The sequence below is a fragment of the Leptotrichia hongkongensis genome, assembly GCF_007990635.1.
Taxonomy (GTDB): Bacteria; Fusobacteriota; Fusobacteriia; order Fusobacteriales; family Leptotrichiaceae; genus Leptotrichia; species Leptotrichia hongkongensis.
In genome coordinates this window covers 1,843,321-1,900,991 of the sequence record NZ_AP019846.1, presented here as the reverse complement: position 1 = coordinate 1,900,991, position 57,671 = coordinate 1,843,321, and the positions used below count along the sequence as shown (strand labels likewise).

The following is a 57,671-nucleotide window of genomic DNA, read 5'->3' as shown; positions in this document are numbered from 1 at the left end:
ATAAAGATGTGGTAGTGCTGGAAGCAGACTTGTCAAAATCAACAATGACTGCGTATTTTAAAAAAGAGTTTCCAGAAAGACATATAAATGTGGGGATTGCAGAGGCTGATATGACTGGAACAGCGGCAGGTATTGCAACGACTGGAAAAATACCGTTTGCCTCAACTTTTGCACATTTTGCGGCAGGACGTGCTTTTGATCAGATTAGAAACTCGGTGGCATATCCACAATTGAATGTTAAAATTTGTCCAACTCACGCAGGAGTCTCATTAGGAGAAGATGGAGGTTCACACCAGTCAGTTGAGGATATGGCTTTAATGCGTGCAATTCCAGGAATGGTAGTGCTATCGCCAGCAGATGCAGTAGAAACTGAAAAAATGGTCTTTGCGGCGGCTGAATACAAAGGGCCTGTATATGTAAGGCTTGGAAGACTGAATATACCAGTATTATTTGATGAAAACTATAAATTTGAAATAGGGAAAGCTGCAACTTTGAAAGAAGGAAACGATGTGGCAATTTTAGCGACTGGTCTTATGGTATCAGAAGCTCTTGAGGCGGCGAAATTACTGGAAGAAAAAGGGGTAAAAGCAAGAGTGGTAAATGTTTCTACGATAAAGCCGTTAGACACAGAAACAGTTCTAAAAGCAGCAAAAGAATGTAAATTTATTGTAACAAGTGAAGAACATTCTGTAATTGGAGGACTTGGAAGTGCAGTTTCAGAATACTTGTCAGAAGTTCATCCTGCAAAAGTTTTAAAACATGGAATTTATGATGAATTTGGACAAAGTGCAGATGGAGAAACTATGCTTACGAATTACGGGCTTAGAGCGAAGGATATTGTGGAAATTGTTTTGAAAAATATGTAAAAATTAATTGTTAATTCAACAATCCTGTGATGGAATAAATTCGTAAAAATAGAATTATTTTTTAGGATTAAAAATAGCAAAAAAGATACCTTGATGTTGAATTGGGGTATCTTTTATGTTGTTGAAAACTAATACTAAATCCCATTTAAAAATAGGAATAATTTTTTAGATATTTTGATTAATAAATATTTTTTCATTTTTATTTTCGTAGGATTGAGAAGGTTAAATGGTTGTTATTGTTTAATAAAAATTATAATTTAGAGGAGAAGAATTTGGAAAGTTTTATTTTTTTAGGAATAATTTTATTAATTGGAATAATTACACAAAATAAGTCTATTGTTCAGGCAACGATTTTTGTATTAATTTTGAAGTCAATATTTAATATTACTGAATTTTACAAGATAAGAGGAATTAATGTTGGAAATATAATGACGCAATTTAGAAAAGAAGGGATAAATTGGGGAGTTTTGATAATTACTATTGCCATATTGATTCCAATTGCGACAGGAGAAATAGGGTTTTCGCATTTGTTAAGTGCTTTTAAAACACCTATTGGCTGGGTTGCAATTATAAGCGGAATCTCTGTTTCGATTTTATCTTCCAAGGGAGTAGGACTTCTTGAAGGACAGCCTGAAATTACAGTAGCCCTTGTACTTGGAACGATAATGGGAATTGTTTTTTTCAAGGGGATTGCAGCAGGACCAGTTATTGCTGGAGGAATTACATTTTGCATTTTAAGAATAATCGAATTATTTTTTAGGAAATAATAGAATATTCTAATTAATTGTTTTTGATTAATTTAAGTTTGTAATTTTCTATTCATATTTTGTAAGGAAAAAAAACTTGACAACTTGTCAAAATTTTAGTATAATTATATCATACTTAAAATAATAAATTTTCAAGTTAATAAATAAATGGAGGTAAAATTTAATGTTAAAATTAAGATTAACTAGATTAGGAAGAAAAAAAGTTCCTTTTTATAGAATAGCGGCTATGGAAGCTTTATCAAAAAGAGATGGAAAAGCAGTTGCTTACTTAGGAACATTCAATCCACTTGCTGAAGAAGGAAAACAAGTAGTATTAAAAGAGGAAGAAATCTTAAAATACTTATCACACGGAGCTCAACCAACTGAAACTGTTAAGAGCATTTTAACAAAAGCAGGAATCTGGGCAAAATTCCAAGAAACTAAGAAAAAATAGTTATTTATAAAAAGGCACTTGTATAGGTGTCTTTTTATTTACCTAAATTTAAGAAAATTTATTATAAATTTTGAATTATACACTATTTCATAAGAGAGAATTTTTCTTGTTGTTAAATTTTATTTTTTGACAAGTTATAATGCTAGAGTGAAAGGGAAAATTAGATAATGAAAATAGATGAAGTTTTAGAAAAAATTTTTAATATGAGAACGATTGACAAGAGGATAACTAATGAATCTTTAAATCAAAATAATGAAAAACTGAAAAAAATATATGAGTTGCTGGGAGAGCCGTGTAAAAATAAGAAGATTATTCATATTGCAGGAACGAATGGGAAAGGTTCGACAGCTACATTTTTAGAGGGTATTTTTTTTGCAGCGGGATATTCTGTTGCAAAGTTTACTTCGCCACATATTTTACGGTTTAATGAGAGAATTTTGTTGAATAAACAAATGATTTCTGATGAGGATGTTGTAAAGTATTATGAAGTTGTTATGGATATTTTGGAAAAAAACTCGTTGCAGATAAATTTTTTTGAGATAACGACTTTTATAGCCTTGCTTTATTTTGAGGCAAAAAATCCTGACTTTATATTTCTGGAAACGGGTCTTGGAGGAAGATATGACGCTACAAATGTTGTAAATTCGACAATTGCAGCTATAACAAATGTGAGTTTTGATCACGTCAGTCTTTTGGGGAATTCACTTGACAAAATTGCAGACAGGAAAGCTGGGATTATAAAGGATGGGCAACTCTGTATTTATGCTCAGAATTTGGCTGAATTGGAGAATGCTGTAAAAAAGGAAACTGATAATTCAGTAAATGTGTTGAAAAAGTATGAGAATTTACAAGTTGAGCTGGATACTCAAAATTATAAGACAATTGTGAAGATTTTTGAAAATGAAAATTTGGAAGAATTTGAAAATATTGAAGATAAAAAAAATAAACATAATTTGGGAAAAACATTTATATTGCCACTTTTTGGGAAATTTCAGGCAAATAATTTTTTGATTACTTATGAAATTGCTAAAATTTATGGTATCAGCGATGAAATTATTCAGAAAGGGCTTGATGAAATTTCGCTGGCTGGGCGGTTTGAGATTTTTTCACAAAATCCAGTTATAATTCTGGATGTGGCTCATAATGATGATTCTGTACGAGTTCTTGTAGAAAATTTGAATGAACTTTTTAAAAATGATGAAGTAATTTTTATTCTTTCGATACTTGGAACAAAGGACATTGCAAATATTTTTGAGAAAATTTTGGAAAAAAATTACAAAATTTTTATAACGTCTTTAAAAGACGTTACTTACGGACTTTCTGCCAATGAAATAAAGAAAAATCTGGAAAATGCAAATATTTTGACAAATAATATAATTTTTGAAGATAATATTTTGTATGCCTATAATCAGGCAAAAGAAATGATTTTGGAAAAGAATAGCCGGTATAAGGCAATAGTGGTTTGTGGCTCTTTTTATGAAATTGCGAAATTTAAGAAACTGTGTGGTAAGAGGGATGAGTATTTTTAACAGTAGAAAAGGGAATTATTTAATGCCTGTATAGAATTGTTTTACAGGACGTTGAAAAATAAACACACAATGAAAGATTTGAAAAGTTAAAGGCTATAATGTACGAATATGTAGAAATATGATATAATAATAGCAGAGAACATAGTAAAATAGAGACTTGTAATCCTAAATGAAGTTGTTGAATAGATATATAGATTTTAAAGTAATTACAAGAAAGTCTTTTAATTTCTAAAATTATGAGTAGAAATTAATTGTGATATTAATTTTTTAATACTACAAAAGAAAATAAAAAAGAAGGTGATATTTTTGAAATTAAAAGTGAAAATATTTTTTATTATAATAATTATATTTTTTTTGGTAAATATATATAATTATTATTTTCATGAAGTAAAAGATGAATGTATATTTTCTTCAGAAAATGTGGAAAAAAGTTATTATTTAAAAGCAAATAAATTACTAAAAAAAGAAGGTATAAAATTATTTCTTTATGATAGTAATACGATGAAATATTATGAAGCTAAACGTCCTTATGAAATTTTTTATTCATTAGTACATGTGTCTGGAGATATAATGATAGCAAAAAAACAAAAAAGAAAGAATAAAAAAGATAAAGTATCCTGGGCATTAGGTATCTCTAGAGAACCAACATATATTTATATTTCTGAAAATAAAAGAGCAGTTATTTTAAAAAGAAAGAATCAAATTTTAAAAAATATAGTAACATGTTATTTAGTTGATAATTTACTGGGGTATCATGTTCCCACAAAAGAATAAAAAATTTAATTTTTTAGATAATCGTTGTTGAAAAAGACAGCGGTTATTTTTTTGTTTGTAATTTTAAAAAATTTATTTATATAAAATTTCCAATCCCTTTTCTTTCATAAAAAATATGTTATACTTATAATGAGAAAAAGTAAAAGTTCAGGTATGCAGTAAAGAGGAAAATATGGAAAAATATGTGATGTTTCGAGGAAAAGTTATAGATAAATGGTACGACTTTGATAAAAGGGCACATTATCATATTGTAGCGATGGATGATGAGGAGAAAAGATTTGATTTGGCGGTTAATATTGGGAGTATTTATGAGAAGATGAATGAAATTGTTTCTTCCAATTTGAAGGTTTATTATGATGAAAGTTATAGTTGCCGAAAGGGAATTGTCCGTAAAATGCTGTTGCAAAAAAATGGTATTACAGAATGTCACAAGGATTTATATCTCGATTATATTAGAATGAAACTTTTTCCACACGAAAAGATGATACAGATGAAGGGGTTTGATGTAACAAGTATTTACTTGACTGGGATTATTGAGAAGAATGTTGTGCAGGCTATGAATAATGATGATTATGAAGTGATTGCGTTTGGAAGGCTTTATGCGAATGGGAAGGGCTTGCATGATATTCATATGAATCAAGAAAGTGTGGATAAATTTAGGAAAAATGATGCGTCGTATTCTGATGGAGGGCTGTTTTTTAGAAATAGACTAGATAATAAGATTACAGCTGTATTTATTGCATTTATTACTCAAAGTTTGAATATGCCTGAAAGTGTTTAGAGTTAGATTAATAAAGATTAGATGGAGTTTATGAGGTTGATTTTAAAATAAATTTTTATAAAAATAATTAATAAAATATGGGGAAATATAAAAGTTAGAAAAGAAAAGAGGTGTGACAAAGATGTCTATAAGAAATTTTGCTACAAAACTTAAAATGAAACGTGAAGAGTTTTGGAAATACATTTCCATATCGCATAAAAAAGCCAAAAATAATAATGAGTTTGTAGACTATTTAATAGATATTCTATCAAAAAAACAGATGAGGAAATTTTTGATTTTGAAATAATTACATTTGAATTAATGCATGAAAGTTATAATGAAAAGTTGTGGTGTGCCTCGTATCTTGTGAACGGTGACACAGCGAGCTGGAGTTTTGATTTTTTTAGGCTATGGTTAATTTCGCAGGGAGAAAAAATATATCATTCGATTATAAAAAATCAGGATAATTTATCAAAATATATAAATATATCTTTTGAAGCAAAATTTATGACAAATTATTTTGAAAATGAAAACTTTGCTTTTATCCCAGCCTATGCTTTTTCAAGAAAAAACTGCTCGCACAATATTTTAAACAAGGAAAGTTACAAAGTTAATAGTAAAACTATTTTTCAAGATAATTTTATTGATAATTATAATAAAAAATTGAATAATTATAAAAGAAAAATAGGGTACATTAACAAAAAATATCCAAAAATAATATTTCACTGGTGTGCAAAATTTCCAAACAGTATGAAAGAAGTGTGTCCAACATTATTTAAAAAAATGTATTTTTAAAAAAAACAAAGGAGTGCCTCAATTTATGGGACATTCCTTATTTTTGTAATTAGTTTTAATTGATTTCTGCTACTTACACAAAACCCTATTTAAATAACAGATTTGTTACAAATTTTTTCAATGAAAGATAAAAAAATTAGCATTTCTAAATAATTAAAATATAATTTTTTAGTTTTAATAAATCGACGGAGCTTTTATTTGTTCAACTGCGATTGTCTGACGACTGAAAGAAGGAGTTTCGTAGTTGGGCGAATAAAAGTCGTAGTCTAGCCATAGGTATTGCGTAGCAATCTTGCCACAAATTTAATCATTAGGATAAACATTTATTGCAAGATAAGGATTTGCGGCAATGAGCAATCCTGCGAAAATTAATGTAAGATAATTAATTCCTTATTACTTTTATTTAATATTTCTCTACCATCTTTTTTAACTACAACATCATCTTCAATTCTAACTCCGCCCCATCCATCAAAATAAAGTCCTGGTTCAGAAGTTACAACCATATTTTCTTTTAGTTCAATATGTGAAGCACTTGATAAGTAAGGCAATTCATGAATTTCGGCACCAATTCCGTGTCCTAATCCGTGTCCAAAATACTCACCGTATCCTTTTTCAGTTAAAAAGTTTCTAACAGCTTTATCAACATCATCTGACATGATTCCTTCTTTTATAGTATTTACACCCAATATTTGCGCTTCTAAAACAGTATTGTAAATTTCTACGTGTCTATCAGAAATATTGTCTCCATAGTAAACAGTTCTTGTCATATCTGACACATATCCTTCATAATATGCCCCAAAATCCATTGTAATAAATTCTTCCTTTTGAATTTTTTTGTCAGAAGCTACTCCGTGCGGCATAGCTGAACGGTATCCACTGGCAAAAATTGTAGTAAATGAACGGTCATCAGCACCTAGTTTTCTTTGAATGTATTCCATATATGAAGAAACTTCCTTTTCAGAAACGCCTTCCTTTATAATTTTTAAAGCCTCTGAAAATGCTACATCACTAATTTCTACAGCCTTTTTAATAAGTGCAATTTCTTCTTCTGATTTTACCATTCTTTCCATTACAAGTTTATTTCCAACTGGCACTAATTCCACTTTGAAAATGTCTTTTATCGTTTGATAAAGAGAAAATGACACATTCACATCCTCAAATCCTACATTTTTTAGCCCAAATTTTTTTATATATTCTCCAACTGTCTGAAGTGAACCACGTGAGACTTCCACAAATTCAAATCCCATTTCACTAACTTGTTTAGTTGCTTGTGTCTTGTATCTAAAATCCGAAAAGAAAAAATTTCCATTTTTTGTCGCAAGAGCAACTCCAGTTGTCCCAGTAAATCCAGTAAAATATCGAAGATTATACAAGTCTGTAATGAATAATCCATCAATGTTCAGTTCATTTAAAATTCTTGATAATTTTTCAGTTCTTTTTTCCATATTTTTTCCTCTTTTTTATTAAAATTTTTTTACTTTTAAAGTGTAACACAAATTCAAAATTTTTTCTATTTATTTTTTCTAAAAGATTTCAATCAATTGTATAGATGTCAAACATTTGTTACAAAAATATATTAAAAAAATATTTCTTTCCTAATGTATCTTTAACCTACTGATTTTCCTTGTACTCTTTTAATACTTCATTTGGACTCTTAAAGCCCAGTACTTTTCTTGATATGTTGTTGTATCTTGTATTGTATTTCCTTATTGCCCTTAACAGTTCTTCCTTGCTTTTAAATTTCTTGTCTGCATAGTACTTGCTGTCAAGCCTGTGGCTTCTTTCCACTTTTCCATTCTCCCATGGCGAATATGGACGGGTTGTCACGTACTCTATCCCCTTCTCCTCCAGTTTCAGCTCAAACAGTGTTTTCTTATCACTTTCAGAATTTGTGAACTCTTTCCCATTATCTGTCTGAACTTTCTTTATGTCAAATCCCAGCTCCCTTTCCAAGTTCTCTAGAAACTTTGCAGTCTGATAGGTGCTTTTTTCATCTGCTATCCTTAACACTCTTTTTCTTGTATATTCATCTAATGCTGTTATTTGATAATACTTCTGGTCACGTGTTCCAAACTGTATGCATTCTTCTGGAACATATTTTATGTCTATCTGCACTCTTTCCCCAGGGTACTTCGCCTGTTCAACTTTCTTTTTTCTTTTATGCTGCTTTTTAGGCTTTTCTTTGGCATTGCCCTTCATTTTCCTTATTATCTTGCACATTGAATCGTATGTACGGCTGTAGCCTTCCTTTCTTGCTTTAACATAGACTTCTGCCAGCCCTTCATAGCCAAATTTCCTGTACTTTTTCATAACCAGCTCTATTTCTTCTTGCGTGTGCTGGTTTGGGTGGCTTTTAGGTCTTCTGCTTTTTGGCAGAAGAGACTGGACTGTTCCGTCGTATCTGTCTCTCCAACGTTTTATCTGCTGACGTGATGTCTTATACTTCACTGCTGCCTTTGAATTATTATTATGTTTTATTGCATACTCAATTGCCCGTTGACGAACACGGTATATTTCTGATATACTACTCATATGAAAGGTTTCTCCTTAATGTGGTTTGGTAGATTTACATTATATCAGAAACCTTTCTTTTTTTGTATATTCTTGTCACATATGTATTATCTCACAACATTTTTTCTAAAAGATTTCAATCAATGCTTATTTTTCCTTAAATTTTAGTTATATTAGCTTTTTTAACGCAGAGGTATCAAACGCCATACCTCCCTTTTCACAATAACAATTATTTTAACATCTTTAACTGATTATCACTTAAAAGTTATGGCGAAAGTTCTACGAACTACTCCGGCTTGACGCAAAACTTTCTTATAAAAGAAAAATAGAACTCGCTTTTGAATACAAATTATTTTAATCCAATTAATTTTATTTAACTTAAAGTTTATTTCAAAAGCTCAAACAGCTATTTTTATTCTAACGAAATTTTGCTTGAAATATATTTAGTGAGTTTTTCTAAATCTAAATGGTTTTGTTATTACTCCAGATGAGCAATTGTTAGTTTTGAAGTTTATTCTTATTCCTTTAGCGGCTCTTTTGGCTTCATTTAGAAAAATAGAACTTGCTCCTGAAGCTGAAATTACTGAGATGCCGCCACCTCTAGTAAATTTTACTGTAACATTTACAACAACATTAAATTCTCTGTTTAAACGTTGACTGCCTTGTGGCATTTCCAATGTTTCTCTGTATGAAACTGAAAAATCAGTACCTTCATGACATCCACCACCTCGTGTACTTCCAGACTTTTTATCATTTCCATTTCCAGAACTAGTTGAATTTCCGCTTGTTCCTGTTCCATTTCCATTTTTGTTACCTGTAGAGCTTCCGTTAGCAGTATTTCCATTTTTGTTTCCATGTGAAATTCCTGAATTTGAGAGAGTGTTTTTGTGTCCAGAATTATTGGAAATAGTGGAGTTTGAAGCAGTTATGGTGTTTTGTACTGGTTTTGTACTGGCAGAATTTCCTGTGGATTGTGAAATTACTGGTTGTGTAGCATTTTTAGGGGTGGAGGTAACTGGTGGGATAATTGGGTGTGATGTAGGTTTTGGTTGTTCTTTTGGTATGGTCTCTTGGGGTACTTTGGGAGGTTGTGGTAATGATTGCTGTGGTTGTTGTGGCTGTATTGGTTGTGATGGTGAAAGTTCGGGCTGTTTTCGGTTTTTAGGCTGTTTACTTGGTTCTATGTTTTGAGCTTCGGAAATTGCATTGTTTTTATTTGGTAGATTTCCCTTTTGTAACCCAGACGTTCCGTTACTTTCCTCATTGCTATCCGTATCAACTGTGCTTTTTGTCTTATTTTCTTCCAAAATACTATTTTTTAAGTCAACAACAATAGTCTGCTTTTCTTTTTTTTCTTCAAGTTTCTGTTTTAAAACTGGAGTTGCAATTGGAATAAGAAGTATTCCCAAGTTTATTGCAGCTGAAATTATGTAATATTTCATTTTTCACCTTCGTTCGTTTTCTTTAAATATCTAATTTTATATAGTTTTAATTTTTATTTTGAATATTTAAACTTATATTTTCTATGTTCATATTTTTTAAAATACTCATCGTGTCCACAATGTCCTTATATTCCAAATGTTCGTGGGCAGTTAAAGTTATATTTTTTAATGCTTCCTTTGGTAATTTTGAAAATTCGGAAGCTATTTCATTTTGGGAAAGTTCCCTAGTTTTGTCGTCTATTTTTAAGAAGTATTTTTTGTCTTTATTTACGATTACTTCTATTTTTGTATCTTCCTTTTTTTCAAGCTGTGCTGATGTTTTTGGAACTGACAGCTGAAATTGTGAATAATTGTTAAATGTAGTTGCAAGCATAAAAAATATTAGCAGCATAAAAATTACATCAATTAAGTTTAACATTGATATATCAACGTTTTGACGTTTTCGTCTGTTAGAAAATTTCATATTTTTCTCCTAAGAAATTTGATTTGTAAATTTTACTTATAATTTGTTTGAAGTTAAACTAATCTAAATCAGATAAAATTAGTTTGGATTTTAAATCTAAGATTAGAATAAAAGGTTGTAAAAATCAATCTTTTACTCGGCTCAAAAACTGCAATGCCGCCCTTTCCATCTCGGCTACAATAACATCAATCCGTCTGTTAAAATAATTATAAAAGACTAATGCAGGTATTGCAACTATTAATCCAAACGCAGTTGTGTAAAGTGCTTCTGAAATTCCACCAGCCACTATTTTTGCTGTACTTGTACCATTTCGGGTAAGGGCTGAAAAGGCTGCAATCATTCCTGTAACAGTTCCCAGAAGTCCCAGTTGAGGAGCAGCATTTACAACTGTTCCCAATAAACTCATGCCTTTTTCGAGTTCAGTAGTCTGCTCTAAAATACTTTCACTTATGATACCCTCGATAACCTGTCTATGTGAATTATCAAGCTGATCAAAGTTAATATCCATATTGGAAACAATTTTTGTCACACTCTTAGAAACAGAATCATTCTTATCTTTACAAAGTTTTAAAATTTCTTCCTTATTTCCAGTTCTAAGTGCTTTATAAAGCTGGTTTTTTTCAATTTCTGACAATTTTTTTTCTTTTGATAGAAAAGTATACATTTTTTCAATAATAACAGCAAGTCCAGATATTGAGGCAAGTAAAATTACCCACATAAATATTCCGCCATCAATAAGGTATTTTAACATAATTCATCCTTCTTTCTTTTATTATTTTTGATATAAAATTATTTTACTATAAAAATATTTTTGTGTCAAATATTGTTAAAAAAGTTATTTGTAGAATAAAAAGTAATAAAAAAACAGCCCAAAATTGATAGTTTAATGGCTGTTTTAGAGTTCTATAGCCAATCCACCTAAAAAATGGATTGGTTGTAGTTATAGTCTAGCTCTTTATTCTTGTTTCAGGCTAGAATTTATATATTTGTCTTTATTTTAGAGAAAGCTTTTTAAAATTATTAGAATTTGTGTGTGTATCCCAATGTGAATACGTTTACGTTTTTGTCATATTTTACTTTTGATTTATCAATGGAGATTCCAGGAAGTGAAGTTTGTTCACGTTTTCCGTTAGCTGAATTGTAACTTACGTGAGCAATTCCAAATTTCCATTCTGAAGACTCTGTTGGCTTATATGTAAGTCCTGTTGCGTAGATTTGTGAGTTTATTGCATACTCCACATCAGAGAATGATTCTCTTTTTGCTCCTGTATCTGCATAGTTAAATCCAGCATGCCAAGTAAATTTGTCATTAATTCTATAATCTACTCCAAAGTTTATTTCATATCCATCGTTATATTTAAATCTATCCATTTTCGCAGATTTATTGAAGTAGTGTGTGTATCCGCTTGACAAAGTCCATTTGTTAATATCCTTTGAAACTCCTAATGCTAAGACTCCTGGCAAGTCACGTCTTGACTGGAATCCATCTGCATATTCAGGATAAAAGAATGAAATTCCTAAAGGACGTCCTCTTAGCATCATCTTGTTATCTTCCTGTGCTTTTGACTTAAATTTTAATTTTACAGGTGTTTCGTATCTTATTGCAAAATTTAAAGTATCAGTAGGCTTGTAATCAAATCCTATAATTCCGCCAATACCTTTTGCATCACGTTTTGAATTCATTGACAGATAATTTTTGTTAAGACCAATTGCTGAACCAACTAAAGTATTGTATTCATATTGCGCTTCTCCATCTAATTTTCTATGGGCATAAACATATTTAAGGCCACCTGACATTGAGAATGTGTCATTAAGTTTGTAAGCTCCACCAAACATTAATTGATAGTAACGATTTTGCCCAGTAAAACGATTTTTTACAACTTTTGCTCTAAGCCTACCTCCTGTAATATTGTTAAATGTTTCTCCAGCAAGTTCGATTCCAGCAACTCCATTATTATAACGAAGAGTGGCTCCACCAGCGATAACACTTAAATTTCCAAAAAGTGAATAATTATCTTTTTTGTACAAAACATTGAAAGATGGTGCACCTGCATATCTGTGAGATTTTAATTTTTTCCCATTTAATGTCATTGATTCATCAACCATTGAGTTTTGAAGGTTTGCATTAAGATAAGTCCCATCATCTAAAAAAGCAGTTCCCGCAGGGTTATAAAAGATGCCTTCTACAGAAATTTTTCCTGTTTGAGATGGATTTTGAAAATATGAAGCCGAATTGTTTGACAAATAGTCAATGCTTGCAGCATTTGCAAAAATGGCAGTCAAAATCGACATAATAACTATTTTTAATTTCATATGATTCCTCCTTGTTATATATATAATTTTATCATATTTAAAGATGTAAGTTAAATAAATTTAATAATAAAAATCTAAGTACATAATAATATAACACGCGTTATATAAAAAGTCAACAAATTTATTTTGATTACAAAATTATTTATTGTATAAATTTTTATAATAAACAACTTAGCTAAATAAATTAAAGTTTTATATAAAGAAAAATTAAGTATTATAAAAAGCCAATCAAGCATATAAAAAATATATTATTAAACCTTTGACAATATATAATTTATATACTATAATTGTAACATATTATACTAAATATTCTGTGACTAAAATTTAGTGAAAGAATTTTATCAATTAAATAATAGCAGTTTAAAATGTCCAGTAAACTGTGTATGAAATTGTTAAAAAATTCGTAGGTTTTAGTCTTGAATATTTTAAAAATTTTAGAAAAGGTGGTAAGAATTATGAGCGGAGAAAATGTGAAAATGCAAAAAAGCAAAAACACAAGTGTATTACTAGGGGCGGCTTTTATTATGGCAACATCTGCAATTGGGCCTGGATTTTTAGTACAAACTGCCAAGTTTACAAATAGCTATAAGGCAAACTTTGGATTTGTAGTGCTAATATCAGTTTTGCTTTCTATGATTGTTCAGCTTAATGTGTGGCGTGTGCTTTGTGTAAGTGAGATGCGTGGACAGGATATAGCAAATAAACTTTTGCCAGGACTTGGATATTTTGTAGCATTTCTTGTAGCTTTAGGTGGACTTGTATTTAATATTGGAAATGTTGGTGGAAGCGCATTGGGATTTAATACATTGCTTGGTATTCCTAAAATGGCAGGATATTTTATTTCTGGTGGCGTTGCAATAACAATATTTTTATTGAAGAATGCGGCAAAGGCTATGGATACACTTACAAAAGTGCTTGGTGGATGCATGATAATCGTAATATTTGTTGTTATCTTAATTGTAAAACCGCCAATTGGGATTGCTATTAAAGATACTTTTTTACCGAGTGAAAGTGTTTCGAACTTAATTCCTGCAATTTTGACGCTTCTTGGTGGTACTGTTGGAGGGTACATTACTTTTTCAGGAGCACACAGATTGATTGATGCAAAAATCACAAAAGAAGAGAATCTGGCTGAAATAAATAGAAGTTCGATTATGGGAATAGGAATTGCAACTCTTGTGAGAGTTCTATTATTTTTGGCAATATTAGGAGTAGTAGTTAAAGGAATGTCTTTAGCAGCTGAAAATCCTGCAGCAGATGCATTTCGTCAAGGAGCGGGAGAAATTGGATATAGATTTTTTGGTCTGGTTCTGTTGAGTGCGGCAATCACTTCTATTGTTGGTGCAGCATATACTTCAGTATCCTTTTTAAAAACATTTAACAAGAATATTGAAAAACATGAAAAATGGGTAATAATAGGATTTATTATTGTTTCTACAATTATTATGGCAATTGCAGGAAATCCTGCCACATTATTAATTTTAGCAGGTTCGTTAAATGGATTGATTTTACCAGTAACTTTAGGAATTTGTTTAGTTGCCTCACAAAATAAATCAATTATGGGAGAAAATTACAGACATCCGAAAGTATTGCTGATACTGGGAATAATAGTTGTGTTAATTACAGCTTATTTAGGAGTAGTGTCACTGGGAAGCTTGACAAAATTATTTAGTTAAAACAGAAAGAAGGTATAAGAATGACAGGGAAACAGTCGGAAGGCATAAAAATACTTCCTGAAGGAGATTCGGCAATTTTAATTGAATTCCCAAAAACTATATCGCCTGAGATAAATGGAAAAATTACTTCACTCGCACATCTTATAAAGGAACAGCATATAGAAGGGGTGATGGATATGATACCCGCATTCTGCTCGCTCCTTATTCATTATGATCCACGTGTTATTAGTTATGGAAAGCTATTGAATAGAGTAAATAAAATAATGAAATTAAATTTGGATATGAAATCAAAAACTAAAAAAGTATATGAAATCCCAGTCTGTTATGGCGGAGAATATGGGCCAGATTTGGAATTTGTTGCTAAAAATGCAGGTCTTTCAATTGAAGAAGTTATAAAAATTCATAGTTCAAAGGATTATTTGATTTATATGCTAGGTTTTTTGCCAGGATTTTCATATCTAGGCGGACTTGATGAAAGGATTCATACGCCAAGATTGGCTAATCCGAGAATAAAGATTCCTGCTGGAAGTGTGGGAATTGGCGGTGCTCAAACTGGAATTTATCCCTTGGAATCACCAGGAGGATGGCAATTGATTGGAAAAACACCAGTAAAAACGTATGATTCTGACAGAAAAGACCCAATTTTATTTGAAGCAGGAGATTATATACGTTTTGTGCCAATTTCAGAAGCAGAATTTGAAAAAATTGAAAAAGAAATGGAAGAAAATAAATATGAATGCATTGTGCATAAAGAGGAGGTGTAATAATGGGATTTCGTGTGTTAAAAGGAGGGCTTTTGACAACTGTTCAGGATATAGGTAGAACGGGATATCAAAGTCAAGGTTTTGGAACATCTGGAGTTATGGATGTGCGTTCCTTTAAAATTGCAAACATGCTTATTGACAATCCTGAAAATGAAGCTGTGCTTGAATTTACAATGATCGGACCCACACTCGAATTTACAAGCGAAACAATAATTGCAATAACGGGTGGAGATTTTCAGCCATTAATCAATAAAAAACCTGCTCAAATGTATACTGCAATTTATATTAATAAAGGCGATGTACTTGAATTTCAGGGTGCAAGAACAGGTGTGAGAGGTTATATAGCTTTTTCGTGCTATTTAAATATCCCCGTAATAATGGGAAGCCGTTCCACGAATATAAAGTGCAGAATTGGTGGTTTTAAAGGACGTAATTTAAAAGAAGGAGATTATATTTCTTTTAGGATAAGAAGACGGTATTTACCATATTTCCTTTCAAGAACGCTTGATTTAGATGAATTTAATCAGGAAGATGAGGTAATCCGTGTAATAATGGGGCCACAAGATAATCTATTTACAAACGAAGGTAAGAAAACTTTTTTAAACAGTGAATTTACAATTACAAATGACTTTGACAGAATGGGATGCCGGATAGAAGGGCCTTATATTGCTCATAAAGAGTCAGCTGACATAATATCGGACGGAATAGCATTGGGAGCTATACAGGTTCCTGCACATGGAAAACCTATTATTTTGCTGGCAGATAGGCAGACAACAGGAGGATATCCCAAAATAGCGACAGTTGCAACAGTAGATTTGCCAAAATTAGTACAAAGAAAAGCAGATCATAAAATTCGCTTCAAAGCAATCAGCGTTGAAGAAGCACAAAATCTTTTGATTGAAGAAATGAATGAATTTACTCAGTTTAGAAAAAAAATTCATGCACCTTGCAAGGAAGTGCTAGATGTGAGATTTGTGTCCAAAAGGCTTGAGACGTTATTTGAATAAGTTATTATAAAAGTAAGGCTATTTTAACTCAATTTTCTAAATTATTAATATAATTTGGTTTTGAGGAAAAATTGAATATATTTTTCAGAAAGGAAAATTAAGATGGATTTAGAACAAATTGAAAAATTAGTAGAAATCATAGAAAAATCAACGCTTACAGAAATCACAGTAGAAGAAGGCAATTTAAAAATCAATTTAAAGCGTGAAAATAATTCAGAAATTCAGAATGTTCAAAAAAATATAGAAAGAAAAACAGAAATTGTGGAAGAACCGGATGAAGAAAGTTTTATCACTTCACCAATTGTAGGAACTTTCTATTCGGCGGCTTCTCCAGAAACTCCTGCATTCGTACGTGTAGGCGACACAGTAAAAAAAGGGCAGCCAGTTTGTATTGTAGAAGCAATGAAACTGATGAATGAAATAAACTGTGACTTTGACTGTGAAATAGAAGCGGTATTAGTAAGCAATGAGCAAAAAGTCGAATATGGACAGCCATTGTTCAGAGTAAAAAAAATATAAAAATTATTTAAGTATTTTTGACTTTTATTGTTGAAAATACTTATTTTATTTATGAATATAGCAAAAATGCTGAATAATAGAACTCTAAGTGAAAAAAACACATATAATAATAGATTTTTATGCAAAATTGTGATAAAATAAAAAGGATATTTTCTTTTGGATACAAAATGATGAAAGAAAATTAGAATAGAAAACTAGGACAATGAAAATAATTATCCTTTTCAAAATAATTAGAAGAGGAGGTAGAAAAAACGTGAGATGAAATACATAAAGAAATCTTTAATTGTATTTATTTTTCTTTTGATGTCTTTATTTGGATTAAAGTTATATATTTCAACTAAAAATTTTAATAGCATGTTGACTTCAATTTTGAAAAGTAGTGGACTGAATGTTGAATTTAAAGATGTTAAGCTGATAGGATTTAATAAAATTCAGATTGACGATTTAAAGGTTAAAGATATGGCTGGAAATGTTGTTATCGATGGAAAAAGAACTACAGCTGGAATTAGTTTGCTTATGCCAACTCGGCTTAATAGAATTGATATCTATAACGGGACTGTAAATCTGGAACGTAGAAAAAATAACGATTTTAATATTTTTTATGTAATAAAAAAAGATCCTAAAAAGAAACAAACGTATGATCCGACAAGCAGAATAGGGAAACTTCATATTCACAATGCAACTTTGAATTATACAGATACAAGTTTTGATAAAAAAATATCAAAAAGATTGACAAAAGTGAATGGAAGACTCGAAACTGCCAAATCAAGAGGTTTTTCACTTGTTGCAAAAGGATCTGGAAATAAAAATCAAGATGGAACAGTTGAGGCTGTAAAAATTGAATTAAAACAGCTTCTGAAGTCTAAACAGTCGATTTATTCAATGTTTGATAAAATAAAAAACAGTGATGAAAGAAGAAAGGAATTCAGGCTTAATTTTAGTTTTGAGAATGTTGGCATAACTGAAGAGCTGGGACAATATGTGCCGCTTGAGATGATTAAGGCAAAAGGTGGACTGCTTACTGGTGTATTAAAGTTAGAAAATGATAAAATCAAGAAAACAACACAAGCATTAGGAAGTCTCAAAATTAAAAATGGTAAACTAAGATATGTAGATTTAGATGGCGATATTGATAATGTAAACGCTGTAATTGATTTGAAGAAAGACAGGATTACGGTTAATGCTGATACTAAATTAAATGAGAGTCCAGTAACTCTAGCATTAACTTATCTTATGCAGAATCAGAAATTAAATTTAAAATTAGTTACAGATAAACTTCCTTTTGAACAAGTTGCACGGTATAAAATAATCAAGGATTCAAAAATTAAGGCTGAAGGATTGGTTACAGGAAATCTTGAAGTAAATGCTGATACCAAAAACAAAAAAACTACACTTAATGGTAAATTTTCTTCAGATAATATAAAAATTTCAAATTATAATTTTCAAAATATAAAAACTAATATGAAAATTGCTGATGAAAAACTAACTTTGACTGATACTGCATTTTTGTTTGATCAGGAATTTTCAGGATTCAGAGTTAATGAAGATGTTAAAATTGGAAAATTTGTGTATGACTTGAAAAAGAAAACTGGAACAGGGGATTATGTCTTAAATAATCTAGGGTCAGATTTTAACATCAAGACAATTACTGGAAATGCCCAAATTTCTGCTAAGAACATTATAACAGGAACAGTAAGGTCAAAAGCACTGAATGGAAATTATGTTGTAAATCCGAAAGCACAGACAGTAGTGGTAAATGCTAGAAGTAATAGTTATTTCACTGTAAATTATGGTGGGAAAAACTATACAATAAATCCTGATGTAGACAACTTAGTTGTAAAATTTAATGAAAAAAATGTGCTGCGTTCTGGACATATTAATGCGAAAATAAAAGATTTGTCAATGCCGTTTGTAAACACTGTAAATGCTAAAATAAGAATACATAATGGAAATTACAGTATTAGCGGAACAGCTGGAATAAAAGGTGGAGGAATGGTAAATATCTCAGGAATTACAACTTCAGATATGAAACATTCTTATTCATTAAAATTACCTAAAAATGTAGATATTGCAAAATTGTTAAGAGCAAATGGCTACAATTTCAAAGGATTGGATAAAGCAAAATTGCCAGCAACACTTACAGCAAAAATTAGTGGAAACGGAAATAAAATTTCTGGGACATACAATCTTTACAGCCCTTATGGAGAATATCTAGGAGAATACGAAAAATTAAATGCTAGTGGTAGAATCAATGATTTAGCGAATTTGGATATAACAATTAATACAAATGTAGATGAATTATGGTTTGGTTACCAGAGACTTAAAAATGTAAGTGGAAATCTGAGAATAAAAGACAATATTGTAAATATCACAAGTATTCAGAATGAAAATTTAAATGCCAGCGGTAAGTTTAATATAAAAACTGGTAAAATGGACATAAATGCTGGATTGAAAGATTATGTGCTTTACAATACTTCTGGACCAAAAATTAATTTAAAAGTTGGAACATTGGATGCAAATTTATCAGGAACAGTAGATAAACTTTCAGGAGCAATAACAATGCCATCTGCGATAACATCAATAAATTCAAACTATGTAGGCGATACAAATGCAAAAATTAGCATAAAAGACGGAGTTGTAAATTTTGATAATGTAACTTTACGTGAAAACAGCCTATATGGAACTTATGATTTGAAGACTGGTATTTCAGACATTGGAATTAGCTTAAATGAGCCTGATATTCCAAAACTTTTGAAAATGAAGGATTTAACATTTGGAACAAGATCAGATCTTAGTTTAAAGGGTGATTTGAACAACTTTAATTTGGCAGGACAGGTAATTCTTGGTAATATGAGCTTTAAAACTTATAGAATTCCACATGTTGTTGCAGAACTTGAATATTCTAATGGAGATATAGATAAATTATTCAAATATGGAACGTTTAATTTGCAGAAACTTAAATTTATTGGGGATAACCAGGAAACATTGTTTGAGACAAATACTAAATTTGATCTAGCAAATGTAGATATTGATTATAGGATAGAGAAACAGAAGTTTTCACTAGATTCTGTACAAGATTTGAAGGATAAAGGATATAGCGGAGACATTGACTTCGGATTTATGTATCGTGGAAGTTTTGAAAATTTTGTAACAGGAGTTCAGATAAAATCGGATGAAATTAAACTTAGTGGATTCCCAGTAAAAAATGTTGACATTGATTTACAGGCTAATGAAAAAAACTTGAATATCGGTCAATTTTATTTAGAATATGAAGATAATCCGCTTCTTGTAAATGGATATGTTCAATTTTCACCAATAAAATATAATGTTTCTATGCTAGCAAAAGATTTTAACCTTGATTTTTTAGGACTTAATAAAGATGTAGAACAAGCAAGTGGGATTGCAAACATAGATGCGGTTATTTCAAGTGAATCTACAACAGGGCATATTTTATTAGATAAATTTAACTATAAGACAAAAGATAAATTAACACTTGTTGACAATGTAAATGCTAATATTGATTTGAAAAATAATAAACTTGTTGTAAATCGGTTAGATGGTGGATATAATGGTGGAACTTTTAAAGTAACAGGAGATTTGGATGTTCCAACAATTCCTGCTGATTTTATGAAGACGAAGAGGCTGGAACTTGGAAAATTTGAATTAAATGCCAATCTTAATAATGTTGGACTTCATTATGGAAAAGGGATAGACTTTGCACTTACTGGAGATGCAGTGTTTACTGAAAATAGACTATTTGGAAATTTTGTCGTTGATAATGCAGAAATTCGAGAATTGCCAAATTTCGGTGGAACGGATTCTGAATCAAAAACTGCTTCGGCAGAACAAAAAGCTAAAAAACAGCAAGAAAAAACAATTGTAGAAGGAATTGTCGAAGAAGTAATTGACAAAATATTAAAGCAGTATACAGTTAATCTAAACGTACGGACAGGAAACCATGTGAAAATAAATATTCCTAACGTAAGTATTGTAAGAAATATAAAAGGAACTGTAAAAGGAGCTTCTGAAATCACATATACTAATAAGGAAATCGGAATAGATGGAGAATATATGATTACAAGAGGTTCATTTTCTGTAAACGGAAATGATTTTAAAATAGATGGTGCAGAAATAAGATTTACTCCATCGACTAACGGTACAGCATCCTCTATATCAAATCCTTTTGTAATATTTGATGCGAGTACAATAGTAAATGGAGATAGAATAGATATAAATGTAAGCGGAAATATAAATTCTCCTGAAATTAAATTTTCATCATCTTCTGGAAAAACTAGGGAAGAAATAATATCACAACTTGCATTTAATACTGTAGTTGGAAATAGCCCTAAAAAACCAGGTGAAAAAAATGATGAAAATTCAGCTGATGGATTAGTCGTTGCAGGCTCTTTGGTAAATACTGCATTAAATGAGTTGATTTTTTCGTCAGTAACTGGTAAAATTAGAGATATACTAAAAGTATCTAAATTTTCTGTTTCAACAAATCTTAAACAATCAGATAAGACAGGGAAATACAGTGCAGCAACTACACTTACAATACAGGATAATTTATATAAGGATAAACTATTTTGGAATGCATCAGTCAAATTTCCATATCAGAGTTCAAATTCTGAGAAAAAAGATCCAATTGGTTACAACGCCTGGTTGAGCTATAATGTTACAAATGGCTTGGACTTAAGAGTTGGAGGAGAAAGTATAAACAAAAGCAGAGTAAGTACGAATATGAATAATGGGTCAAGAATAAATTATTATTTTGGAATTGATTTTTCAACAAGGGCTGATACGTTCGGAGATATTTTAAGAAAAATATTTAGAAAGAAAAAACTTGAAACACTAAAAAAATAGGAGGAAAAATGTCAAACCAAAAATTGAAAAGTAAGATTTATGCTTTGATTATTGTGGTAACTTTATTTGTATCTGTAAATAAGGTAACGCAGGCTGAAGAAAAAAGCAGAATAACTGAAACAAAAGAATTGGCAGATAATGGAAAAAATAGTACAGCCAATGAAGTGGAAGAGGAAGAAGAAGACAGCGAAGAGCAAATTTCAGATGTTAAGATTCGATATACTCCTGAAGAGGTAGAAATTGGTAACGAAATAGCAGATGGAAAAGGTAAGAAGAGAAAGAATAAAAGAACTTCAATTCGTCAGGCAAGAGGGAAAAATAGAAAAAATAATATATTTGAAACTCAAGCTGAAACAAGAGACGACTTAAAAGTTGGTTCAATTCAAATTTCGCAAACAAAAGAAATATCTTCTGAATATCTGTTATCACAAATTCCAGTAAAACCTGGAGATAATTATTCGAATAAAAGCTTGAGTGATATTTACTTGTCACTTAAAAGATTAGGATATATAACAGAAGCAAATGTTTATCCAAAAATTCAGGGAAATTCTGTAAATATAGTAGTTGAAGTTGCAGAAGTTGAAAATGCGGCTGCAATTCTGGAAAGACAAAAAGTTCAGGAAGAAATGAAAAAAGAAACAGAATACACAATATCAAGTGTAGATATCGAAGGAACAAAAATACGTAGCAAGGAAGAATATTTAAAAGACTTGCCAGTAAAACCTGGAGATATTTTTATACCTCAAAAAGCGCTTGATGGAGCACAAAAAATATTTAATTCAGGATATTTTGCAAAAGTTGATCCAAAAATTGATAGAAAAATCGATAATACTGTTTCAATAGTTTACGAAGTTCAGGAAAATCCAATTATTCAAAGTATAAATTTTGAAGGTAATACACTTTACAAAAATTCAGAACTGGAAAAAGCATTGGGTGTAAAAAAAGGAGAAATCTTAAATGGAAACTTATTGAATCCTGATGAAAACGGAGTAATTAAGTTATATAACAAAGATGGATATTCTCTTGCAAGAATTGAAACGATAAATGTTTCAAATGAAGGAAACGTAAATATAGGTTTAACAGAAGGAATTGTTGATTCTGTAGAAGTTCAGAAAGCTCCTTCAAAAAATGATAATGAAAGACAATCTGCAAAACGTTCTACTTTAAGAACAAAACCTTATGTATTTGAAAGATATATGGAAATAAAACCAGGACAAGTTTTCCAAACTAAAAATATAAAATCTACAATAAGTGAGCTTTATAGAACAGGTATGTTTACTGAAATTACTCCAGCGTTTGAAGGGAAAGAAAATGATCCAAATGCAAGAGTTGTAAAATTACTTGTAGAAGAACGTCCAACTACTACAATTAATGGAAGTATTTCTTATGGAACATCTGTTGGATTAGTTGGAGAACTTAAGTTATCTGATGATAATTTCTTAGGAAGAGGACAGTCTGCTTCTGCTACACTTTCAGCTTCAAATAAAGGAGACAAGACATTTGAACTTAGCTGGTTTGATCCTTGGTTAAAAGGAACTGAAAGAGTTCAGCTTGGAGGATCGTTTTACTGGACTCAATCTGTAGATGATAATGCTGATGCTGATGAAGTAGAAAAAGTTAGAAAAATTGGAACACGTTGGCAAATTGGTAAAGGGTTGAATAGCGATATTGATGTAAGATTTATTGCAAGATTCGATAATTATAAAGAATTATTTGCTAATAAGAAAGTAAATGATAAATATAAATTATTCGCAATGGGACCAATATTAACTTATGACACAAGAGACAATAAATTTAGTCCTACAAAAGGATTCTATGGAACAATGGCGTACGAAAGAGGAGAACTTATAAAAGATCCTAGAAAGTATGATCAGTTTGAAGTAGATTTAAGAGCCTACCATCCAACATTCTTTGGTGATAAGAATGTAATGGCGTATAGAGCAGCTTGGGGAACAACAGGAAGTGGTACTCCAGAAGCACTAAGATTTAGTATAGGTGGAGATGAATCTGTACGTGGGTATGACTATAGTGCATTTGATGGATTTGATAAATTCCATGCGACAATCGAAAATAGAACAAAAATTAATGATACATTACAACTAGTAGCGTTCTTTGATATAGGAAATGCTTGGCAAAATGAGTCAAGAGATCCTCGTACTGGTAAGAAAATCTATAAACCAAATAGAAAAGATGCTCATGACTTCAAAGATCTTAAAAAAGGGTACGGAATTGGGGTAAGATTGAATACACCAATTGGTCCATTAAGATTTGACTATGGTTGGCCAATGGATCCTGAGAAAAAAGGTGAGAAAAAAGATAAAGGTAAGTTCTACTTTAGCTTTGGACAATCATTCTAGTTTTTTGAGCTAATAAAAATATAAACTTAAATAATTATAAGGGGTGATTAATTTCATCCCTATAATTTTATAAAAAATAAAAAAGGAGAGATCCAGAATGTATAATATTAAAGAAATTGCAAAATTAATAAACGGAGAAATCAGAGGAAACGATGAATTAAATTTTACAAGGCTTGCTCCATTTTTTCATTCAAATGAAAAGGAATTAACATTTGCAGCGGATGAGAAAATGCTGAAAAATATGGATAAATGTAATGCAGGTGCTGTAATTGTTCCTGATTTGCCAAATTTACCTGCAAATAAGACCTTTATTGTTGTAAAAAGTAATCCGAGAGAATTGATGCCAATACTGCTGAATTATTTCAAGCCTAAATTGCAGCCATTTGAAAATCAGATAGAAAATTCTGCAAAAATTGATGAAACTGCAAATGTCTCAAAAATAAATACTTATATTGGACACAATGTAAAAATTGGAAAAAATGTTGTTATTTATCCAAATGTATCAATTTTTGAAGGAACTGAAATTGGAGATGACTGCATAATTTATTCAAATGTTACGATAAGAGAATTTACAAAAGTTGGAAGAGGTACAATTTTGCAGCCGGGAGCTGTGATAGGATCTGATGGGTTTGGATTTGTAAAAATTAATGGAAACAATGTGAAAATTGAGCAAATTGGACACGTAATATTGGGAGAGGAAGTTGAAATTGGAGCAAATTCGTGCGTTGACAGAGGTGCAATTGGAGATACAATCATAAAAAAAGGTACAAAAATTGATAATCTTGTTCATATTGCACATAATGACATTATTGGTGAGAACTGTCTGATTGTGGCTCAAACTGGTATTTCTGGAAGTGTAGAAGTGGGAGACAATTCGACTCTTGCAGGGCAAGTTGGAGTGGCAGGACACCTTAAAATTGGAAGTAATGTAGTAATTGCTGCAAAATCTGGGGTTACTAATGATGTACCGGATGGAAAGCAGATGTCTGGTTATCCACTTCGTGAGCATATGGAGGATTTAAGAGTGAAAATGGCCATGGGAAAAGTGCCTGAACTTGTAAAGAGAATGAAAAAGTTGGAAAAGGAATTTGGGAAATAGAAAGGTAATTAAATTTATTTATTGACCGCTTATCAAAATTTCAAAACTTCCTTGACTTATTAATTCAAATGATGTAGAATAAATAACAGAGAATAAAAAAATATTATAAATAAAGAGAGAAGGGAGTTATAGATGAAAAAAATACTATTAGGGATTTTTATGCTTTTATGTATAGTTAGCTGTGGATCAGGGCCTGATGCGACAGTTTCAAAATTTATTAATAGCGTAAAGGCTGAAAAAATGAAAGAAGCGGCAAAATATGCAATAGACGACAGCTTTGAGGGAAATTTGGATATAAAATACAATACTAAAATTCAAGAACTGCTTTTCAAGACATTATTAAAAAATCTTGAATATAAAATAGTTAAATCAGAAAAACAAGATAATGAAACTACTATCGTAACTGTTGAAGTTACAAACGTAGATGTTGAAAAAATATTCTTACAAGTTTTCAAAAAAATGACACAAGAGACTTTTACAAGCAATGGAACACATTCATTATCAGTTGAAGACAGATTTAAGGAAGAACTTGAAGCAAAAGAAAAACCAAAATCAAAAAATGTTACAAAATTTGTAGTTAAAAAAACAGCAAATGGAGAAAAAATTGTTTTAACAGCAGAAAATATCGATGTTTTGCTTGGTAAATTAAATACAACATTATCAAATTTAAACACACTTGGTGGAACTGAGCAAGAAACAGCAGTAGAATTACCAGAAACAGGACCATCAACTGGATTATCACAAAAACCAGAAGAACTTAGAAATCAAAATAAATAAAATATTTTAAAGTAATAAATAAAGCAATCATTCTTTTACTTGTAAAGTGAAGTTTGGTTGTTTTTTATTTCCAGAAATTTTTAATTTATCTTTTTGTTAAAAAAAAATTAAAATAATTTGATTTTTAAATATTTTCATTATATAATTGTAGCGTAAAAAATAAAAAAGGGATGAATTGTAATGGCAACATACTCAACTTAAATCGAAATAATATAAAATTACGAGGAGATTATAAGATGAATAATTATATAAAATTAAATGAAGATAGATGGAATAATGTAAAAAATGACTATACTGAGCCATTGACACATGAAGAATTAGAAGAAGTTAGAAATAATCCAATTTCTGTTGCATTAACGGTTGGGAAAAAGTTCCAAAAGAATGGTTTGAAAAAGCCAACGGAAAAAAGATATTAGGTTTAGCTTGTGGTGGTGGACAGCAGGGACCAGTTTTTGCTATAAAAGGTTATGATGTAACCATAATGGATTTTTCTAAATCACAATTACAAAGAGATGATATGGTTGCTAAAAGAGAAGGCTTAAAAATCAACACAGTTCAAGGCGATATGACAAAACCATTTCCATTTGAAAATGAAACTTTTGATATTATTTTTAATCCAGTTTCAAATGTATATATAGAAGATTTAGAAAACATATATAAAGAAGCCTCTCGAGTATTGAAAAAGGGTGGACTGTTAATGGTCGGATTTATGAATCCCTGGATATACATGTATGATGCTGACATTGTATGGGACAAACCCGATGAGGAATTACTTTTAAAGTTTTCAATACCTTTTAATTCAAAAGAGCTTGAAGAGGAAGGCAAAATAACCATAAATCCAGAATATGGATATGAATTTAGCCATACCCTAGAAACTCAGATTAGAGGACAACTTAAAAATGGTCTTGCTATGATAGATTTTTATGAATCATGTGATAAAAGACATAGATTATCACGTTATGGAAATGGCTATATAGCTACACTTTGCATTAAACTATAATATTATAGAACATGCTTCAGGAGAATAGCTCATTTTATTTTCCTTAAGGGTTAAAATCTAAAAATCCTAGTTTACAAAGAAAAGAAAAAATAGATTTCTGAGAAAATATCTACAATAAAGCTGGAGGTGTATTGTTAATTTGAAAAAAACTATGAAACAAAAATTGACTAATTTAGCTGTTGGAGAATTAGTGGCGGTAGTAGTATTCTGGATAAATTTTTTCCTATTCAAAAAATTGATTATTATTACAAAATCTCTAATTTCTATTTCTTTCTCCTTATTTATACTAAGTTTTATTCTTGTACAGGGATCTATTTTTTGGTGTATTTTGATAAAAAGGATTTCAAAACCAGGATTTGCTGCAAAATATACAGGCAATATTTACAATAAACTAAAGATATTAGATGTAATTTTGCTATGTATGTGAGTCCTAGTGATGATATTAAATTACAGTACGTTTTTTACAATGGTTATCTCTTTTGCTGTTTGGATATTTGCTGTGATAGAGTGGGTAAATTACTATAAATTACAATTATCCTACAGTCTTAATCCTGTTGTTTTATTAAAATACATACTGCAGAGGAAATTAAGAAAGAGTAAAATAGCAAATGAAATTGATAAATGCTAAATATATCTAACCGGAATGTAAAAATTCAGAGAAACTTATAGATTTTTATAAAAAAATTTGGCTTTGAGAAGATAGATAATTTTATTTCAAAAGATGGGCTGGCTGTTATGATGATGAAATTGGATAGGAAAAATTCATTGAGAATGAAAAATACTACTGTTGATTTAGACGGTGGTATTTTTTTGTTTTCTATTGGGTTTGTAAATGAATTATCTTGTTTTTTTGTATAGAATATGATATTCTAATAATGTAATTCTTAAAAATAAATTTTAATCAAATTGAGATTGAATTGATAAAAATTAAGTGAATTTAGATTTGAATAGGAATAATTATAGCAGATTAGGACGATTACTGAACTTCCAGTATACAAGGCATTAAAACAGGGAGAGGAGATTCTGAATTCCCTTGATGAGCATGCTTTTCGGATGAACCGGCTTATAAAACAGGTTCTGAGTGAACGGCATAAATATCTGGGAGTATTAAGATTTAGAGAAATGAAGGATGGAACAATGTTTTCTACGATTGAGCCGAAAAATAATATTCTTCCTGCTCTGATTTCCCATTTCAGGAACAGAATGAAAAAGGAAAAATTTGCAATTTTTGATAAGGAAAGGGAAATGATAGCTTACTATGATACAGAAAAAGTTGAAATTTTCTTTGTAAAATCTCCTGAAATTGAGTGGAGCGATGAAGAAATGGAATATTCTGAGCTTTGGAAAACCTTCCATAAGAGTATTTCAATAAAGGAAAGGGAAAATAAGAAACTTCAGCAGAGCAATCTTCCAAAATATTACTGGAAATATCTTGTGGAGGATATGTAGAAAATTTAAAGCAATGTATATTTTTAGCTGTTACTTTTAGAAATATACAGTTAAAGAGGCAAGTAAATAAAAATTTACAAGGGAGAAAAAAATGAGATATGTACTGTTACTTCGTGGAATAAATGTTGGTGGCAAAAATAAAGTATCAATGAAGGATTTAAAAATGAATATAGGCGAACTGGGATATCAAAATGTAGTTACATATATTAATAGCGGAAATGTAATATTTGATACAGATGATAATACTGAAACCGTCAAAATTAAAATAGCAGAAATGTTAAAAAATGTTTTTTTTCCTATTCAACATGTTATAATAACAAGGGAAGAATATCTGGAAGAAGTTTCAAATCTTCCGGAATGGTGGAATGAAACACTTGCAAGAAGAGATGTTCTTTTTTATAGTGATGAGGTTGACTATAAAAAATTAAAAGCTCGAATAAATGAAATGCCTCTTCATGATGAAATTGTATATTTTGGGAGAAAAGCTGTATTTTGGGGAAAATATACAGAAAAGGAATATTTACGTACTTCGTATCATAAGTTACTTATGAAAGAAAAGTTTTATCCTATGCTTACAATACGTAATGAACGAACATTCAAGAAATTAGGAGAAATGCTTGGGTAAACCCATTATTATAATTGAAATGAAATGTATTTTTAACTGCTACCTTTCAGCTAAGAATAGATAATTCAAAGATGAATGTAAAATATAGGGAGAGTATTACTAGAATAAATGATAAAGAAACAGAGATAAAATCAAAAAATATATTAAAACTTAAGGAAGTGAATAATATGCTTCGTATAGAAAAGATAAAAAGGATGTTAGAAAATATGGGAAAATCAGAAATAATTAGAGGAACAAGTAAATGTGCAAGATTTTTTGTCTGTGATACGACAGATATTGTAAAAGAGGCAAAGAAGATTCATGGGCTTGATCCGATAGCGACAACTATTTTTGGGAAACTATTGACAGCGACAGCTATGATGGGGAAAGATTTGAAAAACGAGAAAGATTTAGTGACAGTTAAAGTAAATGGAGATGGACCTTATGGAAATATGCTTGCAACTGGAAATATGAAAGGGGAAGTAAAAGGTTATATTGGAAATCCTGAAGATAAATTTCATCAGATAATTGACGAAAATGGAAATTTTATAAAAGATGAGACTGGGCAAGTGAGATTTATTGGAAATGGGACGATGCAAGTTATAAAGGACTTGGGGCTGCGTGATCCGTTTTCTGGCGTTACAAAAATAAATGAAGAGGATATTGCAGATATAATTGCTCATTATTTTCTTTTGTCAGAACAGATAAAATCAGTTGTTGCACTTGGTGTAAAACTGGATGAAAATGGAGAAGTAAAAAGGGCTGGAGGATATTTGGTACAGCTGTTGCCAGGTGTGGAAGACGGATTTATTGATAAACTGGAAAATAAATTACAGCAGATTAGGACGATTACTGAACTTCTGGAAGGTGGAATGAGCCTTGAGCAGATTGTAGAACTGCTCTATGAGGATATTTCGGTATTTGAGGAAGAAACTGATGTTGATGGCGCTCATAAAAAGGTTTATGTGGAAGATTTTGAAATTTTGGAAAAATCAGAGCTGGAGTATAAATGTAATTGCACTAAAGAGAAATTTTACAAGGGATTAATCACACTTGGAAAAGAAGAAATTGATAAAATTTTGGAAGAGGAAGGCAAAATTCAAGTAGAATGCCATTTTTGCGGTAAAAAATATGATTTTGGAAAAGAAGATTTTAAAAATTTATAAAATAGATTTGCTTGGAATTATGTTTATACTGTTTTAGGTAATTGTAGAATTAATAATGCAGAAATCAAACTGAATACAGTGTTTTTAATCTAAAATATAAAAATTTTATTGTAAAAATATTGGAAAAAAATGATAAAAATTAGATTTATAAAAACATTGTAGTTGTTAGAAATTTTAAATTTTTATAAAAAGCAAACGGTTATTTGATTATGATGCAGATTTATTATAATAAAAAAACTGGAAAGGAAGAGAAAATGTCAAAATTAAGAGTAGGAGTAATACGTGGGGGAGTTTCAACTGAAAGGGAAGTTTCTTTAAAGACAGGAAGTGAAATTGTAGCAAACTTGAATAGAGATAAATATGAGGTTTTTGATATTGTGATTGATTCAGAAAAGGAAGTTTTTGAGAAGGTAAAAGACTTGAATCTGGATTTTGTTTATATCGCTTTGCACGGTGTATTTGGGGAAGATGGGAGAATACAGGCGATTTTGCAAAGTCTGGGAGTGGCTTACAGCGGGCCTGGAGTGATGTCAAGTGCAGTCTGCATGGATAAGGAATTTTCAAAAAGAATTGTGGCTGGATATGGAGTTAGAATTGCAAAATGGAAAAGTGTACGTGTAGGCGAAACTGTTGACTTTGAAACAATAAAAAAAGAATTGGGGAATCGTGTTGTAGTAAAGCCAAATAATGGTGGTTCAAGCATTGGAGTAAGTTTTGTGGAAAATCAGGAAGAACTTGAAAAAGGGCTGGAACTTGTTTTTGGAATGGATAAGGAGGCATTGATTGAGGAAGTTCTGCATGGTGTGGAAATAAGCGTACCTGTGATTGATGGGGAAGTTTTTCCAACACTAAGAATAGAGGCTCTTGCAGGAGATTACTTTGACTATGAATCAAAATATGCAAAAGGCGGGGCAAATGAATATGTATTTGAATTTCCTGAAAAAGTGCAGGCTGAAATTAATAAATTTGCAAAAGACAGTTATTACGGGCTAAAATGTGAAGGATTTGCAAGAATAGACTTTATGGTGGTAAATGAAGAAACACCGTATTTTATGGAAGTAAACACATCACCAGGAATGACATCTGCCAGCTTATTGCCAAAAAGTACAGCTTCAAAAGGTTATGATTATTCACAGACATTGGACTTGTTAATACAATCTTCAATAAAAGTGGAAAGATAAATAACTTAAAAATTTGAAAAAATATAGAAAATAAAAATATAAAAAGGAAGTGGAAAATATGGAAAGAATAGCAAGTTTTACAGTAGATCACATCAGATTAAACAGAGGAATTTATGTATCAAGAATAGATGAAGTTAATGGAAATTATTTGACAAGTTTTGATATAAGAATGAAATTACCAAATAGAGAGCCAGTAATAAATATTGCTGAACTTCATACAATGGAGCATTTGGGAGCAACATTTTTGAGAAATCATCCAACTTGGAAAGATGAAATCGTATATTTTGGACCTATGGGCTGCAGAACAGGATTTTATCTTATCTTAAAAGGAAAATTGGAATCAAAGGATATTGTTGACTTAATGAAGGAACTTTACAAATTTATGGCAGAATTTAAAGGAGCAATCCCAGGAGCGACTGCCATAGAATGTGGAAATTACTTGGATCAAAACTTGCCGATGGCTAAATTTGAGTCTAAGAGGTATTTGGAGGAAACACTGGAGCATTTAGGAGAGGAAAATTTAAATTATCCTGAGTAAAAAATACTATGACCATTTTTAATAAGTATTTAAAAATAAGGTGTAAAAGGATGGAAGAATTAAATACATTTGAAAAAACTTTATCAGATAAATTGGATTTTCTAATTAAATTGGAGCAATTCGTGAGTTTAGAAAAAAATAGTTTGAAAAAAATTAGTTTAGCAGTTATTTTTTTAGAATTAATGCAGAAAAATGGAAAAAGTGCAGAAATAAAAAAGATTAATGGACTTGAATATGTTTATGAAAATTCAACAGAAATTATTTTTTAGTTAGCTCAAAAAAAGTAGGAAATTGTTATGATTATGAAAATAATTGGTATATATTGCCACTACTAGATTTTGATACATTAGAACGAAAAGTTATAGATGGAGAAGTTGTGACGTATACAACTACTTCTGTACAAGTATATCATGAAAACCATTGTCCAGATGGAAAGTTGTATTTTCTAAATTAAATGAAGTAGAAAAAGATCGCCTTGTTGAGAAATTGAAAAATTATAATTTTTAAGTTTGATTTCAAAAGTGAAAAGGAGAGATTTTGTATGAAAAAAGCAATTATTTTGTTTTTTGTTATTTTTCGTTAAGTTTTTCATTTGAATTAAAAAAAGAAAATTTTGAAATTGTAAAAAATAAGAATTTAAAATTACCAGAAGATGAAATGAAAAATCAAAGTGAAAAAATTGTTGAAGTTTTTAATAAAGAAATTTCAGATAGGATAGAAAGTAAAAATAAGGGTATTGAATATTCGGAAAATACTAATTTGGAAACAGGTGAAAAAAATTTTAAAGTGAATGTACCTGATGTTTTGATGAATAACAAAGTTTATGAAAAAACAATTTATAAAATTGAAAAAATTAATTTTATTTCAAAAAACAAAGTGGAAATGATTTATACTGAAAAATCACCGAATATTTTTGAAATTATGTTTTCTGAAGAATTTAACAAAAAACTTGAAGATAAAGTTTCAAAAGAATTGGGTTATAAATTAGATAAGGAAAAAATTCAAAAATTGTCCAATGAAGAAAAATTGAAAGCAAATGTAATAATTTTGTCTGAATCTCAAAATGAAATGATAAAAAGATTGGATAATAACCAATTTGAATATGAAACTGAAAAGAGAAAAATGATTTTGGAAAAAAATCAGAAAAAATGGGAATATAAAGATGAAGAAACATTAGAAAGCGATGGTTTTGATATTTTTGATTCTATGTTTGAAAATTTTGGAAAATAATGTGAATAAATTAGAAGAGGTATGAGTAAATGAAGAAGATATTAGTATTATTTTTACTAACAGCAAGTCTTGGATTTTCAGCAACTTACAAAGTTGAAGTTAAGCCGAATGTGAAAATTCAAAAATCAGAAATTGAGAAAAATAATATAGAAATAGAGAAAAAATTTTTTGAAAATACAAAAGAAGATATTTCTATTGGAATAAAAGAAATTGACAAGCAAATAGAGAGTCAAAAAGATGAATTGGGAGCAAGATTTTTTGGTGAAATTTTAAAAGAATACATGAAAAGTATGGAGTATAGGATTAAAAAGATTGATTACACTTCAAGTTCAAGTGCAAATTTAACATTTACCGTAAAAGCACCCAAATTAAATTTTAATTCTCTTTTGGGAAATGAAGATCAAAAAAGAATAAATAAAATATTTGAGCAAAAAACGGGAAAATCAATGGAATATTTGTCTAGTGTTTCACGAAATGAGTTTGAAAAGAAATGGCTGCCAATATTGATAGACATAGTATCAAAAACAGTTTCAGATAAAATTAAAGATATAAAAGAATTTGAAGAAAAAGAAGGAATTGTTGAAATAAAGAAAATTAATGGAAAATGGAATTTTTTACAGAAAAGGAATTAAAAAATGAGTAAAATAATTGATACGCATACACACATTTATGATAAACAGTTTGAAGAGGACTTCGATGATGTGATGAAAAGAATTGAGGATGAGCTGGAAGGGATTGTAAGCATTGGGTTTGATTTGGAAAGTTCACTTAAAAGCATCGAACTTGCGAATAGATATTCATTTGTGAATGCAGTGATTGGAGTTCATCCTGTGGATATAAAAAAATATAATGATGAAATAGAAAAAGAACTGGAAAGATTGGCATTGACTGAGAAAAAGGTTGTTGCGATTGGGGAAATTGGGTTGGATTATCACTGGATGGAAGATCCGAAGGATGTTCAGATTGCTGGATTTAGAAAGCAGATGGAACTTGCAGAAAGGGTAAAAAAACCAGTTGTTATCCATACAAGAGAAGCTTTGCAGGATACGCTTGATGTTTTGAAGGATTATAAAAATGTTGGCGGAATTTTGCATTGTTATCCAGGTTCTTTAGAAGCGGCAAAACCGTTTTTAGATAGGTATTACTTGGGAATTGGTGGTACTTTGACGTTTAAAAATAATAAAAAGACGAAGGAGCTTGTGAAGGAGTTGCCTTTGGAAAAAATTGTTCTGGAAACAGATTGTCCGTATTTGACACCTGTGCCTTTTCGAGGGAAAAGAAATGAGCCGATTTATACAAAATATGTAGCGGAAGAAGTAGCTAGAATTAAGGAAATTTCAGTAGAGCAAGTTATTAAAGTAACTACTGAAAATGCTAAGAAAATTTATGGAATATAATGGAATTTAGAAATAAAATAGGAGATAAAATGTGTATTGAAAAAGAAAATAAAGATTTTAAAAATCCAATAGAATATAAATTAGAAAAAAAAGATGGAAATGCACGTGCGGGAGTTATAAAAACACCACATGGAGAGATAAAAACACCAGTATTTATGCCAGTTGGTACACAGGCGACTGTAAAGGCGATGACTAGAGAGGAATTGGAAGAGATTAATTCTCAAATTATTTTAGGAAATACATATCATTTGTATTTACGTCCTGGAGATGAGCTGGTAAATGATTTTGGCGGTCTTCATAAATTTATGAGATGGGATAAGCCAATACTTACTGATAGTGGTGGATTTCAAGTATTTAGTCTTGGAGATTTGAGAAAGATAAAAGAGGAGGGGGTTCATTTTCGTTCGCATTTAGATGGATCAAAACATTTTTTATCGCCTGAAAAATCTATTTCGATTCAAAATAATCTAGGAAGTGATATTATGATGGTGCTGGATGAATGCCCTCCAGGACTTTCAACACGTGAATATTTGATACCATCCATTGAAAGAACTACGAGATGGGCTAAGCGTTGTATCGAAGCAAATAGAAATAAGGATAGACAGGGGCTTTTTGCAATTGTACAGGGTGGAATTTATGAGGATTTACGGGATAAAAGTTTTGAAGAACTATATGAGTATGACTATGGATTTGCTGGGTATGCTTTAGGAGGGCTTGCGGTAGGAGAGCCACGTGAGGATATGTATAGAATTTTAAAATATAGCACGCCAAAACTGCCTGAAAATAAACCACGTTATTTAATGGGAGTGGGAGAGCCCGTGGATATGCTTGAAGCTGTGGAGCATGGAATTGACATGATGGATTGCGTTCAGCCTACAAGAATTGGTAGACATGGTACTGTATTTACGAAGTATGGACGTCTTGTTATAAAAAATGCGATTTATTCAAGAGATGACAGACCACTTGATGAAGATTGTGACTGTTATGCCTGTAAAAATTACACAAGAGCATATATAAGACATTTATTCAAGGCTGGAGAAATTTTGGGACAAAGGCTTGCAACATATCATAATTTGCATTTTTTGCTAAAACTTATGGATAATGCACGTGAGGCAATCATTGATGGAAGATTTAAGGAATATAAGGAAGAAGTGCTGAAAAACTATGCCATTGGAAAAGAAAGTGAATGGATAAAGCCAAAGTCAATTTAATACTTTTTTTCAAAGATTTAATAATAGATTATTTTGTTTAATAACAGTTTTTATTATGTTTTTTTATTTGTTTTTGCAGGATTGCTCATTGCCGCAAATCCTGCACCTATGGCTAGACTACGACTTTTATTTGTCCAACTTCGAAACTCCTCCTTACAGTCGTCAAACAGTCGTAGTTGAAAAAATAAAAGCTCCGTCGATTTATTAAGTTGAAATAAACTTAAATATAAATAAAATTAAAAACAATTATTGGAAAAATTTCTAATAAATTCGTTATTTAAATGGGGTTTAGTATTATTAAAATTGAGTTCTGATAAAAAATATTGCATCACGAAAATAGTTTGAAAGAGTAAAAAGCATAACAAATATTTCACTTATAACAATTCTAGCACTTATCCATTCCAAATCAACCAGTCGTGGAAAACATTTTGCAAAAAGTTCAAAATATCCAAATTCATTATGATATTCCTTGTAAAGCATATTTGTAACATCAAAAGTATTTACTAAATAAACAATCAAAAATGTAACTATAAATAATGAAAATGCGTCAAAAAATGAGAAATCATCAGCACCAAATCCTTCGAATCCATTGAATTTATGTGAAAAAAACATATATCCGATATAGGATGTAATAGGGATGGAAATGCTAAAAATTAGTGAAATAAAATTTTTATTAAAATAAAAAGCAATGTAGTAAATGATAATTCCTATAAAAGAAAACAAAATGGCACCAAGTAAGCCAAATAGGATTTGTTTAGATTTATATTTAAAGTCCTGTATTAATTTTGTATTTTTCATATTTTCCTTTCTAGATTTTATAAAAAAATCCGATCTACCGTTCTAACTTAATTTTTGGTTGCCTGTAAAATGTTACAGGTGGTAGTCATATTTATAAATAGTACAGAATCCGTACAAAACATAAAGCAGTCGTGATTTTACTGAGACTATTTATAAAGGGATAACCCCATTAAAAAAGAGTAAAGCCCAAAAATTCGTTGTTAGTGGCGTATAGATCAGAAATCTAATTTTTATTTTAATGTATTATATTAGATATTTGAATTTATTACAATTTTATTGTAATGTTATTTCTTCAATATTATAACTGTTATGTGAAAAAATGTCAAACATTCTTTTTGGAAAAATTAGAAAAATTTATTGAGTAAATATTATTTTCTATTTTTGTTAAAATCTTCTTTTTGCATAAGTTTGAAATTTCTCTTGACAAAGCAGGTCTTGTTACTTGAAATTTTTTTGCTAGTGCTGAGATACTTGGTAAAAATTTTATTTTATTGTTTTTTGCATTTTCATTTATGTAACTAAGAATTTTTTCTTCAATAGTCTTGTGTGTGAAGTTGAACCATATACGTTTGGATAACAGCTGACTTTTATTGGAAATTTCATTTATAAAGTTAAGTAACAGCCTTTTATCTGATTGTATTAAATTTAAATATTTTTCTTTGTCAAATAAAAGAAATTTAGAATTTTCCAATGTTACCAAATCAACTGGAAAGATATTATCATTTCCAAACAAGAATGCAGAAGCCAGAACTTCGCCAGATTTCATTTGATTTATAACAATTGTATCTCCATTAAATTTTTGCATTTCTCCATGTGTTGTTCCATTTATAATAATAATCACTTGTTTTAAAATATCTCCACGAAAAAAAACTATTTCGTTTTTTTTATAATCTTTTATTTTAAAGTCAACTTTTCTTAGGCAATCTGAAATTTCTTGAGAATTTAATCCTTTAAAGAGTGATACATTGGCTAAAAAAAGCGACAAATCTTCTATTTTCATAGGGTACCTTCTATTCTATATTTTTGTATATTGTATTTATAATAATTTGAATATAAAATATTTTGTATATATTATCATTTTTAATTAATTATTTCAAGAAAAATTTCAATTGTATAATAAAGTTACTTAATTTCAAATTTAGGATTTAAGATAGTTCCAGCATAGAGATATAGAAAAAAACAATGTATTGGCATTGATAAAAAAAGCAATATGTGATAAAATAAAAGAAAATGTAAAATATTAAATAAATAATGGAGGAGAAACTATGAGAAAAGTAATAGTAGCTGGAAACTGGAAAATGAACAAAACTGCAAAAGAGGCTGCACAATTCTTCAATGAATTAAAACCTTTAGTAGCAGACGTAAAAAATGCAGGGATTGTAATAGGAGCACCATTTACTGCATTAGAAACAGCAACTAGAGAAACTGCAGGAAGCAATATTAAAATTGCTGCTGAAAATATGAACGCTAAAGAAAGCGGAGCATATACTGGAGAAGTTTCACCATTGATGTTAAAAGATTTAGGTGTAGAATATGTAATTTTAGGACATTCTGAAAGAAGAGAATATTACCATGAAACTGATGAAATCATCAATGAAAAAGTAAAATCAGCATTGGCTCACGATTTAAAACCAATCTTATGTATTGGAGAAAAATTGGAAGAAAGAGAAGCTGGAACTACTAACGATGTTGTAAAAACTCAAATTACTGGTGGATTAAAAGATGTAACAGCTGCTGAAATGGCAAACGTTGTACTTGCTTACGAACCAGTATGGGCAATTGGGACAGGTAAAACTGCTACTCCAGAACAAGCTCAAGAAGTTCACGCATTCATCAGAGGATTATTAACTGATTTATATGGAAAAGAAGTTGCAGAAAACGTAACAGTTCAATATGGTGGATCAATGAACGATGCAAATGCAGCTGACTTAATCGCTCAAACAGACATTGACGGCGGATTAGTAGGAGGAGCAAGTTTAATTCCTGAAAAATTCGCTGTAATAATAAAAGCCGGAGATGCAGCAGCTAAATAATTATTTTGAAAAAAATTAATTGCTTATTCTCTTGTTTTGTAAATTATAGGAGGAACTAATAACGTGTTAGAAAATTTATTAATTATAGCTCTAGTAATTTTATCAATCATCATGATAAGCGTAATTTTACTACAGCCAGACAGAAGTCAAGGTTTAGCAAAAAGTTCTGCTAACATCTTGGATGAAGAAAAAGAAGGAATTGAAAAATTTACTGAAATAGTCGCAACATTATTTCTAGTTGTTGCAATCTTATTCCAAATTGTGAGATAATTTTAAAAAGTAAATTTTTTGGATTTTTTATAAAAATATAAAAATCACAGTTGAAAATATTGGCTGTGATTTTTTCTAATTTTAGTTTTAGTTTTTTTGATTAATAGTAAACTCTGTTTAAAAATAGAAATAAATTTTTATTATAGAATTTTTTGAGATTTTAATTATTTGAAAATATACTCGAACCCGTTTAAAATTGAACTGATAGAAATTATATAATTTAGGGTTTGAGTAAAATAGTCATAATTTTTGAGTTCTGTTTTAAACTAGTTTTGTTTATACACTTTGTTAGAAGAGTTTGTAAATAAGTTCGTTATTTAAATAGGATTTAGTATTAAACAAAAAAATTAAAATATATTATCAAATAAATTTACTTGTTTGATTAACGAAATTAAATTTAAAAATAAGAAAAATTTGTAGTTCAAGGAGAGAAAGAATATTATGAAAATTAGTTATAAAGGAATTGGTTCTGATTTAAAGAATATATTGTTTAAAGAGTTTGAAAAGAATGAAGACACGCTTTTTGTATTTGAAAATTCGGCTTCGTTTTTTGAAATAAAAAGGGAATTTTTGCAGGATGAGGAAATGCAGCAGAAATTGGGAATTTTTCAGAATTTTAAGATGATGAATAGTTATGATTTTTATGAGAATGTATTTGTTACCGATAAAATTGTGGTAAAAGAAGAAAAACAGGTTGTGCTGTTTTACAATGCTTTAACCGAGAAGCTGAAAAAGGATATGAAGGTAAATAATTATTATGATATTATTGATGTTGCCTATAATTATTACAATTTATTTGCAGAATTGCAGGAATACAAGATTGATTTGGAAAAAATTGAGCTGGAGAAATGGCAAGTTGAAACTTTTAGAACTTTGGTTGAGATTGATAATGAGATGAAAAAAGTTGTGCAGCAGAAAGGGCTTATTTTGCCATATATGCTTAGAAATGTGGAAAATATTTCAAACAATTTTTTGAATAAATTTTCTAAAATTTGCTTTGTAAATAAAGTTAAAATTACTCCATTTGAAAAGGAGTTAATTGGAGAAATTGAAAATAGAGGAATTGCTGTAGAAAATATTTTGCAGCTTTCTGAAAATGATTTTAATGAGGAAAAGTTGAAAATAAAGGACAGTTTTTCATTGCCTGAGAAAAATGAGTTTTTGGAAAAATTTGGGACAAATATTAAGATTTTTCAGTATGAAAATAAATTTTCACAGGTTTTAGGGATTGTAAAAAAACTGGATGAGAGTGAAAATGAAGAAAAAATCGAAAATAGAGTAAATTATAAAATTTATGATTTGCAGGATAATGGAGAAGATGGAAAAAAAGATTATCAGCTTTTAAGGCAGGAAAAGATTTCTTCAAATTTGGAACTTACAATGAAGAAAACAAAAATTTATAAAATATTAGAATTAATTTGTAATATTTTGGAAAATGTAAAAATTGTTGAAAAAAATTGGAAAATAATGAGAAATTTGAAAATATTGAAAAAAAAGATGAAAAAAATTTTGGGCATGATTTAAGAATTAGAATGAAAGATTTGTATTCTGGATTTAAATCTGACGATTTTCTGAGAATTTTTGGCTTAAAAAAGTCGTATGATTTTTTTATAGAAATTGTGGAACAAGATTATAGATATATGTCAAAAAATGAAATTTTTAGAATTCTAGAAAATCAAAATGGGAAATTTTATAGAAATCCAAAAGATGTTGAAGCTGCTGGAATAATTAATTTTATTGATGAAATTGAAAAAATTTTTGAATATCAGACGCTTGGGGAATATGAAAACTATCTTGAAAAGATTTTTGAGAGAAGCGGAGAAGTGGATAAGAATGTAAGAGATAAATATTTTGAGGCATTATCGGAAATGGTAGTGCTGGAAGACTTTTCATTTGATAATCTCTGGAAAGGATTTTTTAATGAAAATGGGATTTCGGCAAGTTTATTGAAATTGTTTTTGAAATATTTGGATAAAAAGGCAATCAGCCTGAACCTTGAGGAAACCGATGAGCAGGACAGTGAAAATATTTCAAGATATTCAATTAATTCATTTTCAGCAATTTCAGAAACACAAAAGGAAAATCTGATATTTCTTAATATTCAGGATACATTTCCCAAAATAAATATAAACAATTATTTATTTACAAAAATTCAACGTGCAAAAATGGGACTTCCAGTAAGTGATGATGAAAAGCAAATTGAGATTTTTAAATTCTATCAAAATATTTTAGGAGCAAAAAATGTATATTTGTCCTATGTAAAAAATCTAGATGAAAATATAGATTCTGCTGGAGCTGTTGAGGAAATTAAGCTGAAATACGCAATAGAGGCACAAAAAAATAAAATAGATGAAAATGATGAACTGAATTTCATTAAGAAATACTTTTTGGAAAATGTGGAAAAGTCTTGGGAATCAAGACAAATTGGAAAATTTATTCCATCGAAGCTGAAAAAGGACTTGGATAGAATTAAGGCTGAAAAAGTGAGTTTGGGGTATTATTCGTTTGAGGAGATGCAGAACTTTGAGTATGGATATTATTTGAAAAAAATGATTGGAAATACAGAAGTTGAAAAAATTGAGGACAAAGTTGACAATCTGATGTTTGGAAATATTATTCACGGGCTTTATGAGAAAATTGTGATGGAAAACAAGGAGGTGCTTGAGAAGGGGAAATTTGTTATAAATAACGAGGAAATTAGGAAAACATTGAAAAGTATTCTAAATTCGTTTGAATACAAAATTCCGAAAGAATATCTAGAATTTTATAAAAAAGTTTCGTTTGAGGAAATTGTAAAATCTGTTGAAAAAATATTGCAAAAAGTGATGAAAACATTAGAAAATGAAGAAGAAATCGAAATTTATTCGGAAGAAAGAATAAAACTGAAATCTGAAAAGGAAATTTATGAAAATATTTTTATAAATGGAATGATTGATTTACACATAAAATTGAAAAACAAGGAGATTTTGTATGACTATAAATCTGGTATTTTGAAAAATAAAAAAGGGGAGGAAAAGAAAGAAAAAGTCGTAAATGCTTTTAAACAGCTGGATTATTATTCTGTTATGCTGCCTGAAAAAAATGGGCAGGAAATAGAGAGATTTGTGGTAGATGTTTGGAACGGTGATATAATTGGGGATACAAGAGAAAAGGAAGAGGAATTTCTGAGTGAAAAGAATATTCGGGAAGTTGTAAAAAAATATTATGAAACTGACTGCTATGATATTGGCGATGTAAAAGATGTTCAAAATTACACTTATCAAACTTTTAAGGATGTATGCAGAAGGGAGGACGAATTAAATGATGAAAATAAATAACGTAAATGATAATAAACAAAATAAGATTATTTTGAAGGCAAGTGCAGGAACTGGAAAAACTTATAGACTATCGTTGGAATACATTGCAAACTTAATAAAAGGCGTAAATTATAAAAATATTGTTGTGATGACTTTTACAAAAAAGGCTACTGCGGAAATTAAGGAGCGGATTTACGACTTTCTGTATCAGATTGCGTTTGAAAAATATGACTGGATAGGATTGGAAGAAAGTCTAAAAGAACTTTATGGATTTTCTGACAGCGAAATCTTGAAGGAAAATTTACAAAATGTATATTTTGAAATGATAAAAAATAAGGATGAAATCAGGATTTACACAATTGACGGATTTACAAACAGAATTTTTAAAAATACTATTGCTCCATATTTTGGTATTTACAACTACGAAACAATTGACAAGGAAGAAGATGAGTTTTACAATGATATTTTGATAAAAATAATCGAAAACAGCTATTATTTTGAAAAATTTAAGTTTATATTGAATGAGGAAAAAGACAGAAAAAATATTTCAACTTATGTGAAAATTGTAAAATCGCTATTGGACATGCAGGAGAAATTTTTGCTGGCTGGTGATAACTACAAGGAAGCGAATTTAATTTTAAGAAATAATAAATCAAGTAGAAGTTTTGTAGAGAATTTTGAAAATATTTTTGAAAATGTGAAAAAGATTGCTGAGATAAAAGGAAAAACTACTACTGAAATATTAAGTGTGAAATTTACTGATGTTTTCAAAAAGTTTGAGGAATTGAATCAAGATAGTTTTGATACATTTAGTGTTCAAAATAAAAAAATTGAGTTAATATTAGAGAAATCTGATGATATTTTTGCTAAAGGTAATATTTGGAACGGAAAGAAAACTGGCGGAAAAGACGCCAAAGACTTACTGGATGAAATGGCTGAAGAACAGGAAATTTTACGGGGAAAAATTTCGAACTATATTTTTAATGAGGAAGTATTGCCAACTGACAAGAAAATAAAGGAATTGGCAAAAATTATATTCGATATTGCAGAACAAATGAAATTAAATACAAAAAGATTTACTCACACGGATATTTCCACGTATACATATAAGTTTATTTTTGACAAGGAACTAGGATTTGTGAAGACTGATAATAACAACAGCAGCACAGTTACGGAGGATTTTCTGGAACTTATCGGTGGGCAGATTGATACAATTATGATTGATGAGTTTCAGGATACGAGTATTTTGCAGTGGAAAATTTTAGAGTTATTGCTTTCAAGTGCCAAAAATATTATTTGTGTTGGCGATGAAAAACAGAGTATTTATAATTGGCGTGGTGGAGAAAAGGAACTTTTTGAAAATTTGGAAAATTTAATTGGCGGAAATGTTCAGAATCTGGAAAAATCCTATCGAAGCTACAAGCAGATTATCGAAAATGTGAATAAAATTTTTACTAATTATAATGAAAACTGGAAATATACGAATTCGTTGTATCGTGATGACAAGGACTATCAGAGAGGATATTTTGGATATTATTTTCAAGAAAGAAAATCTAGATATGGCGATGAGGAAGAAAAGCCTGAAAAAGCATATGAAGAAATGATACGAAACTTGAAGGAAGGCAAGATTCAGAATTTTGGGAAAAGCTGTATAATTTGCCGTGGAAATAAAGAACTTTCGGAAATAACAACAAGGCTGAATGAGGAAAAAATTCCATTTACGCTTGAAAGCAACTCTTCGATTCTGGATTACAGGGCTGTTAAACCGCTGTACAAGCTGATAAAATTTTTTGTTTATCATAATTTTGTTTATTTATTGGAATTTATGCGAAGTGATTTAATTGGCTGCCTAAATGACCATGTAAAATATTTGGTAGAAAATAAGGAATTAATTGAAAAATATATTACAAAAAATATTAAGTTGCCTAGTAAAAATTTGAAAAGTAAAAACAGTTTTGAATATTTTGTAGAAAACTTGGAAAATTTTGAAAAAAAAGAAAATTTTCTGGAATATAAAAATATTGATTTTATGGAAAGAAATGGACTTTCGTTTTCTGAAATTTTGGAAAAAATAAAGGAACTTTACAAACTTTCAATTAATTTGAATGATAAATATGTAAAAGAAAACTTTTCAAAAAAAATTATTCAAGATTTTGATGTAACAAGTTTTTATTCAACAAACAGCGATATAAAAAATATTTTTCAATTTTTCAATATTCTAAAGGAATTTGACAACCTTTACGAATTTGTTGTGCATATTGAAGATGAAAAGGATAACTTGAAACAAATAAGCAGTTCAGATGAAAATGCCATAAATCTGATGACAATTCATAAGTCCAAAGGGCTGGAATTTGACACGATAATCTATTACCGAAAAGCAAAAACTGGCGGAAATAATTTTAAAATTTTTGAAACATATTTTGATTATGATGAAAATTTTACAAATGTAACTAATTTTTTAATAACATTTTCAAAATATGCTAAAAATTTGAAAAATATAAAAGAATATGGAATAATCGCTGAAAAAAATGTCCAAAAGGAAAAGATGGAAGAAATAAATGCCGATTATGTGGCTTTGACACGTGCGAAAAAAAATCTGCTGCTGTACTTCGAGGCTTACATAACAAAAAATGGCTATTCTGATGATTTAGTCAATAAACTAATTGATGTTTACGATGAAAACACAGAATTTGAAATTGGAGAAATCACTGAAACAGAAAGAAAAATTGTGTCAAATTCTGAAAATTTAAAAGAAAATACTAAATTAGAAGAAAATAAAATAAATAATAAAATCTTAAAAACATACTTTGATGACGATAAATTTGTTGTTAAGAAATCTTCAATCACTTTAGAAAAGGAATTTAAACGTAAAAAAGGGCTTGCAATGCACTATTACTTTGAACATATTTCAAATAATCTGGAAAATGATAAACTAATTGCAAAATCTGCACTTTTAAGCCGATATGGAAATATGCTTGGGAAAAAGATTGTAGAAGAATTAATTGTCCGAATGGAAAAATTTATTGAAAAAAACAGCGATATTTATAATGAGAAATACAAAGTTTATACAGAATTTGAAATTTATGATTCTGAAGGAAGAAAGCGTATCATTGATAGAATTAACATTGATGAGGAAAATAAGAAAATTTATATTTATGACTACAAGACTGGATTTGAGCCTGAAACGAATGAGAAATATCAGGAACAGATTAATGAATATAGAGATATTTTAAGCAAAAAAGTTTCAGCAGATTATGAAATCGATATCCAATTATTAGAAGTTTAGGGAATTTTTGAAAAAAACGAATTTTTCTATTTCAAAAATAAGATTAATAGGTTATAATAATATAAAATGATTAAAATTTAGGAGGAAAAAATATGTCAATATTAGTTTTTGGACACAAAAATCCAGATACAGATACAATTTGTTCAGCGATTGCTTATGCGGAACTGAAAAATAAATTGGGAAAAGATGTTAAGGCTGCAAGACTTGGAGAAATTAATGAAGAAACCAAGTATGCCTTGAATTATTTTAAAGTTGAAAAGCCTGAATTAGTCGAAAATGTGGCTGGAAAAGAAATAATACTGGTGGATCATAATGAGAGAACTCAAACTGCTGAAGGATTTGAAGAAGCAAAAGTTCTGGAACTAATTGACCATCACAGAATTTCAAACTTTAATGTGGATGAGCCTTTATATGCAAGATTAGAGCCTGTTGGATGTACTGCGACAATTATCTTAAAATTATTTAAGGAAAATAATCTTGTACCAAGCAAGGAAACTGCAGGACTTATGTTAAGTGCGATTATTTCAGATACATTATTGTTCAAATCTCCAACTTGCACAGAATGTGATGTGAAGGCTGGTAAGGAACTGTCTGAAATCGCTGGAGTAAATACGGATGAGTATGGTCTTGAAATGTTAAAGGCTGGAACTGCACTTGGAGATAAATCTGAAGCAGAACTGTTAAATATGGATATGAAAATCTTTGAAATTGATGGTTCAAAAATTGGTGTTGCACAAGTTAATACTGTAAATGAATCAGAAGTTTTGGAAAGAAAAGAAAAATTACTTGCTGAAATTGATAATATCATTGCAAAAGAAGGATTAAAATTCTTTATGTTTGCAATCACAAATATTTTATCAAATGATTCTGTGGCTCTGGTTTCAGGAGATGGAAATGATATTATCGAAAAAGCGTTTGGAGAAAAAGTTGATAGTAACTTAGTAACTTTGAAAGGTGTAGTTTCAAGAAAGAAACAAATTATTCCGCCATTGACAAAAGCGATTCAAGGATAAATTTATAAAAATAAAAAATAAGGATTTTAAAAATGGCAATAGTAAAATTTAGGAAAAGAGAAGAATTAAAAATATTATTTGCAATAAAGCTGCCTGCAATAATTTCTGAACTTTATAAGGAAGTCAGAAGTAAAAAGACAGCGAATGAAGCAATAAGAAATTCTCTTAATATGAAAAAAAATAGAGTAATTAATACATTAGAATTAGTTGATGGATTTGGAAATCAGTTTTCTGTTCTTGTAATTTATGATAATATTATGGAGGAAAAGGAGCTTCTAAAATATAATTTGGAAATTGAGGACATAGATTTCAGAATTCTGGAATTTGATTTCAATGGTAAAATGGAAATTGAAGAAATGATAGAGCATATAAAAAGGCTATACTAAGTGCCTAATTTAAAAAATAAAAAAAGAGGTAAAATAATGAAGAAAATAGTGATATTGGTTAGTGTTTTAATGCTTTTAATGGTTAATATTGTAAATGCAAAATCAAATAAGGCAAAAAAAAGAATAGGAGATAAAAAATTTGAGAAAATAATGAAAGATTTTCAACTTGAAGCAGTAATAGAAACGACAAAAGGAAATATTTCTGTATACTTATATCCTGAAGCAGCTCCTAAAAATGTTGCAAATTTTGTATTTCTTGCAAAAAATAATTTTTACAACGGACTAACTTTTCATAGAGTTATTCCTAATGGACTAGTGCAGGGTGGAGACCCTCTTGGAAACGGCACTGGAACAGCTGGATATTTTCTAAATGATGAAATTTCTGACTGGTTAAACTTTGATAATGAAGGTATGCTTGCTTTTGCAAATTCTGGACCAAATACAAATAGTAGTCAATTTTTTATAACAATGCAGGCAATGAGCAGCTTAAATGGAAAACATACAATTATAGGTGGAACAAAATCACGTGAAGATTTAAGTGTATTAAGGACAATAAGGCAAGATGATAAAATATTAAATATTGATATCAAAGGTAGAAAAGTTGATAAATTTTTAGATTATTTCTCTGAAGAAGTTAGCGAATGGGAAAGAAAGCTAGAAAAACCAGTAAATCATGAATAGAATACAGATAAAGCTCTCATTAAATTGAGAGTTTTTTCATAAAATGTTCACAAACAAAAAATAAAAATATAATCAAAAAAAGGATTTTCAAGGTATTTTTAAATATTGCACTTGATTATACAATACATCCTAAAAAGAAATTATCAAAAATCTAAAAAAAAGTAGTTGACATTTATTTTAAATTATGGTATTATATTTCTTGTCCGAGAATGGAAATAAGAATTATTCTTTGGAACGGTGTATAGCGCAGCTCGGTAGCGCACCTGCCTTGGGAGCAGGGGGTCGTAGGTTCAAATCCTACTACACCGACCATCTATAAATTTGCGGGAGTAGCTCAGTTGGTAGAGCGTCAGCCTTCCAAGCTGAATGTCGCGAGTTCGACCCTCGTCTCCCGCTCCATTTTATTTATAAGAACAATTTGGTTATAAATATTATGGTGACCGTAGTTCAGTTGGTAGAGCGCCAGTTTGTGGCACTGGTTGTCGCGGGTTCAAGTCCCGTCGGTCACCCCATAACTACGAGCCATTAGCTCAGTCGGTAGAGCACTTGACTTTTAATCAAGGTGTCACTGGTTCGATTCCAGTATGGCTCACCATTTTAAAATTTAATAATAACTTTGCGAGAGTGGCGAAATTGGTATACGCACTAGACTTAGGATCTAGCGTCTTCGACATGTGGGTTCGAGTCCCACCTTTCGCACCATTTAAAAATTAAAATTACAGATAGATATAAGAGCATAAATTGCTCTTTTTTTTATAATTTATGCTAAACTCCATAAAAAATGGAAATTATATTTTAAAAATTTTAGTAAAAAAATTAGAAAGTTAGTGTATACTATAGAGAATTTATTGACTTTTACATATTTTTATTCTAAATTTTGAGTAAATTGACTATAATAAGCAATTTTGATATTTCTTAAATTTTTTTTATTCTAAAATTATAATAGAATTGTTATATAGTAAAACTAGTTTAAAATAGAACTCAAAAATTATGACTATTTTACTCAAACCCTAAATTATATAATTTCTATTAGTTCAATTTTAAAGGAGTTCGAGTATAAATGGAAAATAGTATTAGGTTGTAAAAAATATATATTTTAAAATAAGCTATTAACTGGAGAAATAAGAGAGAAAAATGGAAAAAACAAATGTAAAGATGGTTTATCAGTATGATGGAAGTAAATTTTGTGGGTTTCAAAGGCAAAATGGTATGAAAACTGTACAAGGGGAAATTGAAAAAATTATTTTTAGGACATTTTCACAAAAGATAAATATGATTTCATCTGGGAGAACTGATAAAGGAGTTCATGCGATGGAACAGGTTTCTAATTTTGTGATTGATAGCAAAATTCCACTTGAGGCGATAAAAAGACAAATTAATAAATGTCTGAAAAGAGAAGTTAAAGTATTAAGTATTGAGAAAGCAGATAAAAAATTTAATGCGAGATTTAATGCAAAAAGTCGAACTTATTTGTATACCATGAGGGACGAGGAGAATATTACACCGTTTGAGGCAAATTATGTGACTGGATTGAGAAAAAGTCTAGATGTGGAAAGATTTCAGGAAATAATGAATGATTTTATAGGAAAGTATGATTTTAGCAGTTTTATGAAAAAAGATAAGGCTTACAGAAATCCTGAGAGAGAGATTTTTTATGTGAAATGTTATTATGATGAGAAATTTGGAGAAAAACAAGTAAATGTGGAAATTTGTGGTAACGGATTTTTGAAAACAATGGTCAGAATTATGATTGGTTCAGCACTTGCAGTTTATTTTGGGAATGAAGAAAAAGATTATATCAGGAAAAGACTGGAGAAACCTAATGTTGATGGTAAAAAAATTTTGGCAGCTTCAGAAGGGTTGTATTTATATAAGGTAAGTTATTAAATTGTTTGTAAAAATCTAAAACTGGCTAAAGAAATTATAGTTATTTTAATTAAATTTGATATTATATAGCTTTACTAATTTAATAAATTTTATTTAGATTCTAATATTATTTAGAATGATTAATTTAATAAGGAAGATGTTTTGTAATAAAAATATTACAAATTAATCAATCTAGTTTTGTGTTAAAATGAATTATATGAAGAATTTATGAGAAAGGATGATTTCCATGGAAAAAAATTATAAGATTAGAATATTGGATGCGAAAAAAGATTCAGAATTGTTATTTAAGATTGTTAAACATGAAAATGAAGTGTTTGGAGAAGCAACAGTTGGAAACTGGAACATTAAGCCATTTACTAAATATGGAAAAGTTTTTGCGATGCTAAGTAACGATGAAAATGAAGAATTGATGTCAGTTATTGAAGTTTTGAGCAGTTTTGATAGAGAAGTAGCTTATGTTTATGGAGTTTCGACTGTGCCGAAATTTGAGAGAAATGGATATGCTAGAAAGTTGCTTCAGTATGTAATGGAAACTTTGAAAGAAATGGGAATAAAGAGAATAGAGCTTACTGTAGATATGGATAATTTTACTGCGAAAAAAATTTATGAAGAACTGGGATTTAAAATAGTAGAAACTTTAGATAACGAGTATGGGGATAATGTTGAAAGATACTTGATGAGATATTTGGTAAAATAATAGATTTATTTGATAACTAAAGATATGATGAAATAATATTTGAAAATATCAGAATACAACTTGTGAATAATCCCAAAAATTAGTGTAAAATATGAATTTATAAAGTATTTAAGTAGAGTTTTGTTACGTTGATTATGCAAAAAAATACAAGAAGCCTAAAATTACTAGCTTCTTGTATAAAGAGAAAACTTATTTATAAAAACTATCTAAAAAGATACATATTTATATTCTTTGTTCTGTTCTTGAAATAATATCATTCTGTGTAGTCCTGTCAAGTGTAACAAATTGAGCGCAGTATCCAGCCACTCTTACTATTATATCTCTATGTTTTTCAGGTTCAACTTGTGCTTGTTTTAATGTTTTTCCTGAAATAATGTTAAATTGTATATGCCATCCTTTTGAACTTATAAATGATTTTATTACATTTACAAATTTTTCAAATTGTTCTGGAGTGTTTACTAATTCTGGCGGATATTTTTGATTCAATAACTGTCCACCTGTAATCATAAGAGTTGGCAATTTATTTACAGAATTTAGTACTGCTGTTGGACCATTTGTGTCAGTTCCTTGAGTTGGTGAACCACCTTCAGCCGCTGGTGTATAGGCATATCTTCCATCTGGAGTTGCACCGCTCACTGTTCCCATTGGTACATTTGATGAGATTCCAGATGTAGAAACTCCGTAACCACAATTAATAGGGCCTCTTCCATATCTTGTATTATGATATTTTTGAATTTCATCAATATATGTCCAGTAAATATTTGTAGCAAATACATCCACTTCATCAATATCATTTCCATATTTAGGTACTTCTAACAATATTTTTCTGATTCGTTGCCCATTTTCTCCAGCATAATTTGTCTGAAGGGCATTGTAAACTTCTTCTTTTGTTAAAATTTTGTTATCAAAAACAGTAGTTTTTAGAGCGTATAGTGAATTTGCAGCATTTGCAATTCCCACTTGAAGTCCTGAAATGATGTCATAAACAGCTCCACCTTCTTTTGCGGAAAGTCCTCTGCCGATACAGTCATCAATAAGGCTTGATAATAAAATGTCAGGGAATTCTTCCAAATGTGTATCAGACAATGCGTCAAGCGCTACTGACAATTTTGTATAGTGTTTCATATATTTTTTCCATGCTTCCCACAAATCATCATAAGTTTCATAGTCAGTTAGTTTTCCAGCTTTTAGTAATTGAAGTCCAGTTCTAGCATCATAGCCGTCAGTCAATACAAGTTCAGTTGCTTTTACAAAGTTTAAGAAAGTCATACCAGTACATCTATATCCCCATTTTCCAGGAACAGCCACTTCTACACATCCTACCATTGAATAATTGTAGGCATCTTCAATTTTTACGCCTTTATTTAACAATGCAGGAACTATTATTTCATCTGTATGCATTGCAGGCATTCCATAACCTGTTGCGGCTACTTCGGCACATTTTCTAATAAATTTTTCTGGAGAATTTATGTGAAATCTTGCTGACAGGTTTGGCTGTGTAAGCTTATTTTCTCCAACACTTTCCAGTATTAAATAGCTTAATTCATTTGTAGAATCTTTTCCAGCTGGAGTCGATCCTCCTATTGTAACATTTTGATAAGTTGGATAACCTGCACCATAACCAGAATGCGAAGTTGAACGGACTTTTATTACAGAGTAAAGTTTTACCCATAGACATTGCAGCATTTCTTTTGCAAATTCTCTGTCTAAATCACCTTCCAGTACCTCTTTTTTGTAAAGTGGATATAAATATTGATCCACTCTTCCAAGAGAAGCTGAATGTCCATTGCTTTCAATCTGAATTACTAGATGGATAAACCAGATTGCTTGTACTCCTTCCCAAAATGTCTGAGCAGGATTTTCTGGTACGTTTAGACAATTTTTGTGAATTTGAAGTAATTCTTCTTTTCTTTGGGAATCAGTTTCCTTTTCAGCAAGTTCCTTTGCCAAATTTGCAAATCTATGAGCAAAATCAATAGTTGCTTGTGCCACAATTTGTACAGCTTTTAAGAAATCAATTTTATTATACCCGCCATAAACTGTAATGTCTACTTTTTCCATAGAAGCCTTAGCTTCTTCGATGACACCTTTTAGCCCTTTTGTCAAAACCTTTTTAAAATCAGGAACAATGTGTCCGTCACCAGAAGTCATATTTCCTTCTCCGTGAATAATTTTTGCGATTCCAGCTTCTTTTATTTCCTGAGGCATTTGAGCGTGAGCTTTGTCCTTTAATGTTTTTCCACGCCACCATTCGCATATTTCAAGTAATTCTGGAATTTCTTCTTCGGGTATTCTGAATTTATCTCCGTCTCTATGGTCAAAGTTACCTTTTGTCTTGATTTCATCAATAATCCAGTCTACTGCATATTCTGGGAAAAGGGGAGCAGTTCTCTCGTCTACAGACTGATTTCCTACGACAAGTTCTCCATCTTTTATATAAATTGTCATATTTTCTAAAATTTCCTTAACTGCGTAAGCACGGACAATATATTTTGATTTTCCTTCGTGTTCTTTGTATGCTTTTGTCAAAAGTCTTCCTCTTTCGACACTGACACCAGGAAATTTTGATAAAGCCGATTCTCTTAATTTTTTTACTCTTTCGCTTTTCAAAACAAATTCTTTCATTGTTTTTTCCTCCATTTTTTATATTTTATCTTTATCTTTAATTTTCGTTATCCATATAATTTTGCTTTCAATCCGTAACTGTTCATTATGCCTACAGCGTTATCCAGTTCCGCTTGTGTATGTTTTTCCAATGTTTTCATAGGATATTCACGACCTAGTTTTCTATATTTTTCTAACCCCATTGTGTGATAGGGAAGAATGTTTACTTCTAGAAGATTCAATTTTTTTAGGAATTCTGCTGTTTGACGAATATTTTTCTCGTCATCATTAATTCCTTTTATAAACGGAAAACGCATAATGATTTTTTTGTGCCATTTTGAAAGTTTTGTAAGATTTTCTAAAATAATTTCATTTGAGACAGAAGTGTATTCCTTATGTTTTTGGCTATTTAAGTGCTTTATATCAAATAATACAGTATCTGTTAGTTTTGCTAAATTTTCAAGATCCTTATAATTCCCATATCCTGTCGTTTCTATGGCCGTGTTAATATATTCTTCTTTTAACTTTTCAAAAAGTTCTATTGCAAAAGCTGAATTTACAAGTATTTCTCCGCCACTCAATGTAACACCGCCACCAGAATTTCTATAAAAGTTTTCATCTTTCATAACGATTTCAAATACTTCTTCCAGTGTCATGTCTTTTGCAACTTGTTTTAGTGAATTTGCGGCAGGACAGCCAGAACATTGATTTTTGTTTCCCTTATAAAGAGAGCCATCATAATCCCAAAATTCATTTTCTAATTTTTGCGTTTCAGGATTGGAACACCACAGACATCTAAGTGGACATCCTTTAAAATACACGACTGTTCTAATTCCTGGTCCATCAAATGTAGCTCCTCTTTCAATATCTGTAACTAATGCTCTCATAGATTATCTACCTCTTTTTCTTTTTAAAAAAATCTGTAGTTTCAAATTGTTTCTTTATATTTCGATTTTATCCTATTTTTGAAAATTTGTCAATAGTTTTATTTAATTTTATAAAAAATTATAAAAAACCTGCAATATAAATATAATTGCAGGGGAAAATGTTTTTTCATTTTGGGGTGTCATCTTCTGCTTAGGATGTAGTAAATAACCACAAGTTGAACTAATATAAAAACTATATCCCGTTCCATTGGACATCACCCCAAATCATAATATGAATTAGGTAACGAACCTAAAAATGTTATAAAAAATTTAATACAAAAAAACTAGCCCAAATTGAGCTAGCTCTTGTCATTGTTTTTTCATATTATGATTGTTTTCTTGTATAACAATTATACTATAAAAAAATAATTATTCAATCAAAAAATTTCAAAAAAATTAAAAAAATAGATTGACATTTCTTAAATTATGTATTAAAATTATATCGAAATAAAACGAAACTAATTAAAATATTAAACTATTTGATATAAAAAACAAAAGGAAGGACAACAGAAATGCAATATTTTATTGATACGGCAAATTTGGAAAGTATAAAAAAAATCAGTGATATTTTTCCAATAGCAGGTGTAACTACAAATCCTACTATTATTGCAAAGGAAAAAAGAGATTTTAAGGATATTATAAATGATATTTTTGATATTATTGGAAGAGATAAAATTGTGCATGCACAGGCTGTGGCAAGTACAGCTGAAATAATGATAAAAGAAGTGAAACTTCTGCATGATGCTTTTGGAGAAAATCTTTATACAAAAATCCCTGTAACGCCTGAAGGCATAAAAGCCATAAAAAATTTGGCAAAAGATGGATATAAAATCACTGCAACAGGTATTTTGTCACCTCAGCAGATAATTATGGCAGCTGAAGCAGGAGCAGAATATATGGCTCCATATATTAATCGTTCTGATAACATTGGCGAAAATGGAATTGAAATTGTAAAAGATGCCTATAAAATCCTTGAAATGACTAAAAAAACTGATGAGGAAAAACTGGCACGGTACAAAAGAATTTTTGAGCCAAAAATATTAGGAGCTTCATTTAAGAATGTAAGACAAGTTCATGAAGCAATTCTAGCTGGATCAAAATCTGTAACAGTAGCTCCAGACGTTTTTGAAAAATTAATTTATCATCCTTACACAGACTGGAGCATGGATACATTTAATTCAGACTGGGAAAAAGTTTATGGCCAAAAAACATTGCTTGATTTATTATGATTTTTTATAAAATTTTGAAATATTAAATGAATTTTGGTATAATCTAAGTAACTATAAAAAGCATTGGAGATTTAATATGTTTTTGGATGAAAGACTGGAAAAAATACTGGAAATTCTAAAAAATGAGAAAAAAGTAAAAGTTGCTGATTTGGCAGTAAAATTTAACGTTTCAGAAGTTATTATAAGAAAGAACCTAAAAAGGCTGGAGCAGGAAGGAAAACTTAAAAGAACCCACGGGGGAGCAATCTTGCTAAAGGAACTGGCACATTCCAGCACACTTGAAGAAAGAGTCATAAATAGAACAAAGCCGAAGGAAATTATCGCAAGAAAAATAATAGAAAATATTCAAAACAGGGAAACAGTATTTTTTGATATTACAAGCATAAACTATATTGCGGCAGAATATCTTGCAAATTCTCAAAAAGAAATAACCCTTATTACAAATATGCCTAGCATAACAACACATTTTAATAAAAATTCGAAAATAAACATCATTATGATAGGTGGCGAATACAACAAGGAAATTGGCGGAAACGTGGGGATAGAGGCAATTAACTACATAAAAAAATATAATGTGGATAAAGCCTTTGTTGGAAGTGCAGGAATAGATTTGGAAGCTGGAAAAGTGATGAATTTTGAAGCAAATGACGGAAATACAAAAAAAGAAATAATGAATATTTCAAAAAAAATATTTTTAGCAACTGAATACAGAAAATTAGGGATTTTAGGAAATTATAAATTTAGTAATTTGTCTGATTTTGATGTATTTATTTGTGAAAAAGATAAAAAAGATTTTTTAGAAAGCTATAAAAAAATATTTGATAAGTCTGAAGTGGAAATTTTATAGTTTATAAAAAATTTTTAAGCTATTATCTAGTTTAAGGTAGTCTTCTATACATTATAATTTTTATATATTTGAAAAAAAGCCAGATGTAAAAATTTGGCTTTTTTGTATTACTAGTGATTTATAATGGATTTAATATGAAATAAAAATAATGAATAATAATTTAGAATCCCAAAACAAAAATAATTAACAATATTCACACTTTATAATAGATTTTTTTTAAAATGTATAGTAAAATAATTTTAAGAAAAAGTGATTGGATAAAATAAGATAAAATGGATTTTGTTTGATACTGAGAGGATGGGATGCGAGATGGATGAGAAAAAAGTGTTAAAAAATGACTGGAAAATGACAGATGATGAGATTGAAGATATGAAAATGCCGGAGATTGTTAATAAAAGCTATGATGAGCTGTATAAGCAGCTGGCAGACAGAATTAAGGAAAATAATCTGGATGTAGATATGGATAAAGTGGCAGAGGCTTTTACACTTGCTTACGAGTCACATGTGGGACAGAAGAGAAAAAGTGGAGAGGACTACATTTTGCATCCTGTAGAAGTAGCAGAAATACTCGCTGATATGAGAATGGATACAGATACGATTGTAGCAGGGCTTCTTCACGATGTGGTTGAAGATACGCTTATAACGCTGGCAGATATTGAGTACAGCTTTGGAGAAGATGTAAAAAAACTTGTAGATGGAGTTACTAAACTTAGGAATTTACCAAGAACGGACAGTAAAAAGCTGGAGAATATAAGAAAAATGGTAGTTGCAATGTCGGAAGATATTCGGGTTGTAATTATAAAACTTGCGGATAGGCTTCATAATATGCGGACATTAAAATATATGAAGCCTGAAAAGCAGCAGGAAAAATCAAAAGAAACCATTGAAATTTACGCACCGATTGCACATAGAATTGGGATGGCAAAGATAAAATGGGAACTGGAAGATATTAGTTTTAGATTTTTATATCCAAAAGATTATTACGAGATTAAGGAACTTATAAATTCCAAAAGGAAGGAACGTGAAGAATATACAGCAAATTTTATTGAAAAAATTCAAGCAGAACTTGAAAAAAATCATATAAAAGGAGAAGTTACAGGACGTCCAAAGCATTTATACAGCATTTATCGTAAAATGAATGAAAAGGAAAAAAGATTCGTAGATTTGAATGACTTGATTGCGATAAGAATTATTGTTAAGAAAAAAAATGAGTGCTATAATGTACTTGGAATAATTCACGATTTATTCATTCCAGTATTTAAGCGTTTCAAGGACTATATTTCCCAGCCAAAACCAAACGGCTACCAATCCATCCATACAACTGTAAAAGGGCCTAATGACCAAAATGTGGAAATTCAGATTAGAACTCAAGAAATGCACGAAATAGCAGAAGAAGGGGTTGCTGCACATTGGAAATATAAAGAAAAAAAATCTAAGTCTAAAAATGAAAAATTTTATGCAGATGCAAAAAAATTGACTGATTCTGTTCAAAGCAAATCGGATGAGAAGGAACAGAAGGGATTTGCACAGGAAGTTACAGGAGATGTTTTAAAACAGACAATATTTGTATTCACACCAAAAGACGATGTAATGGAAATGCCTAGAAATTCAACAGCGCTTGATTTTGCATTCCAAGTACATACTCAAATTGGGTACAGAACGATTGGAGCAAAGGTAAACGGAAGAATTACGCAGCTAAATCAGGTACTTAAAAATGGAGATAAAGTCGAAGTCATGACTTCCAAAAATGTTAATAAAGGTCCTGGAAAAGACTGGATTGAAATGGTAAACAATCACGGTTCCCGTGTGAAAATCCGAAAATGGTTTAAGGATAAGGAATTTGAAGAAAAATCAAAAGAAGGAGAACAAATTCTAGAAAAGGAATTTGAGCAGCTTGGACTAAAATTGAAGGATATGCTTGAAGATGAACGTGTTTTCCTTTATATGAAAAAATTTAATGTAGCTGATACTAAAACATTATTTTACAGATTTGCTATCGGAGATTTGTCGCTTGACGGATTTATGAACAAATTTGAGAAAAAAGAAGAAAAGGCTCTTGAAAAAGTGCTTGAGGAAGAAACAGAAAAAGCAAATAGACAAAAAGGGAAAAATAATGGTGGAGTCAAAATATCTGGAACTGAGAATACGATGTATCGTTTTGCAAAATGCTGCAGTCCACTTCCTGGAGATGAAATACGAGGTTATGTAACAAGAGGACGTGGAATAG

49 protein-coding genes, 5 tRNA genes, 1 other RNA gene and 2 pseudogenes (2 of these 57 only partly in view) are annotated in these 57,671 nt (G+C 30.0%); 46 read left to right on the top strand and 11 right to left on the bottom strand.

Going from position 1 to position 57,671, the window contains the following annotated elements:
* The 8 genes from FVE75_RS09135 to FVE75_RS09105 all read left to right on the top strand — a co-directional run.
* Positions 1 to 866: the 3' portion of a transketolase family protein gene (locus tag FVE75_RS09135; protein WP_147006164.1), read on the top strand. The gene continues 61 nt to the left of window position 1, outside the view; only the last 866 of its 927 coding nucleotides appear in the window; its start codon lies off the left edge, out of view; the stop codon is at positions 864 to 866.
* Between the two features lie 272 nt (positions 867 to 1,138).
* Positions 1,139 to 1,633 carry a DUF441 domain-containing protein gene (locus FVE75_RS09130; RefSeq protein WP_147006163.1) on the top strand — a complete coding sequence of 165 codons (495 nt, stop codon included), beginning with the start codon at positions 1,139 to 1,141 and terminating at the stop codon, positions 1,631 to 1,633.
* A gap of 163 nt (positions 1,634 to 1,796) precedes the next feature.
* Positions 1,797 to 2,066, top strand: coding sequence for a 30S ribosomal protein S16 (rpsP, locus tag FVE75_RS09125; protein ID WP_006804498.1), 270 nt, complete (start codon positions 1,797 to 1,799; stop codon positions 2,064 to 2,066).
* A gap of 167 nt (positions 2,067 to 2,233) precedes the next feature.
* On the top strand, positions 2,234 to 3,595 hold the full coding sequence (locus tag FVE75_RS09120; RefSeq protein ID WP_147006162.1) for a bifunctional folylpolyglutamate synthase/dihydrofolate synthase: 1,362 nt from the start codon (positions 2,234 to 2,236) through the stop codon (positions 3,593 to 3,595).
* Between the two features lie 306 nt (positions 3,596 to 3,901).
* A complete protein-coding gene (locus tag FVE75_RS09115) occupies positions 3,902 to 4,369 on the top strand; it encodes a hypothetical protein (RefSeq protein ID WP_172618815.1) in 468 nt (155 codons plus the stop codon).
* 172 nt (positions 4,370 to 4,541) lie between these two features.
* Positions 4,542 to 5,150 carry a DUF2278 family protein gene (locus FVE75_RS09110; protein ID WP_147006160.1) on the top strand — a complete coding sequence of 203 codons (609 nt, stop codon included), beginning with the start codon at positions 4,542 to 4,544 and terminating at the stop codon, positions 5,148 to 5,150.
* 121 nt (positions 5,151 to 5,271) lie between these two features.
* Positions 5,272 to 5,436 (top strand): DUF4240 domain-containing protein, encoded by a 165-nt coding sequence (locus FVE75_RS11590; protein ID WP_232052529.1) that lies wholly within the window; start codon positions 5,272 to 5,274, stop codon positions 5,434 to 5,436.
* A 14-nt stretch (positions 5,437 to 5,450) separates the two neighbouring features.
* Entirely contained in the window at positions 5,451 to 5,924 is a 474-nt protein-coding gene (locus FVE75_RS09105) for a DUF4240 domain-containing protein (protein WP_232052528.1), read from the top strand.
* 368 nt (positions 5,925 to 6,292) lie between these two features.
* Here FVE75_RS09105 and FVE75_RS09100 read toward each other — a convergent pair whose 3' ends face one another.
* The 6 genes from FVE75_RS09100 to FVE75_RS09075 all read right to left on the bottom strand — a co-directional run bounded on the left by FVE75_RS09100 (position 6,293) and on the right by FVE75_RS09075 (position 12,653).
* Positions 6,293 to 7,369 carry a M24 family metallopeptidase gene (locus FVE75_RS09100; RefSeq protein ID WP_147006159.1) on the bottom strand — a complete coding sequence of 359 codons (1,077 nt, stop codon included), beginning with the start codon at positions 7,367 to 7,369 and terminating at the stop codon, positions 6,293 to 6,295.
* 166 nt (positions 7,370 to 7,535) lie between these two features.
* Entirely contained in the window at positions 7,536 to 8,456 is a 921-nt protein-coding gene (locus tag FVE75_RS09095; RefSeq protein ID WP_147006158.1) for a DDE-type integrase/transposase/recombinase, read from the bottom strand.
* 422 nt (positions 8,457 to 8,878) lie between these two features.
* Positions 8,879 to 9,877: an energy transducer TonB gene (locus FVE75_RS09090; RefSeq protein ID WP_147006157.1), complete on the bottom strand. Its 999-nt coding sequence runs from the start codon at positions 9,875 to 9,877 to the stop codon at positions 8,879 to 8,881.
* A 46-nt stretch (positions 9,878 to 9,923) separates the two neighbouring features.
* Entirely contained in the window at positions 9,924 to 10,340 is a 417-nt protein-coding gene (locus tag FVE75_RS09085) for an ExbD/TolR family protein (protein WP_147006156.1), read from the bottom strand.
* 124 nt (positions 10,341 to 10,464) lie between these two features.
* Entirely contained in the window at positions 10,465 to 11,091 is a 627-nt protein-coding gene (locus FVE75_RS09080) for a MotA/TolQ/ExbB proton channel family protein (protein ID WP_147006155.1), read from the bottom strand.
* A 269-nt stretch (positions 11,092 to 11,360) separates the two neighbouring features.
* Entirely contained in the window at positions 11,361 to 12,653 is a 1,293-nt protein-coding gene (locus FVE75_RS09075; RefSeq protein WP_147006154.1) for an OmpP1/FadL family transporter, read from the bottom strand.
* A gap of 455 nt (positions 12,654 to 13,108) precedes the next feature.
* Here FVE75_RS09075 and FVE75_RS09070 point away from each other — a divergent pair, with 455 nt between their 5' ends.
* From FVE75_RS09070 to tgt, 20 genes and pseudogenes are all read left to right on the top strand, one after another.
* Positions 13,109 to 14,329, top strand: a complete 1,221-nt coding sequence (locus FVE75_RS09070) for an NRAMP family divalent metal transporter (protein ID WP_147006153.1) — start codon at positions 13,109 to 13,111, stop codon at positions 14,327 to 14,329.
* Between the two features lie 20 nt (positions 14,330 to 14,349).
* Entirely contained in the window at positions 14,350 to 15,093 is a 744-nt protein-coding gene (pxpB, locus tag FVE75_RS09065) for a 5-oxoprolinase subunit PxpB (RefSeq protein ID WP_147006152.1), read from the top strand.
* 2 nt (positions 15,094 to 15,095) lie between these two features.
* Positions 15,096 to 16,100 (top strand): 5-oxoprolinase subunit C family protein, encoded by a 1,005-nt coding sequence (locus FVE75_RS09060; protein WP_147006151.1) that lies wholly within the window; start codon positions 15,096 to 15,098, stop codon positions 16,098 to 16,100.
* A gap of 102 nt (positions 16,101 to 16,202) precedes the next feature.
* The gene (accB, locus tag FVE75_RS09055) at positions 16,203 to 16,619 is read left to right on the top strand and encodes an acetyl-CoA carboxylase biotin carboxyl carrier protein (RefSeq protein ID WP_147006150.1); all 417 of its coding nucleotides are present in this window, start codon (positions 16,203 to 16,205) and stop codon (positions 16,617 to 16,619) included.
* A 258-nt stretch (positions 16,620 to 16,877) separates the two neighbouring features.
* Complete coding sequence (locus FVE75_RS09050; protein WP_147006149.1) at positions 16,878 to 21,482, top strand: translocation/assembly module TamB domain-containing protein; 4,605 nt, start codon at positions 16,878 to 16,880, stop codon at positions 21,480 to 21,482.
* 8 nt (positions 21,483 to 21,490) lie between these two features.
* On the top strand, positions 21,491 to 23,839 hold the full coding sequence (locus FVE75_RS09045; protein ID WP_147006148.1) for a BamA/OMP85 family outer membrane protein: 2,349 nt from the start codon (positions 21,491 to 21,493) through the stop codon (positions 23,837 to 23,839).
* Positions 23,840 to 23,936: 97 nt separating this feature from the next.
* Positions 23,937 to 24,938, top strand: a complete 1,002-nt coding sequence (gene lpxD, locus FVE75_RS09040) for a UDP-3-O-(3-hydroxymyristoyl)glucosamine N-acyltransferase (RefSeq protein WP_147006147.1) — start codon at positions 23,937 to 23,939, stop codon at positions 24,936 to 24,938.
* A 132-nt stretch (positions 24,939 to 25,070) separates the two neighbouring features.
* On the top strand, positions 25,071 to 25,715 hold the full coding sequence (locus FVE75_RS09035; RefSeq protein WP_147006146.1) for a DUF4878 domain-containing protein: 645 nt from the start codon (positions 25,071 to 25,073) through the stop codon (positions 25,713 to 25,715).
* Positions 25,716 to 25,951: 236 nt separating this feature from the next.
* Positions 25,952 to 26,715 (top strand): annotated as a pseudogene (locus FVE75_RS09030) (class I SAM-dependent methyltransferase).
* 735 nt (positions 26,716 to 27,450) lie between these two features.
* The gene (locus FVE75_RS11770) at positions 27,451 to 27,573 is read left to right on the top strand and encodes a hypothetical protein (protein WP_269472156.1); all 123 of its coding nucleotides are present in this window, start codon (positions 27,451 to 27,453) and stop codon (positions 27,571 to 27,573) included.
* Positions 27,574 to 27,705: 132 nt separating this feature from the next.
* Positions 27,706 to 28,164: pseudogene (locus FVE75_RS09015) on the top strand (TIGR03915 family putative DNA repair protein); the annotation flags it as partial.
* A gap of 91 nt (positions 28,165 to 28,255) precedes the next feature.
* Positions 28,256 to 28,789, top strand: coding sequence for a DUF1697 domain-containing protein (locus tag FVE75_RS09010; RefSeq protein WP_147006145.1), 534 nt, complete (start codon positions 28,256 to 28,258; stop codon positions 28,787 to 28,789).
* Positions 28,790 to 28,995: 206 nt separating this feature from the next.
* Positions 28,996 to 29,934: an Hsp33 family molecular chaperone HslO gene (locus FVE75_RS09005; RefSeq protein ID WP_147006471.1), complete on the top strand. Its 939-nt coding sequence runs from the start codon at positions 28,996 to 28,998 to the stop codon at positions 29,932 to 29,934.
* Between the two features lie 254 nt (positions 29,935 to 30,188).
* Positions 30,189 to 31,115 (top strand): D-alanine--D-alanine ligase, encoded by a 927-nt coding sequence (locus tag FVE75_RS09000; protein WP_147006144.1) that lies wholly within the window; start codon positions 30,189 to 30,191, stop codon positions 31,113 to 31,115.
* A gap of 58 nt (positions 31,116 to 31,173) precedes the next feature.
* Positions 31,174 to 31,653 carry an S-ribosylhomocysteine lyase gene (locus FVE75_RS08995; protein WP_147006143.1) on the top strand — a complete coding sequence of 160 codons (480 nt, stop codon included), beginning with the start codon at positions 31,174 to 31,176 and terminating at the stop codon, positions 31,651 to 31,653.
* Positions 31,654 to 31,703: 50 nt separating this feature from the next.
* Positions 31,704 to 31,922: a hypothetical protein gene (locus tag FVE75_RS08990; protein WP_147006142.1), complete on the top strand. Its 219-nt coding sequence runs from the start codon at positions 31,704 to 31,706 to the stop codon at positions 31,920 to 31,922.
* Between the two features lie 268 nt (positions 31,923 to 32,190).
* A complete protein-coding gene (locus FVE75_RS08985) occupies positions 32,191 to 32,883 on the top strand; it encodes a hypothetical protein (RefSeq protein ID WP_232052527.1) in 693 nt (230 codons plus the stop codon).
* Positions 32,884 to 32,912: 29 nt separating this feature from the next.
* Complete coding sequence (locus FVE75_RS08980) at positions 32,913 to 33,515, top strand: hypothetical protein (RefSeq protein ID WP_147006141.1); 603 nt, start codon at positions 32,913 to 32,915, stop codon at positions 33,513 to 33,515.
* Positions 33,516 to 33,518: 3 nt separating this feature from the next.
* Positions 33,519 to 34,280, top strand: coding sequence for a TatD family hydrolase (locus FVE75_RS08975; RefSeq protein ID WP_147006140.1), 762 nt, complete (start codon positions 33,519 to 33,521; stop codon positions 34,278 to 34,280).
* Between the two features lie 29 nt (positions 34,281 to 34,309).
* Entirely contained in the window at positions 34,310 to 35,491 is a 1,182-nt protein-coding gene (gene tgt, locus FVE75_RS08970; protein ID WP_147006139.1) for a tRNA guanosine(34) transglycosylase Tgt, read from the top strand.
* A 297-nt stretch (positions 35,492 to 35,788) separates the two neighbouring features.
* Here tgt and FVE75_RS08965 read toward each other — a convergent pair whose 3' ends face one another.
* The 3 genes from FVE75_RS08965 to FVE75_RS08955 form a co-directional block, all read right to left on the bottom strand.
* The gene (locus tag FVE75_RS08965) at positions 35,789 to 36,289 is read right to left on the bottom strand and encodes a hypothetical protein (RefSeq protein WP_147006138.1); all 501 of its coding nucleotides are present in this window, start codon (positions 36,287 to 36,289) and stop codon (positions 35,789 to 35,791) included.
* A 22-nt stretch (positions 36,290 to 36,311) separates the two neighbouring features.
* Positions 36,312 to 36,514: non-coding RNA, 6S RNA (gene ssrS / locus FVE75_RS08960), on the bottom strand.
* A 97-nt stretch (positions 36,515 to 36,611) separates the two neighbouring features.
* Positions 36,612 to 37,289: a Crp/Fnr family transcriptional regulator gene (locus FVE75_RS08955; RefSeq protein WP_147006137.1), complete on the bottom strand. Its 678-nt coding sequence runs from the start codon at positions 37,287 to 37,289 to the stop codon at positions 36,612 to 36,614.
* Positions 37,290 to 37,554: 265 nt separating this feature from the next.
* Between FVE75_RS08955 and tpiA the strand changes: the two genes are divergently transcribed.
* From tpiA to FVE75_RS08885, 15 genes are all read left to right on the top strand, one after another.
* Positions 37,555 to 38,322, top strand: coding sequence for a triose-phosphate isomerase (gene tpiA / locus FVE75_RS08950; RefSeq protein ID WP_147006136.1), 768 nt, complete (start codon positions 37,555 to 37,557; stop codon positions 38,320 to 38,322).
* 63 nt (positions 38,323 to 38,385) lie between these two features.
* A complete protein-coding gene (gene secG / locus FVE75_RS08945; protein ID WP_006804864.1) occupies positions 38,386 to 38,592 on the top strand; it encodes a preprotein translocase subunit SecG in 207 nt (68 codons plus the stop codon).
* Between the two features lie 441 nt (positions 38,593 to 39,033).
* Positions 39,034 to 40,116 (top strand): hypothetical protein, encoded by a 1,083-nt coding sequence (locus tag FVE75_RS11585; protein ID WP_232052526.1) that lies wholly within the window; start codon positions 39,034 to 39,036, stop codon positions 40,114 to 40,116.
* The gene (locus FVE75_RS11580; RefSeq protein ID WP_232052525.1) at positions 40,050 to 41,909 is read left to right on the top strand and encodes a PD-(D/E)XK nuclease family protein; all 1,860 of its coding nucleotides are present in this window, start codon (positions 40,050 to 40,052) and stop codon (positions 41,907 to 41,909) included. Before FVE75_RS11585 ends, FVE75_RS11580 begins: the two co-directional genes overlap by 67 nt.
* Positions 41,893 to 45,174: a UvrD-helicase domain-containing protein gene (locus FVE75_RS08935; RefSeq protein WP_232052524.1), complete on the top strand. Its 3,282-nt coding sequence runs from the start codon at positions 41,893 to 41,895 to the stop codon at positions 45,172 to 45,174. Before FVE75_RS11580 ends, FVE75_RS08935 begins: the two co-directional genes overlap by 17 nt.
* 92 nt (positions 45,175 to 45,266) lie before the next feature.
* Positions 45,267 to 46,187, top strand: coding sequence for a manganese-dependent inorganic pyrophosphatase (locus tag FVE75_RS08930; RefSeq protein WP_147006135.1), 921 nt, complete (start codon positions 45,267 to 45,269; stop codon positions 46,185 to 46,187).
* A 32-nt stretch (positions 46,188 to 46,219) separates the two neighbouring features.
* Positions 46,220 to 46,573, top strand: a complete 354-nt coding sequence (locus tag FVE75_RS08925; protein WP_147006134.1) for a hypothetical protein — start codon at positions 46,220 to 46,222, stop codon at positions 46,571 to 46,573.
* Positions 46,574 to 46,609: 36 nt separating this feature from the next.
* Positions 46,610 to 47,254, top strand: a complete 645-nt coding sequence (locus tag FVE75_RS08920) for a peptidylprolyl isomerase (protein WP_147006133.1) — start codon at positions 46,610 to 46,612, stop codon at positions 47,252 to 47,254.
* Positions 47,255 to 47,489: 235 nt separating this feature from the next.
* Positions 47,490 to 47,566 (top strand) — tRNA-Pro (locus tag FVE75_RS08915).
* Positions 47,567 to 47,577: 11 nt separating this feature from the next.
* Positions 47,578 to 47,653 (top strand) — tRNA-Gly (locus FVE75_RS08910).
* A gap of 37 nt (positions 47,654 to 47,690) precedes the next feature.
* Positions 47,691 to 47,766: transfer RNA gene (locus FVE75_RS08905), tRNA-His, on the top strand.
* A 7-nt stretch (positions 47,767 to 47,773) separates the two neighbouring features.
* Positions 47,774 to 47,849, top strand: a tRNA-Lys gene (locus FVE75_RS08900).
* 23 nt (positions 47,850 to 47,872) lie between these two features.
* Positions 47,873 to 47,956, top strand: a tRNA-Leu gene (locus FVE75_RS08895).
* A 432-nt stretch (positions 47,957 to 48,388) separates the two neighbouring features.
* On the top strand, positions 48,389 to 49,141 hold the full coding sequence (gene truA, locus FVE75_RS08890) for a tRNA pseudouridine(38-40) synthase TruA (protein ID WP_147006132.1): 753 nt from the start codon (positions 48,389 to 48,391) through the stop codon (positions 49,139 to 49,141).
* Between the two features lie 226 nt (positions 49,142 to 49,367).
* Positions 49,368 to 49,838 carry a GNAT family N-acetyltransferase gene (locus FVE75_RS08885; protein WP_147006131.1) on the top strand — a complete coding sequence of 157 codons (471 nt, stop codon included), beginning with the start codon at positions 49,368 to 49,370 and terminating at the stop codon, positions 49,836 to 49,838.
* Between the two features lie 222 nt (positions 49,839 to 50,060).
* On the opposite strand, the gene FVE75_RS08880 is transcribed toward FVE75_RS08885, so the two are convergent.
* Together FVE75_RS08880 and FVE75_RS08875 are read right to left on the bottom strand one after the other, a co-directional pair.
* A complete protein-coding gene (locus FVE75_RS08880) occupies positions 50,061 to 52,463 on the bottom strand; it encodes a glycyl radical protein (protein ID WP_147006130.1) in 2,403 nt (800 codons plus the stop codon).
* A gap of 47 nt (positions 52,464 to 52,510) precedes the next feature.
* Entirely contained in the window at positions 52,511 to 53,329 is an 819-nt protein-coding gene (locus FVE75_RS08875) for a glycyl-radical enzyme activating protein (protein ID WP_147006129.1), read from the bottom strand.
* Between the two features lie 551 nt (positions 53,330 to 53,880).
* On the opposite strand from FVE75_RS08875, the gene FVE75_RS08870 reads away from it, so the two are divergent.
* The 3 genes from FVE75_RS08870 to FVE75_RS08860 all read left to right on the top strand — a co-directional run.
* Positions 53,881 to 54,597 (top strand): transaldolase family protein, encoded by a 717-nt coding sequence (locus FVE75_RS08870; protein WP_147006128.1) that lies wholly within the window; start codon positions 53,881 to 53,883, stop codon positions 54,595 to 54,597.
* A gap of 76 nt (positions 54,598 to 54,673) precedes the next feature.
* Positions 54,674 to 55,444, top strand: a complete 771-nt coding sequence (locus tag FVE75_RS08865; protein ID WP_147006127.1) for a DeoR/GlpR family DNA-binding transcription regulator — start codon at positions 54,674 to 54,676, stop codon at positions 55,442 to 55,444.
* Between the two features lie 309 nt (positions 55,445 to 55,753).
* A protein-coding gene (locus tag FVE75_RS08860) for a RelA/SpoT family protein (protein ID WP_232052523.1) crosses the window boundary here: on the top strand, positions 55,754 to 57,671 show its 5' portion. It continues 347 nt past the right edge of the window; the window shows 1,918 of its 2,265 coding nt (coding positions 1-1,918); it begins with the start codon at positions 55,754 to 55,756; its stop codon lies beyond the right edge, outside the window.

Bases quoted from the DNA above. Each gene is read 5' to 3' on its own strand.
- FVE75_RS09010 (WP_147006145.1), top strand. From the start codon at position 28,256: ATGAGATATGTACTGTTACTTCGTGGAATAAATGTTGGTGGCAAAAAT.
- FVE75_RS08870 (WP_147006128.1), top strand. From the start codon at position 53,881: ATGCAATATTTTATTGATACGGCAAATTTGGAAAGTATAAAAAAAATC.
- FVE75_RS08925 (WP_147006134.1), top strand. From the start codon at position 46,220: ATGGCAATAGTAAAATTTAGGAAAAGAGAAGAATTAAAAATATTATTT.
- FVE75_RS11585 (WP_232052526.1), top strand. From the start codon at position 39,034: ATGAAAATTAGTTATAAAGGAATTGGTTCTGATTTAAAGAATATATTG.
- FVE75_RS09080 (WP_147006155.1), bottom strand. From the start codon at position 11,091: ATGTTAAAATACCTTATTGATGGCGGAATATTTATGTGGGTAATTTTA.
- FVE75_RS08885 (WP_147006131.1), top strand. From the start codon at position 49,368: ATGGAAAAAAATTATAAGATTAGAATATTGGATGCGAAAAAAGATTCA.
- truA (WP_147006132.1), top strand. From the start codon at position 48,389: ATGGAAAAAACAAATGTAAAGATGGTTTATCAGTATGATGGAAGTAAA.
- FVE75_RS09100 (WP_147006159.1), bottom strand. From the start codon at position 7,369: ATGGAAAAAAGAACTGAAAAATTATCAAGAATTTTAAATGAACTGAAC.
- FVE75_RS09090 (WP_147006157.1), bottom strand. From the start codon at position 9,877: ATGAAATATTACATAATTTCAGCTGCAATAAACTTGGGAATACTTCTT.
- FVE75_RS11770 (WP_269472156.1), top strand. From the start codon at position 27,451: ATGATGATGAAATTGGATAGGAAAAATTCATTGAGAATGAAAAATACT.
- FVE75_RS08955 (WP_147006137.1), bottom strand. From the start codon at position 37,289: ATGAAAATAGAAGATTTGTCGCTTTTTTTAGCCAATGTATCACTCTTT.
- pxpB (WP_147006152.1), top strand. From the start codon at position 14,350: ATGACAGGGAAACAGTCGGAAGGCATAAAAATACTTCCTGAAGGAGAT.
- FVE75_RS08990 (WP_147006142.1), top strand. From the start codon at position 31,704: ATGGAAGAATTAAATACATTTGAAAAAACTTTATCAGATAAATTGGAT.
- FVE75_RS08975 (WP_147006140.1), top strand. From the start codon at position 33,519: ATGAGTAAAATAATTGATACGCATACACACATTTATGATAAACAGTTT.
- FVE75_RS08880 (WP_147006130.1), bottom strand. From the start codon at position 52,463: ATGAAAGAATTTGTTTTGAAAAGCGAAAGAGTAAAAAAATTAAGAGAA.
- FVE75_RS09070 (WP_147006153.1), top strand. From the start codon at position 13,109: ATGAGCGGAGAAAATGTGAAAATGCAAAAAAGCAAAAACACAAGTGTA.
- FVE75_RS09095 (WP_147006158.1), bottom strand. From the start codon at position 8,456: ATGAGTAGTATATCAGAAATATACCGTGTTCGTCAACGGGCAATTGAG.
- rpsP (WP_006804498.1), top strand. From the start codon at position 1,797: ATGTTAAAATTAAGATTAACTAGATTAGGAAGAAAAAAAGTTCCTTTT.
- FVE75_RS09060 (WP_147006151.1), top strand. From the start codon at position 15,096: ATGGGATTTCGTGTGTTAAAAGGAGGGCTTTTGACAACTGTTCAGGAT.
- tpiA (WP_147006136.1), top strand. From the start codon at position 37,555: ATGAGAAAAGTAATAGTAGCTGGAAACTGGAAAATGAACAAAACTGCA.
- FVE75_RS11590 (WP_232052529.1), top strand. From the start codon at position 5,272: ATGTCTATAAGAAATTTTGCTACAAAACTTAAAATGAAACGTGAAGAG.
- FVE75_RS08930 (WP_147006135.1), top strand. From the start codon at position 45,267: ATGTCAATATTAGTTTTTGGACACAAAAATCCAGATACAGATACAATT.
- FVE75_RS09085 (WP_147006156.1), bottom strand. From the start codon at position 10,340: ATGAAATTTTCTAACAGACGAAAACGTCAAAACGTTGATATATCAATG.
- tgt (WP_147006139.1), top strand. From the start codon at position 34,310: ATGTGTATTGAAAAAGAAAATAAAGATTTTAAAAATCCAATAGAATAT.
- FVE75_RS08875 (WP_147006129.1), bottom strand. From the start codon at position 53,329: ATGAGAGCATTAGTTACAGATATTGAAAGAGGAGCTACATTTGATGGA.
- lpxD (WP_147006147.1), top strand. From the start codon at position 23,937: ATGTATAATATTAAAGAAATTGCAAAATTAATAAACGGAGAAATCAGA.
- accB (WP_147006150.1), top strand. From the start codon at position 16,203: ATGGATTTAGAACAAATTGAAAAATTAGTAGAAATCATAGAAAAATCA.
- FVE75_RS09005 (WP_147006471.1), top strand. From the start codon at position 28,996: ATGGGAAAATCAGAAATAATTAGAGGAACAAGTAAATGTGCAAGATTT.
- FVE75_RS08920 (WP_147006133.1), top strand. From the start codon at position 46,610: ATGAAGAAAATAGTGATATTGGTTAGTGTTTTAATGCTTTTAATGGTT.
- FVE75_RS09035 (WP_147006146.1), top strand. From the start codon at position 25,071: ATGAAAAAAATACTATTAGGGATTTTTATGCTTTTATGTATAGTTAGC.
- FVE75_RS09075 (WP_147006154.1), bottom strand. From the start codon at position 12,653: ATGAAATTAAAAATAGTTATTATGTCGATTTTGACTGCCATTTTTGCA.
- FVE75_RS09050 (WP_147006149.1), top strand. From the start codon at position 16,878: ATGAAATACATAAAGAAATCTTTAATTGTATTTATTTTTCTTTTGATG.
- FVE75_RS08980 (WP_147006141.1), top strand. From the start codon at position 32,913: ATGAAGAAGATATTAGTATTATTTTTACTAACAGCAAGTCTTGGATTT.
- FVE75_RS09110 (WP_147006160.1), top strand. From the start codon at position 4,542: ATGGAAAAATATGTGATGTTTCGAGGAAAAGTTATAGATAAATGGTAC.
- FVE75_RS09120 (WP_147006162.1), top strand. From the start codon at position 2,234: ATGAAAATAGATGAAGTTTTAGAAAAAATTTTTAATATGAGAACGATT.
- FVE75_RS08935 (WP_232052524.1), top strand. From the start codon at position 41,893: ATGATGAAAATAAATAACGTAAATGATAATAAACAAAATAAGATTATT.
- FVE75_RS09000 (WP_147006144.1), top strand. From the start codon at position 30,189: ATGTCAAAATTAAGAGTAGGAGTAATACGTGGGGGAGTTTCAACTGAA.
- FVE75_RS08965 (WP_147006138.1), bottom strand. From the start codon at position 36,289: ATGAAAAATACAAAATTAATACAGGACTTTAAATATAAATCTAAACAA.
- FVE75_RS08995 (WP_147006143.1), top strand. From the start codon at position 31,174: ATGGAAAGAATAGCAAGTTTTACAGTAGATCACATCAGATTAAACAGA.
- FVE75_RS08865 (WP_147006127.1), top strand. From the start codon at position 54,674: ATGTTTTTGGATGAAAGACTGGAAAAAATACTGGAAATTCTAAAAAAT.
- FVE75_RS09105 (WP_232052528.1), top strand. From the start codon at position 5,451: ATGCATGAAAGTTATAATGAAAAGTTGTGGTGTGCCTCGTATCTTGTG.
- FVE75_RS09045 (WP_147006148.1), top strand. From the start codon at position 21,491: ATGTCAAACCAAAAATTGAAAAGTAAGATTTATGCTTTGATTATTGTG.